This is a genomic window from Planomonospora alba (genome assembly GCF_039534085.1).
Lineage (GTDB): Bacteria > Actinomycetota > Actinomycetes > Streptosporangiales > Streptosporangiaceae > Planomonospora_B > Planomonospora_B alba.
Genome location: NZ_BAAAUT010000014.1, coordinates 1 through 53,463, shown reverse-complemented (window position 1 = coordinate 53,463; position 53,463 = coordinate 1). Strand labels below are relative to the sequence as shown.

Sequence of the window (53,463 nt, the reverse complement as noted above, 5' to 3'; positions counted from 1 at the left end):
CGACTGGTACGTCTGGTGCGACGACCCCGACCCCGTCGACCCCGAGGCCCTGGTCTTCCCCGGGGTGGAGGACACCGTCTGGACCTTCGACGAGGGCAGTGGCCAGTACTACCTGCACAAGTTCCACCGCTTCCAGCCGGACCTGAACATGGACAACCCCGAGGTCCGCGACGAGATCACCCGCATCCTCGGCTTCTGGATGGAGCTCGGCCTGTCCGGCTTCCGGGTGGACGCGGTGCCGTTCCTGCTGGAGGGGCTGGGCGGCGACCCGCACTCCTTCCTCGCCGACCTGCGGGCCTTCCTGAACCGCCGCGACGGCAGCGCGATCCTGCTGGGCGAGGTCAACCTGCCGTATCCGGAGCTGATGAAGTACTTCGGCGACGGCAACGGCGACGAGGTCACCATGTGCTTCGACTTCGTCGGCATGCAGCGCTTCCACCTGTCGATGGCCCGGCGCGACCCCGCGCCGCTGGCGCAGGCGCTGCGGGAGCGGCCGAAGCCGCCGAAGGACTGCCAGTGGGCCTCCTTCGTCCGCAACCACGACGAGCTGACCCTCGACAAGCTCACCGACGCCGAGCGCCAGGAGGTCTTCGACGCCTTCGGGCCGGACAAGGACATGCAGATCTTCGGCCGGGGCCTGCGCCGCCGGCTGCCCCCGATGCTCGGCGGCGACCTGCGCCGGCTCAAGCTGGCCTACAGCGTGCTGTTCTCGCTGCCCGGCACGCCGGTGCTCTTCTACGGCGAGGAGATCGGGCTGGGGGAGAACCTGGCGGCCGAGGGCCGCATGGCCGTGCGGGTGCCGATGCAGTGGGCGCCGAGCGGCGGCTTCTCCCGGGGCGAGGTCCGCACCCCGGTGCCCCCGGTGACCGGCGAGTACGGCCCGCGCAACGTCAACGTCGACGCCCAGCGCCGCGACCCGGACTCGCTGCTGCGCTGGGTGACGATGCTGATCGAGCGCTACCGGGAGTCGCCGGAGCTGGCCTGGGGCGAATACCGCGTACTGGACGCCGGTGACGAGGCCGTGCTCGCCCACCGGGCCGACGCCGAGGGCGGCACCGTGGTCGCCGTGCACAACTTCGCCGACCGCGACGCGGAGGTGGAGCTGCTCCTGGACGACCTCGGCGACCCGTGCGTCCTGGTGGACCTGCTGGTGGACGGCACGCTGGACGTCCCGCCGGACCGGCGGGTGCGCTTCACCCTGGGCCCGTACGGCTGCCGCTGGCTGCGGGTCGCCGAACCCGACGAGCTCCCGGAGGACGCCTCGGCCAAGGGGGCGTGACGCGGCTTTCGGCCCGCCGCCGGAGACGGCCGCAGGAGACCCCGCACCGCCCGGTGCGGGGTCTCCGCATTCCCCCCGTGCGTGGCTAACTTTGTTAGCATAGAGTCGTAGCTAACAAAGTTAGCCATGGAGGAAGCCGTGCTCACCTGGATCCTGGTCGCCGTCGCCGTTCTGCTCGCCGTCCCCGTCGTGAGTCACCTGTGGACCCTGGCCAGGCCGCACGAGGTCGTCACGGAGGTCGAGATCGAGGCCTCTCCCGAAGGGGTCTGGGCGGTGCTGACCGACTTCGCCGCCTACCCGGAGTGGAACCCGTTCATCGTGAGCGCCCGGGGCGAGCCGCGCGTCGGCGCCAGGCTCACCAACCGGATCTCCAACAACGGGAGCACGATGACCTTCGCCCCGGAGGTCCTGGCCGCCGACCCGGGCCGGGAGCTGCGCTGGATCGGCCGCTTCCTGATGCCGGGCATCGTGGACGGCGAGCACTACTTCCGCATCGAGGACCTCGGCGGCGGCCGGGTCCGGCTCGTCCAGGGCGAGACCTTCACCGGCGCGCTCGTGCCCTTCGCGGGCGGCGCCCTGGACGTGGCCGGCGGCTTCGCGGCGATGAACGAGGCGCTGAAGGCGCGGGCCGAGCAGACCGCCGGCGCCCTGCGCTGAGAGGATGCCCCGGTCAGGATCCCGGCCCGCAGGCCGGGATCTCCCCGTTGGAGGCGATTGATGAGCGGTCAGCCGGAACCGAGCCCTCTCACCCCCCGCGCGGCGCAGATCGCGGCGGCCGCGCGGGAGCTGCTGGAGGAGCAGGGGCACGAGGCCCTCACCATGCGGGCCCTGGCCGACCGGCTCGGCATCCGGGCGCCCTCGCTCTACAAGCACTTCCCCGACAAGGCGGCCGTCGAGGCCGCCCTCATCGAGCGCGGCCTCGCCGAGATCGGCGCCATCCTCCACGCGGCCCTGGAGGAGCGGTCCGGGACCGGGGCGATCGGCGCGGTGCTGCGGGCCTACCGGGCCGCCGCGCTCGCCCGCCCCAACCTCTACCGCCTGGCCACCTCCGGCCGGCTGCCGCGCGAGCGCCTCGCCCCCGGCCTGGAGGAGTGGGCGGGCACGCCGTTCTTCCTGGCGGCGGGCGAGCCGTACCTCGCGCAGGCGCTGTGGTCCTTCGCGCACGGCATGGTGATCCTGGAGCTCGACCGCCGCTTCCCCGCGGGGTCCGACCTGGATCGGACCTGGGCCGAGGGCGCCCGCGCCTTCGCCGCCCGCCGGGCCCGCGAGACCTGACCGGGCGTCGGCGGCCTCCCGCCGGTCGCGGCGCCCCGGGGATCACGAGGCTCCGGGGATCACGAGGCCCCGGCGAAGACCGGGATTCCCCTTAACCACGTATGCTACGGGCCGATATTCTCATCGACCCGGTTCCCGTCAGAGAAGGAAGATCACCGTGTACAAGGAGTTCGCGATCGAGGCCGTGGTGTGGCTGATCCCCGTGGTCGTCCTCCTCGCCCTCGCCTGGATGATCACGGCGACGGCCTGATCCACCACCGGGCGCCGCACGCGGCGCCGGAGGGGGAACGACGGGTCGGGAAAGACCTCACACCCCCCGTGACACGGTCGCGTCCCACCACCGGGTGGGGCGCGACCGTTGCGTTTCCCGGCGGTCCCGTCCGGGAGCGCCGGTGGCCGGGCGGTTCCCCGGGCCCCTCCGGGAGCGCCGCGGCCGGGCGCCCGCCCGGCCGCCGGGAGGCGTCCACCCGGGTCCTCACCGCCGGCCGAGGACCGGGAAGTTGCTGCGGATCACCCCCTGCGGGTCGTGCCGGCGCTTGACGCCGCGGAGCCGGGCGAGGGCGTGCGGGGCGAAGGCGGCCGCGGCCGTCTCCCCGGGGGCCAGGAAGGTGTAGGGCTTGCGGCCGCTGACGTAGGGCGCGAGGGCCCGGACGAGGTCGCGCTGCCTGGATTGGACGGCCGCCGCGGCCGCAGGGGTGGACGGGATCCCGAACAGGTAGAGCGCGTAGGGCTCGGTGAGCGGCCCGTGCGGGCTGTCGGAGGGGCGGGCCAGGGCGCCGCCCAGGTGCCGGATCTGCACGCTGAGCAGGGGGTCGACGGGCTCCGCCAGGAGCGTCTTGACGGCGGTGTCGTCCAGGCCGGTGAGCAGCTCGCCGCGTGACCTCCCGGGGCCGGGGGCGGTGGGTTCGGCGGTGATCGAGCCCAGGTCGCCGACCGGCATGGGGGCGCGGCTGTCGGAGATCAGCAGGTCGATCCGGTCCAGCGGGCGCAGCAGCGCCCGCGCCGCGGCGGCGTCGCCCAGGTAGGCGGCGTCGACGGCGACCATCGGCGGCGCCGAGGGGAACTGCAGCAGGTCGGCCCAGACGGTCAGCTCGTCGGGGGCGTCGGCGGTGATCCGCCGGAAGGCGTCGAGGACGTGCGGCGCCTGCTCGGCCGGCCACAGCATGCGGCCGCCGAACAGGGCGGGCGCGGGATGCAGGGCGAACTCGACGGCCGTGACGACGGCGAAGTCGCCGCCGCCGCCGCGCAGCGCCCAGAACAGGTCGGCGTGGGAGTCCGCGGTCACCCGCGCCGGAAGGCCGTCGGCGTCGACGACGTCGAAGGCGGTGACGCTGTCGGCGGCCCAGCCGTACGCGCGGCCGAACCAGCTGAGCCCGCCGCCGAGGGTGTAACCGACCACGCTCACCACCGGTGAGCTGCCCGGCAGCCCGGTCAGGCCGTGCGGTTCCGCCGCGGCCTGCACCCGCCCCCAGGCCGCTCCCGCCCCGACGCGCGCCAGGCGGGCGGCGGGATCCACCGTCACCGCGTCGAGCCGGTCGGTGCGCAGCAGGATCACCCGGTCGAGGCCGCCGGCGGCCTCGCCGGTGGCGCCGTGACCGCTGGGCTGCGCCGACACCGACATGCCGCGGGCACGGGCGTAGCGGACCAGAGCCACCACGTCGTCGGTGCCGGCGGCCTCGACCACCGCCGGCACCGGTTGGCGGACGGCCAGGTTCCACGGCCGCCTGGCCTGCTCGAAGCCGGGGTCGCCGTCCAGCAGCACCCGGCCGCGGACGAGGGAGCGGAGGGCGGTCAGATCACTCATGGTCTTCTCCTGACGGAGGGGGCGGGCGGGGACGGGCACGGTGCGCGGAGCGGGCACCGGGCGCTCGGCGTGCGGCGCGTGCTCGCGTGCGGGCCGGGGGAGGGCGAGCGGTCCCCACTCTCGGCCGGGGCGAGGGGGCCGATCAATGCGCCCCTGTGCAATGATCGTGAAGCCTGGGTTAACGACGGGAGAGCGCCATGCTGGAGCGGCACGAGCTGGAGGCGTTCCTCACCCTCGCGGAGGAGCTGCACTTCGGCCGCACCGCCGAACGCCTGCACGTGTCCACCGCCCGGATCAGCCAGACCATCGCCAAGCTGGAGCGCCGGATCGGAGTCCCGCTGTTCAACCGCACCAGCCGCCGGGTGGAGCCGACCGCGGTGGGACGGCAGCTGTACGGGGAGGTCCGTCCCGCCTGGGACCGGATCACCACCGCGTTCGAGCGGGCGGTCGACGCCGGTCGCGGCCTGACCGGCGTGCTCCGGGTCGCCTTCGTCGGCGCGGCCGGCGGGCAGCTGCTCGCCGGGGCCGCCGAGCTGTTCCGCGGGCGCCATCCCGAATGCGACGTCCGGCTCCGCGAGGCGCAGATGGTCGATCTCATGCCCTGGCTCCGCGACGGTGAGATCGACATCGCCCTGGGCACCCTCCCCATCCACGAGCCCGGCATCGTCACCGGTCGGGTCCTGGTGTCCGAGGCGCGCATGCTCGCCGTCCCCTCCCGGCATCCCTACGCCCGCCGCGAGTCGGTCCGCACGGAGGATCTGGCCGGGGTGAAGCTGCTCCAGCTGCCCGACACCCTCCCCGACTCCCTGCGGGAGGACCGCACCCCGCGCACCACCCCCGCCGGGCGTGCGATCGAGCCCGGCCCCGCGGCCGCCACGTTCAACGAGATGCTCACCCTCGTCGGCGCCGGCCACGGCGTCTTCCCCGTCGGCGCGCAGGCCAGGCGCTACTACGCCCGTCCCGACGTCGTCTACGTCCCCTTCAGCGACGCCCCGCCGCTGCGGTGGGGGCTGCTCTGGCGGGCCGACGGCGCCACCGCCCGCGTGCGCGCCTTCGTCCAGGCCGCCCACGACCTGATCGCCGTCCCGTGAACGGTGTCCCCTCGGGGGCCGGGACGCCCCGTGCCCACGGGCCCGCCGGTGCCGCCCGGCACGGCCGATCCCGCAGGCCGCGGTCACCCGGCGCGGACGGGGCCCGTGCCGGACCCGCGGTCACCCGGCGCGGACGGGGCCCAGGACCCGCCAGAGCCAGATCTGGGAGGCCACCAGCAGGGGGGTGAGGACCAGCGTCGCGGGGGTGAGCAGGGCGAGCGTCGCCGGATCGGCCAGGTTCTCCGCCAGCGGCAGCCGTGACCCCGCCGCCAGGCAGACCAGCACCATCCCGCCCGAGGTCAGCGCGTAGGCCGTACGTCCCGGGGCCGGCGCGTAGGCCGTACGTCCCGGGGTCGGGGCGTGAGCCGTGCGCCCGCCCGCGGCCGCGAAGGGCCGCCGCGCCCGCTCCCGCGGTCCGCCGGAGAGCCGGAGCGCGGCCAGCGCCAGGCCGTGGACGGCGAACAGCGCGGCCAGGGCCACGACCGCCGCGGCCAGCAGCGGCGGCGGTGCCCCCGCGCTCCCCGCGAGCACGAACCCCCAGCTCAGCGCCACCGCCCAGCTCCCCGCGACCACCGCGGCCTCGCACCCGGTCCGCCAGGCGGCCCGGTCCACCCGCCCCCGCAGCCAGATCCCCGCATCCCGCGCCACCCAGCCCAGCAGCAGCACGGTGAACGCGGCGTAGTGCCCGGTGAGCAGCTCCCCCTCCAGCGTGGGGAAGGCCCCGATGAAGAAGCCCACCGCGGCGACCAGCCAGACCTCGTTCGTCAGGAAGAACGGGGTGATCGCATCGAGCACCCGGCCGCGCTCCCCGGGCGAGCGCCCCAGGTACGGCAGGAGCATGCCGATCCCGAAGTCGGCGCCGGAGAGCACGAAGTAACCGGCGGTGAAGAACGCGAGCAGGGCGATTTCCATCGGGGGCTCCTCCTCGGAGAAGGCGGGCGGTCCGGGCACGGGGCGACGGGCAGGTTCAGAACAGGGCGGCCGGGACCGGGGCGCCGGAGCCGGACGGAAGGTCCGGGGCGGCGTCCGGGGCGCCGGGGGAGCCGGCCGGGTCGGGACCCCGGCGGGCGGTGCGGGCCAGCAGCCAGCCGTTGACCGCGAGCAGGACGGCGAACAGCACGGTGAAGGCGGTCAGCGAGAACACCAGCAGCCCCGGTGGCAGGTCGCTCAGGGCCTCCTCGGTCGTCAGCACGCCGTACACGACCCACGGCTGGCGGCCGGCCTCGCGGAAGACCCACCCGGCGAGCACGGCCGCGAACGGCAGCGGGACCGAGGCGACCAGCAGCACGTGCCAGGCGCGCAGCCCGAGGACCGCGCGGGGGAAGAGCGCCAGCACCACGCTGACCAGCGAGACGAGCGCCATCACCGAGAACAGGCCCAGCATCGCCATCCCCGAGCCCCGCACCAGGCCCAGCGGCGGTACGTAGTCGCCTGGGCCGAAGGCCGCCACCGCATCCGCCTGGAGCCGGGCGACGTCGGCCGCGGTGCCGTCGAAGGCGGCGCCCTTGAGCGGCTGCAGGGTCCCGAAGCTCATCTCGCCGAAGGCGACCACGGCCGCCAGCGCGGGCAGGCCGGTGAACACGCCGATCCGCAGCGAGCGGCGGAAGAACTCCCGCTCGGCCGTCCCGCGCCGCAGGTGGTAGGCGCTCACCCCGGCCAGGAAGAACCCGGCGGTCACCAGCGAGGCGGCCATGACGTGCCCGAACGCGGTCAGCGCCGCCGGGTTGGCCAGCACCGCCGCCGCGTCGGTGAGTTTCAGCACGCCGCCGGAGAGCTCGGCGCCCACCGGGTTCTGCATGAAGCCGTTGGCGACGAGCACCCAGTAGGCCGAGGCGTAGGCGGTGAGCGCCACCACCCAGAACACCGCCAGGTGCACCCACCGGTTCAGCCGGTCCCACCCGAAGATCCACAATCCCAGGAAGGTCGACTCGACGAAGAACGCCACGATCGTCTCCATCGCCAGCGACGCCCCGAAGACGTTGCCCGCGACGTGCGAGAGCCCCTTCCACGCCATGCCGAGCTGGAACTCCATCACCAGCCCGGTGACGATGCCCATCGCGTAGTTGACCACGTAGAGCCGTCCCCAGAACCGCGTCATCCGCTCGTGGACGGCCGAGCCGGTCAGCACGGCCCGGGTCTGCACGAGCGCGATCAGCGTGGCCAGGCCCAGGGTGAGGGCGACGAACACGAAGTGCCCCCCGGCGGTGAGGGCGAACTGCAGCCGGGCGAGGTCGAGCGTCTCCATGCTCCTCAGCGTCCCGGCACGGCCGCCGCCGGCGCGTCCTCCCGGGGTGGGCTCCCGCCGTACTCCCCGGGGCGCACCCGCGCCGCCTCCTGCTACGCCGGCCGTACGCCTGCGCCCGGCCGCCGGACGCCGTACCGCAGCGCCGTGTCCGGCCCGCACGCCGACGGCCGGGGCCGTCGCCCCTGAAGGGCCGTCTCCCCCGTGAGAGGGAGACGGCGGATCGCTCCCGTCGGCGATGCCCCCGGAGCCGGGGAAGACCAGCATTGACGGCGTAGCCGATCCGCTGAGGAGTCCCCGAATGAACCCCCGCCTCCCCTTCGTCGCAGCGCCCCTGCTCGTCCTGGCCTACGGAGTGATCCGGATCCTGGACGGGCTCGACGGCAGCCGGGGCCCCGGCCCGGCCTGGACCACCGGCCACCTCGCCTTCCTCGCGGCCCTGGCCCTGTTCGTCCCCACCTTCCTGCGGATGCGCCGGATGGCGGGGCGGGACGCCGCCGCCACCGCGAGCGCCGCGGCGGGCATCGCCGGCATCGCGGCGATGGCCGCGCAGTTCGCCATCGACGTGGTGATCGGCTTCCTCGCCGCCGACCACGCCGCCATGAGCGTGCTGTTCGACCGCGTCCAGGCCGTCCCCGGCGTCTCGCTCGTCGTCTACGACGGCGGCCCGCTGCTCTTCTTCGCCGGCCAGGTCGCGATCGTCGTCCGGCTCGCACTCCTCGGCCGGGTCGGCGCCTGGGTGCCCGTCCTGGTCCTGGTGAACGTCGTCCTCCCGCTCGTCGACAAGGACCTCATCCCGCTGGGGGCGCTCTGCCTGCTCGCCGCCTTCACCGCCCTGTCCGCCCGGCTCCCCCGCCCCGCCGTCCCCGCCCCCGCCGCCGCGTGACGCGGGCACGCCGCCGCACGACGGACACCGCCGCCGGATGAGGAAGGATCGCTTCCGTGCCCTCCACGCAGCCCCCCGCCCGGGTCCGCGACCGGCTGGAGTCCCTCGCGCCGCTCCGCGACCGGCTGGAGTCCCTCGCGCCGCTCCGCGACCGGCTGAGGTCCCTCCCCCCGCCGTGGCTGGACGCGGCGCTGGCCGCGCTCGTCCTGGTCGTGCAGCTGTGGCCGTTCCTGTCCAGGGACAACCCGCACGGCGGGCCGTGGCACTGGTGGGGCTACGTGGTGGTGGTCGCCTCCGCGGTGCCGCTGGTGTGGCGGCGCCGGGCGCCGGTGGCCGTCCTGCTGGCCGTGCTGGCCGCGGTCTCCCTGTACGACGTGGTGGACGAGGTCGCCGCCCAGCCGATCTGGTACGGCGGGCTCGTCGCGACCTACACGGTGGCGGCCTGCTCGGCCCGGCTGACCGGCGTGGTCCTGCTCGCCGTCACCGTCATCGGCGGCCTGCTCCTGGTCGGCTCCTCGGAGACCGCCCTGCGCGGAGTCGTGCTGTTCGTCACCGCGTACGCCATCGGCCGCGCCTCCGCCGCCTCCCGCGCCCACGCCGCCGCGCTGGAGGAGCGCGCCGCCCGGCTGGAGCACGAGCGCCGGGTCGAGGCCGAACGGGCTGCCGAGCGCGAGCGCGCCCGGATCGCCCGGGACATGCACGACATCCTCGCGCACGCGGTCAGCCTCATGGTGGTGCAGGCCGAGGCCGGGCCGGTGGTGGTCCGCAGCGACCCGGCCCGCGCCGAGGCCGTCTTCGACGCGATCGCCGCCGCGGGGCGGGACGCCATGGTCCAGCTCCGCCGCACGCTGGACGCGCTGAAGGAGGAGGCGGGCCCGCGCGCCCCGCGCCCGACCCTGGGGGACCTGGCGGCACTGCCCGGCCAGGTCACCGGCACCGGGCTCGACGTGGCCGTCTCCGTCTCGGGCGAGCCCCGGCCGCTCCTTCCCGACGTCGAGGTCGCCGTCTACCGGGTGGCCCAGGAGGCCCTGACCAACGTCATCAAGCACGCGGGCGCCACCCGCGCCGAGATCCGGCTCGTCTGGCAGGATGACACACTCATGATCAGTATCACCGACGACGGGCGCGGCTCCGGGGCGTCCCTGCCCGCCGGGGGGAACGGCCTGATCGGCATCCGGGAGCGCGCCGCCGCCCTGGGCGGCACGGCGACCGCGGGCTCCCGCACCGACGGTCCCGGCTTCCGCGTGCTCGTACGGCTGCCGCTGGCCGAGGCGGTGCGGGCATGACCGTGCGCGTGGTGGTGGCCGACGACCAGGAACTGGTGCGCGCCGGGTTCGGCATGATCCTCGATGCCCAGCCCGACATCGAGGTCGTCGCCGAGGCGGGCGACGGGGCCGGGGCCGTGGCGGCGGTCCGCGAGCACCGGCCGGACGTCCTCCTGCTGGACATCCGCATGCCGGTGATGGACGGCATCGAGGCGGCCCGCGTCGTGTGCGCGGAGAGCGGGTGCCGGGTGCTCATGCTGACCACGTTCGACCTGGACGACTACGTCTACGACGCGCTGCGCGCGGGCGCGAGCGGCTTCCTGCTCAAGGACGTCCGCCGCGACGACCTGGTCCACGCGGTGCGGGTGGTCGCGGCGGGGGAGTCGCTGCTGGCGCCCTCGGTCACCAGGAGGCTGATCGCCCGGTTCGTCTCCGGCCCGGCCGCCCCGCCTGCCGCCTCTCCCGCCGCGCCGTCCGCCGGGCGGCTGGACGTGCTCACCGGCCGGGAGCGGGAGACGCTCCAGCTGATCGCGCGGGGACTGTCCAACGCGGAGATCGCCGAGGCCATGGTGGTCAGCGAGCACACGGTCAAGACGCACGTCAGCAACGTCCTGACCAAGCTCGGGCTGCGCGACCGGGTCCAGGCGGTGATCGTCGCCTACGAGACGGGCCTCGCGGTCCCCGGCGGGCCGGTGTAGGGGGCCCGGCACGCAGCGGTCACCGACCCCGGCTCCGTCCGCGGGTGTGCCCGGCAGGGGCGGTCGAGCCGGGCCTTCGCGCTGCCGGAGAGCAGCACGGACGGATGAAGGGCGGCACGGACGGCTTCCACGCGGCCGGGCGGAGTCCTCCGGAGAGGTGGTCGGCCACGTCGCCCGTGCGTGCTCCGAGCCGTCAGGCGTCGAAGCGGCGGCGGGCGCCCTCGATGTGACCGAGGTACCGGTGGGTCCAGTCGCAGATCAGATCGACCGTCGCCCGCAGGGCTCGGCCCGGCTCGGTGAGGGTGTACTCGACCCGCGGCGGCACGGTGGGGTGCACCTTTCGCTCGGCCAGGCCGTTGCGCTCCAGCATGCGCAGGTTCTGGGTGAGCATCTTGTGGCTGATGCCCTCGACCTCGTCCCGCAGCTCGCTGAAGCGCAGGGTGCGGTCACCGAGAGCCTCGATGATCAGCAACGCCCACTTGTTGGCGACATCCGAGAAGATCTCCCGCGCCAGGGAGTCCGCGCGCCTCAGGTCCGCTTCGTCGGACAAGCCGCTGAACTGCTTGGTCACCATCAGGTTCCTCCGTTACCGGAAAGTGCGTTCTTCCACGTCAGCGAACACTCTCCTATGGTTCCCCAGTAACCACAAGAGACCAAGGGTGTCTTGGCTCGGTGAAAGCGAGCCCGCGGGCTCCCATGACAAGGAGGCGGACAGCATGGCCATCACCCTCGTGAACCCCGGCGGACTGCCCGAGGTCGACGTCTACCGGCAGGTGTCGATCGCGTCGGGGTCGAGGCTGGTCTTCATCGCCGGGCAGGTCGCCTGGGATGCCGACGAGGCCACGGTCGGCGAAGGCGACCTCGCCGCGCAGGTCGAGCAGTGCTACCTCAACATCGCCACCGCCCTGGCCGAGGTCGGCGGTTCCTTCGGCGACGTGGCGAAATTGACCGTCCACGTCGTCGACTGGACCCCCGACAAGATGCCCCGGCTCCTGGAGGGGATCTCGCGCGCGGCCGCGAAACTGGGGGTCACCCCGGTCCCGCCGGCCACGCTGCTGGGCGTCGCGGCGCTGGACATCCCCGACCACCTGGTCGAGATCGAAGCCATCGCGGTCCTCGACTGAACGGATGCCCTCGGCCACCGAGCGCTGAAGCGATCCACGACGGTACTCAGCCGCATCCGCGCGCACCCGAGCAGACGAAAGACCAATAAGGAGATCCCATGGCTGTTTCGCTCATCAACCCTGACGGGCATGTCCGAGTCCCGATCTACCACCACGTCGCGGTGGCGACGGGGAGCAAGCAGGTCCACATCGCGGGACAGGTCGCCTGGGACGAGAACGGCGACCTCGTGGCACCGGGCGACCTCGCCGGGCAGGTCGCTCAGGTCTACCGCAACGTCGCCAAGGCGCTCGACGAGGCAGGGGCGACGTTCCACGACGTCGTCCGTTTCACGTGGTACGCCGCGGGCTGGAAGAGGGAAATGTACGACGCCTTCAACGCGGGTATCGAACAGGCGGCCCGCGAGTTCGACATCGCGACGCCGCCGCTCGCGCTGATCGGGGTCGACATCCTCTTTGAACCCGGCATCCTCATCGAGGCCGAGGTCACCGCGATCATCGATTAGCACTCCGGTGGCACTTTGAGATCATGGCTGGGACCCGCGCTCTCGGTGGCGAAGACGGCGTGGCCGGGGATCGCGGCGGTGCGGCGGCGGGTGGGAGCGGGCAACCGAGGCTCGGACCGTCCCTCACCGGGGAGGCCGTCCACGCGGCGGCCACGCCCGGCCTCCGCCTCGTCACCCCCGCCGGCATCTACGCCTGAGTCCGGTCCCCCGGGACGCTCTACGACCGGCGGAGGCAGACCACCCGGTAGACGGGGTCGGGGCGGGGGACGGACGGGTCGGGCAGGGCGGCCAGCCGTTCCCTCACCTCGTCGGCGCGGGCCAGGACGGAGGCGTAGAAACCGGCCTCGACGAGCTCGGCGGTCTGCAGCGGCGAGCGGCCCTGGCCGTGACCGGTGAAGGTCGTCTCGGCGGCCAGGCGGAGCCCGTGCCGCTCGCCGCAGGCGATGACCAGGTCGCGGCGGTCGCGGACGCCGCGCGTGCGGTACGGCGCGAGCACCCGGCCGATGTCGTCGGCCTGGCGGGCGGCGTCCTTGTCGACGGTGGTGATCAGCACCCCGCCGGGCCGCAGCACCCGGGCGCACTCGGCGACCGTCTCCGGCACGCCCGGGATCAGGTGGAGCAGCCAGATCGCGCAGACCGCGTCGAGCGAGGCGGTGGCGAAGGGCAGGTCCCGACCGTCGCCCAGCAGCACCCGGTGCCCCAGCCGGTCGCGGGCCAGCCGCGCCATGCCGATCGAGGCGTCCAGCCCCAGCACCCGCAGGCCCGGCCGGACGATGCGCGAGGTCACCAGGCCCGTGCCGCAGCCGACGTCGAGCAGGGTCCCGGCCTCGGCGGGGAGCAGCCCCAGCACGGCCCGCGCGGCGGCCTCGGCCCGCGGCACGCCCCCGCGCGTCGCGTCGTAGCGGGCCGCCTCCGCGTCGTAGTCCAGCACGCCCACACCCTAGATCGGGGACGCCCTCCCGGCCAGCGGGGTCCGGAGGGCGTCCCCAATCCCGGAAGCCGGGCGTGCCCCGCCCGAGGCCGGGCCGGGGACTCCCCTCACGGAGCAGGAGCGGCACCGGGCGGAGCCGGGAACGAGGTCAGGAGCCCACCGGCCCTCCCGGGCAGAACTCGCCGACCGGCCGGGGGGCGGGATTCGGCTCGGGACCGGCCAGGACGATGGCCTCGCCCGCCGCGGCCATCACCCCGTCGTGCACGTACCAGTCTTCGGGGACCGACGGGCCGGCATCGACGGAGGAGGTGAACTCCGGCTCCACGCCGCGTTCCCGCAGCATGGCGGTGACCTCGGTGACGGTCTTGTTGACGTAGCCGACGCAGTGGAGCGGCTCGCCCGGCATCTCCAGCAGGGGCCGGATCATGTACGCCTCACCGGGCCGTGCCTCCCGGCCGAGCGTGATCTCGGCCTTCTTCGCGAAGTCCACCGGCACCCTCACCCCCGTCGGACATTCACCGGGCCGCTCGCAGGAGCCGTTCCCGACGGCCGTGACGGGTCCGTCCACGGGCACCGGTTCACCTGACCTGAGCCGGTCCACGTCGTTGACCACGAAGATGTCGCCCGCCCCACCCGGCGAGGTGGGCAGGAGCTTGAGCGTGATGTCCAGGCCCCGGGCCTTGAGTTCGCGCTCGTACATCTCCGGGTCGGCGAACAGGTCCTTCACCGTGATGACGTAGTGGTCACCGTCCCGCTTGATGTCCAGGGCCGCGGAGGCCGGGGACGGACCGAGGGCGCCGGGGAGGCTCCAGGTCGCCACCATGCCCAGGACGGCGGCTCCGGCGGCGACCGGCAGGGCGGCCCACCGGCGGCGCCGCGCACCCGCGGTGCGCACGGGCGCGATCGGCGCCCACCACCGGCGGCGCCGGGCGGGTGCGGCGGCCGGGGCGGCGGTGATCTCGTCGAACAGCTCCCGGGCGCCCGGGGTCATGCCGGGCCCCGGACCGGGGGCGATGCCCGCCACGAGGCGGTCGATCTCGTGCATCAGCTCTCTCCCTTCGCCAGCGCGACCGCGCGCGGGCCGTACCTGGTCAGATCGAGTCCGGCGGCCTCCAGCTCCCGGGCGAGCCGTTTGCGCGCCCGGTGCAGCCTCAGGCGTGCGGCCCCGCGCGAGCAGCCCAGCACGGTCGCGATCTCCGCGCTGTCCAGGCCCTCCCAGCCGGCCAGGGAGAGCAGTTCCCGGTCGTCGGGGCTCAGCCGCCCGAACGCCTTGCGGACCCCGCCGGGGTCGTGCCCGGTCTCCTCGTCCCGCTCGGCCCAGCCGGCCAGTTCCGTGCGGAGCCGCGACGCCAGCTCGGTGCGGCGGCCCTCGGCCCGGTGGCCGTTGGCCAGCACCCGCCGGGCCGTGCCGTACAGCCAGAGGCGGGCGGCGTGCCCCTCCGGGACGTCGGCGAGGCGGCGCCAGGCGGTGGTGAACGTCTCGGCGAGCGCGTCGGCGGCGTCGTCGGGGGTGTCGGTGCGGCGCCGGACGTAGGCGAGGAGGTCGGGATAGTACGCGGTGTAGATCTCCTCGAAGCGCCGCTGGGGGTCAGGAGGGCCCACGCTGCTTCCTTCCGCAGGGGAACTCGGTCATCCCCGTACGTGTCCGGCAACGGATATCTGTTTCCGGCATATCCGGTCGTCCGGCGTACATCGAAAGCATGACGCGGAGCCGGGACCGGCGGAGGATGACGGCGGGGCCGCGCCGGGGGAGCATCTCGATCATGGTGAGAGCCGACACTCCGCGGACGCCCCGCACCACCGCGGCGACCGCCGCCGGGGCGGGCGTCTTCGTGTTCGCCTACGCCTGGCTCGCGGTCACCGGGCGCACCGAGATCACCGCCTCGGCGGATCCCGGCGCCGCCACGTCCTCCCTGTGGGCGGCGGCGGTCCCGCCCCTGGCCGCGCTGCTGCTGACCCGGCTGGTCCCGCCCGGCCGGGCCCTGCCGGAGCCGCTGGCCGGGCTGCCCCGGGAGCGCCTCGCCCGGGAGGCCCGGGTGCTCGTCGCGGCGGCGGTCGCCTTCCCGCTGGTCGTGGCCGGTCTCGCGGTCGCCGGCCAGCCCCGGGACGCGTGGTACGCGGTGGTCAAGCCGCTGCTCCTGCTGGCCGTGCCGCTGATCGCCTTCCGGCTGCTGCGGCGCGGCGGCCCGGCCGCCCGGGCGATCCCGCGGCCCGTCGTCTGGCTCGCCCCGCTCCCGGCGGTGGCGGCGTGGTTCGTGCTCGCCGAGATCTGGCCGTTCCGGCTGCCGCTCACCCAGGAGCTGCCCGACCCCGTCACGCTCGCGGTGGTCTCGCTGTTCACGCTGCTGACCGCGAGCGTGCTGGAGGAGGTCTTCTACCGCGGGTGGCTGCAGACCCGCCTGGAGGCGCTGTACGGCCGGTGGCCCGCGATCCTCGCCACCTCGCTGCTGTTCGCGGCGATGCACGTCAGCCACCTGAAGGCCGGAGACGTCGGGGCGGGGCTCGCGGCGATGGTGGCCCGGCAGGGCATGGACGGCCTGATGCTCGGCTACCTGTGGTCGCGCTACCGCAACCTCTGGGCGCCCATCGGGGTCCACGTCGTGGTCAACCTGGTCTACGTCGACCTGCTGATCGAGGGGCGGCTGTTCTGACCCCGCCGCCCGGCCCGTGCGCTCGGCCCGCGGCGCCGCCGTCCGTCCGCGCGGTCACCGGCCCCGCGCATCCCGGTGGGCTCACCCGGCGTCCCCGAGTCCTTCGTCGATGCGGGTGCGCAGGGAGCGCAGCGCCTGCCTGAGCTCCGCCGGTTCGACGTCCGCGACGTCGGCGTCGAAGGTCAGGAGCAGTCCTGCCAGCCCCGCCCATGACCACGCGCCGAGCGTGAGCCGGCAGCTGGAGTCGGTCTCGTGCGCGACCGTCGATCCGCCGGGGGCGAACCGGGCGACGACGGGCGCGGGCAGCGCGACGAGCGCCGACCCGCGGCACGGCCATTCCGCCGGGGTGTCGCCGCGGTCGTGCGTGTTCATGACGAACGCGGCCGGGTCGCCGTGCGGGACGTCGCGGCGCTCGAAGGTCCTGCCCGTGGGCATGCGCGGTTCGAGGCGGTCGATCCGCATCGCGCGCCACCGGTCCGCCTCCGGTTCGAACGCGACGAGGTACCACCGCGCCGCCCACACGACGAGGTCGTGCGGTTCCAGCGTGAGCGTCGCCGGACCGTCCTCACCGGTGCAGTCCACGCGGACGAGGTGCCGCCGGTTGATCGCGGCGCCGATGACGCGGATGATCTCGGCGTCGATGGGCGCCGCGGGGAACTCCCAGTAGTTGCGCGCCGCGGAGACGGTGAACGCCTCGGCGTGGATACGGCTGCGGGCGGGCATGGCCTGCCTCAGCGTGGCGAGGGCGCGGGCCGAGTTCTCGCGGATGCCGGACAGGATCGCGGGGACGGTCTGGAGCGCGACGGCCACCGCGACGGCCTGGTCCTCGTCGAAGACGACCGGCGCCAACCGGGTCGCGCGGCCGAGCCGGTAGCCGCCGCCCGCCCCGCGCACGGCATCGATCTCGTACCCGAGATCTCTGAGCGTGTCGATGTCGCGCCGTACGGTCCGCACGGACGTCCCGAGCCTGGCGGCGAGTTCCGCGGCGGTCAGGGTCGCGCCGATCCCGAAGATCGACAGCAGCTTGAGCGCCCGCGCGGAGGTGGCGGCCATCGCTCATCCCCTCGTCCGAAGCGGTCACTCGGTGGCAACTATAACTGCCATCGTGGCCGGCATGGCCGCTTCACAGAGCCCGGGAAAGGGCACGCGTACACCTGACGGTTCCTCGGCACCCATCTCCGGCGCGGGCGCGGGCGCGGCGCTCCTGGTGGTGCTCTTCGGCTCCTTCATGGACCTCCTCGACGCGACGATCGTCACCGTCGCGGCCCCGGCGATAGCCCGGGACCTGGGGGCCGACGGCGCCCAGATCCAGTGGACGGTCGCCGCCTACGTCCTCACCCTGGGCGCGGGCCTGATCACCGGCGGGCGGCTCGGCGACCAGTACGGCCGCAAACGCCTGTTCATGACCGGGCTGGCCGGGTTCATGGTCACCTCCGCGCTCTGCGCGCTGGCCCCCGATCCGGGGACGCTCATCGGCATGCGCGCCGTGCAGGGGCTGACCGCGGGGATCATGGTCCCGCAGGTGTTCGGGATCATCCGGGCGTCGTTCGCTCCGGGCGAGCGCGCCAAGGCGTTCGGCGCCTACGGGGCGGTCCAGGGGCTCGCGTCGGTCGCCGGCCCGCTGCTGGGCGGGCTGCTCATCGAGGGCGATCCGTTTCGAGACCTGGGGACGGACCTGGACCGGTTACGTCCTCGTCGCCGCCGCAGTCGCCGTGCTGGCGGTCTTCATCGCCCACGAGCGCCGCCTCACCGGACGCGGGAGCGAACCCGTCTTCGATCCGGCCCTGCTCCGGATCCGCGCCCTCACGGTCGGCCTGGGCGCGTCCGTGCTCTTCTTCGGCGGCATCGGGGCGTTCTTCCTCACCCTGTCGGTCTACCTCCAGAACGGCACCGGCCGCACCGCGTGGGAGACCGGCCTGGTGATCCTGCCGTACGCGCTCGGCTCGATCACCACCTCGGGACTCGGCGTCGCCCTCGCCGCCAAGGCCGGCAGAGCCCTGCTGATCACCGGCTCGCTCACCATCGGGGCGTCCCAGCTCGTCCTGCGGGCGATCGTCGGGGACGGCGGCGATCCCGGGTACTGGTACCTCGCCCTCGCTCTCCTCCTCGGCGGCCTCGGTCTCGGTCTCGCCGCCCCCGTACTCGTCAACGTCGTCCTCGCCGGCGTCCCCGCACGCAACGCGGGCGCCGCGGGCGGCGTGCTCTCCACCGTCAACCAGATCGGCGGCGCCGTCGGCGTCGCCGTCCTCGGCACGGTCTTCTTCACCGCCGCCACCGGATCGGCGACCGGCACACCGGGACCGTCCGACCACGGTCACGCGCTCGGCACCGTCCTCGCCGTCTCCGCGGTGCTCTACGTCGTGGCGGCACTGGTGATGCTCGCGCTCCCGAGGACCGCGGCCGGGCACGGTGACCGGTGAACCCGTGTGCGGGGAGGACCCACCGGCCCGGCTTCGCCGGGGAAAGGCCGAGACGTTCACCGGGCCGGACGGAGCCCGGGGGATGACCGGAAGGCGATCCGTACGGAACCCTCCGCCGGGGCCCGCCGTCTGACCGATCATGGACCTGAGACGTCTGACGCGCCGGACCGCCCTGTGGTGCGCCGCGGCGGCGCCGTTGCTGTACGCCGTGGTGAGCCTGACGGCGCTCCAGGTGGCCGCCCGGCAGACCGGAGGGCCCTTGACCGAGGGGATGGTGGAACGAGCGGACACGCAGCTCGCGTCGGCGGGGGGATGGACGGGCGGCTTCGCCCTCGTCCTCGCCGCCGAGGCGGCCGTCCTGGTCGCGTCGGGCGGCCGGCTGAACCGCCGATCCACCGCCGGGGGCCTCGTGCTGTGCGCGGCCGTGGGCATGGTCTACCTGACGAGTCTCGCCCTGGTGGTGTCGGCCACCCATGTGATCGTGCTGTACCCCTCCGGGGACATCGATCTCGGGCTGCTCTTCCCCGGCTGGTACTTTCCCGCACTGATCGTCATCGCCGTCATGACCGCCGCCGCACTGGTCGTCTGGCTGGCCGCCGCGGTCAGGGACGCCTCGGCCGCCTGACGCCCCGCCTCCGCCGCCTGACGCCCCGCCTCCGCCGCCTGACGCCCCGCCTCCGCCGACCCCGGGGCCGGTGCCCCTGCGGAGCGAGCGGGATGAGGGAACCCCGGGGTCTCCCGACCGGCCGAGCGGCGGCACGGGCACGCCGCCGAACCGGGGCGGCCGCCGGTGCCGGTGGGGACGGCTGCCCGGCTCAGGGCAGCTTCGACCAGTAGCCGGGCGCGTGGTCGTCCTTCGGCACCCACAGGGCGGGCTGCCGCTCGGCGAGCCCGGGGGCGGCCTCCCGCTCCCAGGGGAAGTGTCCGCGCGCGTCCGGCCAGACGACCTCCATGAAGGGCAGGGGCGGCCGCTGGTAGAAGTGGAGCGCCAGGCCGAACAGCGACCGGTACCAGCTCCGGTCGACCTCCCTGACGGCGACCGGGTAGTCCCGGATGACGTCGTGGCGCCGCTGGCCGGCGCTGAGCGGGTGCCCGGCCGCGACCGCGCCCGCCAGGGTGTCGAGGCAGTCGCGCAGCACCTCGACGCGCAGGCCGAACATGGCGGTCTCCGGCGACCGGAACGTGTGCCAGAGCCCGACCGTGAACGCCCAGCCCGGCCCCTCCTCGTCCTCCGGGATCATGACGACCGTCCACCCCCGCTCCCGGACGTCGCGCATCGTGCGCAGGTCGACGTCGTCGGGTTCGACGTCGTGCTCCTCGCAGAGCAGGCAGTGGCAGGCAGGCTGGTCGGACATGCCTCCGAGCGTATCCACCCGCCGTCCCCGCAGGTCACAGCGCATGCCCGTGTTGAGGCCGTACCGCGGTCGTTGGCATGGATTATCCGGGTCCACATATTTCTCCCCATTTAGAGGCACGGTGAATGAAGGGATGCGGGTTTTTTGCACGGATGTCCTTGCCTTTCGGGAAACCCCGATTGATCATGAAAAGGATTTCCGAACTGGTAACGGGAATCTCCGGCGTCATATTCGGGGGATATCGAAGATGCGACTCGTCAAGAAGCAAGCCGCCGTGACGGTGCTGGTCGCGGCCGCCGTCACCATGGTTCCCATGCAGACCGCCTCCGCGGTCACGAACCCCTACAAACCGGAGGCGGTGTGCGGCTCGGGATTCAAGAAGGTCCCCGGAAGCACCCGTCCGATGAAGTCTGGTTACCCCGGCGGGGTCGTCGGCTACCTTCACCTTCTCTACAACGCCGAGACGGGGCAGCACTGCGCGGTCGCGATGAAGGCGACGTCCCTCGGAACCGCCACCACCGTCCAGGTGGCCCTGGAGGTCGACTCGGACGGGAGCGGCGGACGCGGCTACAACCAGGCGATGCAGGGCAAGTACAAGTACTACGGCGGGCCCATCCGGCTGAAGTCGGACGGCAAGTGCGTCAAGTACAGCGGGATGATCTACAGCACCGACGGAGCCATGCCCGCCTACGCGGAGGGCACCAGCGGGTGCGAAGGCCGCCAGACCTGGGGCTTCCCGGGCTCGACGCTCCCCGGGGCGCTGCCGGGCGGCACCGGCACCCTGGCCCCGGGCGAGGTGCCCTCGCTGCCGGGCCTCGTCCCGCCCGCGCTCGGCGTCTGACCGTCGGGCGCACCGCGGGGCGGCCGCCCGACGGCGGCCGCCCCGCGGCGGTCACGGGGTCAGGCCCGTGACCTGGCCGATGGCGCGCAGGACGCCGTGCTCGTTGTTGGAGGCGGCGAGATAGCGGGCCCGGCCGATCACCTCCGGATGGGCGTTGGCCATCGCGAAGGACCACTCGGCGGCGTCGAGCATCTCCAGGTCGTTGAGGTAGTCGCCGAACACCATGGTCTGCGCGGGCGTGATGCCCAGCTCCCGCTGGAGCCGCCGCACGGCGGGCCCCTTGCCGGTGTCGGTGTGCATGACGTCAACCCAGTGCTCGCCGGAGACCACCACCTGGTGGGTCTCGTCGAACGGCTTCAGCGCCGGGGCCGTGCTGTGCTCGGCCGTGCCGAAGTCGAACAGGGCGATCTTGATGATCTCGTCGTCGACGGCGGCGAGGTCGTCCACCGGCGTCAGCAGGGCGTAGTACTTGACGGCCTCGGCCAGGAAGGCCGGGTCGGTGCGCTCCACGTAGGCGGTGCGCTTGCCGCAGACGACGGCGCCGACGTCCACGCCGTCCGCCGCCAGGTCGCGGGCGGCCGCCACGACGTCGCGCACGAACGGCGGCTCCAGGCGGTCGGAGCTGATCTCCTGCCCGTCCCGGACCACGAAGGCGCCGTTCTCCGCGATGAAGACCGTCCCGTCGAGGGCGTCCTTGAACTGCACGGCCAGCGAGGCGTACTGGCGGCCGCTGGCGGGGCAGAACAGCACGCCGCGCTCACGCAGCCGGTCCAGCAGGGGCCACAGGTCCCGCGGGATCCGCCCGTTGTCGTCGAGGAGCGTGCCGTCCATGTCGGTGACGATCAGCCGGATGTCGGCGGGCAGGTCCGGACGGTCGGCGGACAGAGGGCGGGCGGGCGCGTTGCCGTGCTGCATCAGAGAGGTTCCCCGGGGTCGTGGCGGTTTCGCATGCTATCGGGGACAACCCCGGCGACCGGGTGCGGGCTTCCCGGAGCGACCGGTCCGGTCCGGTGCGGGCCTCCCGGAAAGGACGGCCCGGTCCGGTGCGGGCCTCCCGGAGGGACCGGTCCTGTCCGCACCGGAGGGGACGCCGGTCACGACCAGGCGCCCCCGGCGGCCGCCCGGACGACGTAGGACTCGAAACCGGCCGGCTCGCGGCCGAGGACCCGCCGCACCCCGTCGACGACCTCGGCCGTGCAGCCGGTGCGGTGCAGCGCGAACAGCGCACCCAGCATCCGGGCCACGGCCTCCGGGTAGCCCTCGGCGAGCAGTTCGCGGTGGTACTCCTCCGGCGTCAGCTCCACGTACTCGATCTCCCTGCCCGCCGCCCGGCCGATCGTCCGGGCCGCCTCCGCGAAGGTCAGCGCCTGCGGCCCGGACAGCTCGTACACCCGCCCGGCGTGCCCGTCCCGGGTCAGCAGGGCCGCCGCGACCTCCGCCACGTCCTCGACGTCGACGAACGGCTCCAGCACCTCACCGATCGGCAGGGCGAGCCGCCCGGCCCGCAGCGGCGCCTGCCACAGGTCCTCGCTGAAGTTCTGGAAGAAGTTGTTCGGCCGGATGACCGTCCACTCCGCCCCGGAGTCGCGTACGGCCTGCTCCGCGGCGGCCATGCCCTGACCGAAATCGCTGTCCACGTGCTCGATGCCCCGCCCGGACAGCACCACGAACCGGCCCACCCCCGCGGCCACCGCCTGCTTGACGAAGCCGGGTACGGGCCCGGGGTCGTCCGGGGCCACCAGGTACACCGCCGAGGCCCCCTCCAGCGCGGCCGGCCAGGTCTCCGGGCGGAACCAGTCGAAGCGCACCTCGCCCGAGCGGGACGCGGCCCGCACCGCCGCGCCCGCCGTACGCAGCCGCGGCACCACCCGCCGCCCGGTCTTCCCGGTGGCGCCCAGGACGAGGATCTGATGTGCGTGTGTCGTCATGCAGGGAAGTCAACCGCCCGGGAGCGGACCGGGCCATGGCCCGCCGTACGGGGCGCATGCGTGATCGTCCGGCCGTACGGCGAGCGGTTCCCGGCCGTACGACGGCCGGTCTCCGGTCACGCGGCGGGCGGCTCGGGGACACCGGACCGTGCCCCGCCGTACGGCGGCATATCGTGACGGCATGGACCCCTTCGACGATCTTCTACGAGGCGTGCGCGCCGACGGCGCCGTCTTCGGCCGGTCCGTGCTGGCGCCGCCGTGGGCGCTGCGCTTCACCGACCGCGCGGCCATGACGCTGCTCGTCCCGCTGCACGGCGAGGGATGGATCGCCCACCCGCAGGACGCCGGGCGGCCCCGTCCGCTCCGGGTGGGCGAGGTGGCGATCGTGCGGGGGCCCGAGCCGTTCGTGTTCGCCGACGAGACGGGGACGGCCGCGCGGCCGGGGACGCCGCGCGACGTCCGCTGCGGCGGCGCGCCCGGTGAGCGCGGGGATCCGGGCGGCGGGGGGAACCCGGGCGGCCCCGGAGGCCCGGGTGGCCGGAGGGGTCCGGGCGGCCGGGGGGAGCCGGACGGCCGCACGGTGCTGATGGCCGGGGCGTACCACGTCCGGGGCGAGGTGCCGCGGCGGCTGCTCCGGGTGCTGCCACCGGTGGTCGTCGTGGCGGACGACCACGACTGCGCTCCGCTGCGCGACTACTTCGAGCTGCAGCTCGCCGAGGGACGGCACGGCCGCCAGATCGTGCTGGACCGCCTGCTGGACTGGCTGCTGGTGTGCACGCTGCGAGACTGGTTCGACCGGCCCGAGGCGGACTCTCCCGCCTGGTACCGCGCGCTGGGCGACGACACGGTGGGCCCGGTGCTGCGGGCCATGCACGAGGCGCCGGACCGGCCGTGGACCCTGGCCTCCCTGGCGGCCGTGGCCGGGGTGTCCCGCACCACGCTGGCCAAGCGCTTCGCCGAGCTGGTGGGCGAGCCGCCCCTGGCGTACCTGACGGATTGGCGGATGGCGCTCGCCGCCGACCTGCTGGCCGAACCGGCCGCGACCGTCACCTCGGTGGCACGCCGGGTCGGCTACGCCGACGCGTTCGGCTTCAGCTCGGCCTTCAAACGGGTCAGGGGCGTGAGCCCGAGCACCTACCGGGCCGAGGTCTCCGCCGCCGGTGCGCACCCCGGGGAGCAGCCGGGGGCCGGCGCGCGCCTCCGGGAGAGCCGGTGACCGGTGCGGAGCCCATTGCGCGGCCTCGTCCGCGCCTACCACGCACCTCCGCGGGTGGGGGTCAGCGAGGGAACAACGAGACGTCCTTGACCGTGTATCCGCCCTCCTTGACGGTGAAGAACGGTGCGGGCGCCGTGCAGCGGCGCAGTTCAGGGTCACCGTCCATGCGCAGACCCGACCACCCGATCCTGTCGAAGCGGCCGGCGCCGTTGTCGACCACGCTGAACCCGACCCGCTGGCCGGTCCAGTTCGCGTTGTGCGCTGAGGCCGCGGTGACGATCCCGGTGACGGTGGCGCTCCGCCCACCGATCATGACGCAGTCGACGGAGATGTCCGCCCATACGGTGATCGGCGTGGGGGCGTTCGCGAAGTGGTGGTAGACCCGCGCCGTGCCCCGCACCTCACCGGCGAACGGGTCGATCGTCCCGGGCGGGTAGGTGACGGTGGCGTCCACGGTGAAGCGCACGTCGTCATCCGGATCGGCGTAGTCGATCCGGCCCCAGCCCTTGACGACTCCGGTGACCGCCTTCTCCGGCTTCTCCGCCCTTTCCGTCGCGGGGCGTCCGGCCGCGGCGGTCGCCGTACCCGTTCCCAGAGCCGTGAGGGCGGTGACGGCTGAGATCAGTGCCATGCTGCCGGCCGGTCTTCTCATGTGCTTCCTCCTTCGCGGCCGCGGCGCCTCTTCACGCCTCGGTGGACGGGCCTCATCATGTGCGCGGACGGCTGTGATCACGCTGAGAGGAGCTGTGATCACGCTGAGAGGGGTCGATGACCGGCTCGGAGGGCGCCGGTGGCCGAGGTGGCCGACGACCTCCCCGGCATCGTCGCCGTCCGCGAGGGCAAGGACCTCCGCGGCCCGGTGCTGACCTTCACACCTGGCCGGTGGAAGTCCTTCATCGGCGGCATCAAGGACGGCGAGTCGGCCGATCCCACCGCGAGGCCACCCCGGAGCGTCTGACCGGCCCGCCTTCGGAGCAGCCGGTATCGGGTCATCCTGCGATGGCGGCGCGGCGGAACAAGTCGGCGGGCATCTCCTCGTCGAGGCACCAGGTGATGGCCATGGGTCGTTCGCCCTCGTGTTCGACGTATCGCGCGGTGCCGTGGAAGACGAACGGCTCGGGATGCCGGTTCTCGTCCTCCTTGCGCTCCCGGGTGAACAACAGAACGTGGCTACCCTCGCGCTCGTGGTTCTGGTATCGCAGACCGGTCGTCGATCGTGCACCGGTGCGGTTCTGAGACTCCCAGTGGAACAGGGTGGGAGTGAGAGCGTAGTCCCGATACATCGTCTGCGGCGAGAATTCCTTCTCGTTTTTGTTCAGCGTGACCAGGAGGGCGTCACACCGTGTGGCCGGACTCCAGGCGACACCCCCTTGGAAGTTCCCGGGAACAGACCCGCCCAGCCTGGCCCATCCGAGAGCGGCGAGAACCTCATCACCGGAATAACGGGCGTTGACGGCGAGCGGGATGTGACCCAGCGGTTCAGGGAGGGATTTGGCCACGTGACGAGGCCGTTCGATGCCGTAGGTGAGCACCTGCCGGATCTCGTCGCAGAGAGCGGACTCCGCACGCAGCCGCGCGAGCGCTTCGTCGTAGGAGCGGAATTCGCCGTTGCCGCCGTCACGCCAGAAGGAGAAGAAGAGCATCCGGATGAACGCCTGGTCGAGGGCAGAACACCCATCGTAGCGAGGGCCGCCGGGCCGAAGCAGCCGGGCGTACGCCTCGGCCCGGCGGTGGTCATCCACGTGGAGCAGGGCGCGCACGCGACGGCCGAGCTTCTCCTCCATCGGTGAGGCGTCACCGCCGAGGAGTCCGCTACGGCGTAGCAGAGCGGTCCAGTAACGCCGGTTGCGGTAGACGTCATCGATGTCGCGCCCGCTGGCTTCGAGATAGCCGATGAGGGAGGTCTCCGCGTAGGAGCGGATCTCCTGCGTGAGCGTGGTGACCGTGGCACCGAGATGAACCTTCAGTTCAGCGAGCAGACGGTCCTTGGTGACGCGGTCCAGGACGATCTGGCAGCCCGACGGCAGGAGTGGGAAATCGTTTCTCACCACTCTCTCCAGGCGCCCGCGGGTTAGCCCGGTCAGTGCTTGGAAGCGGTTGCCATACCGGTATTCCTTGCGGTGCTGTCCGACGAAGTCCAGAACGGTCAGCACATCCTTGTCAGGGGTGCGGCGCAACCCGCGGCCGATCTGCTGGAGGAAGACGGTCGCGCTCTCGGTGGGCCGGAGCAGGAGCAACGTGTTGACGTCAGGGATGTCGAGACCCTCGTTGAACAGGTCCACCGCGAACAGGAACGTGACCTTCCCCTCACGCAGGGCGTTCAGCGCGGCCTTGCGCTCGGCCTCGCCGGTCGTCGCGTCCACGGCCAGTGATTTCACGCCCGCCCCGGTGAAGAAGTCGGCCATGAAGCGCGCATGCCGTACGGAGACGCAGAAGCCCAGTCCGCGGACCACGCTCAGATCGCTGACCTTGTCCAGGAGCGCGTTGAACACCAGGCGGGCGCGGACGGTGTCTCCGGTGAGCACGTTGTCGAGTGCGCGGCTGTCGTAGGAGCCCCGGGACCACTTCACCTGGCTGAGATCGGTCTCGTCGTTGATGCCGAAGTAGTGGAACGGGCAGAGCAGATCGGCGTCCAGCGCGTCCCACAGTCGCAACTCAGAGGCGATGCGGCGATCGAAGAACTCGTCCTGGACCCAGGTGCCGTCGGCCCGTTCGGGGGTGGCGGTGAGTCCGAGCAACTCCTTCGGCTTGAGGTAGTCGATGATCTTCCTGTAGGTGCGTGCCGCCGCGTGATGGAACTCGTCGATGACCACGACATCGAAGTGGTCGGGATCGAAAGTCTCGATGCCGAGGGAGGTGAGCGACTGCACGGAGGCGAACACGTGCCGCCAGTGCCTGGTCCGCTCGTCACCGACGTGCAGCTCACCGAAGTCGGGTGTGGCCAGCACCTGGCGGTAGGTGCGGAGCGCCTGCGCGAGGATCTCCCTGCGGTGCGCGACGAACAACAAGGAGGGTTGGCGGCCGAGGCGGTGCTGGAGGTTGCGGTAGTCGAAAGCGGCCACGACTGTTTTGCCGGTCCCCGTGGCGGCGACCAGCAGATTGCGGTGCCGGTCGTGCACGGTCCGTTCGACATCGAGGTCTTCCAGCATCTCCTTCTGGTGAGGGAAGGGATGAGGGACCAGGGCGGGGATGTCGAAGAGGCGTTCGCCGGCCTTGGAACGGGACAGCGCCTCATCGAGGCGATCACCGTCGGTCTCAGGGTTGTACGGCTCGAACTGCGGCCGGTTCCAGTAGGAGTCGAAAGTGCCTTCGAACTTGTCCAGCAGCCGGGGCGTCGTCACCGACGACAACCGGACGTTCCACTCCAGGCCGTCCAGCCGGGCGGCACGTGAAAGGTTGGAACTGCCGACGTAGGCGGTGTCGAAACCGGTACGGCGACGCAGCAGCCAGGCTTTGGCGTGCAGGCGGGTCGAGTTCTGCTCGTAGCTGATCCGGACCTCTGCGCCGAAGTCACGTACCAGCCGGTCCAGCGCGCGCCGCTCGGTCGCGCCCATGTAGGTGGTGGTGATGACGCGCAGTGGCACGCCCCGGCGTCGTAGCCCGGCAAGCGGCCGCTCCAGGATGCGCAGGCCGGACCACTTGACGAACGCACAGAGCAGGTCCACCCGGTCGGCACTGGCCAGTTCGGTCGCCAGTTCGTGCGCCAAGTTGGGGTCTTCGCGGGCGTTGGTGAGCAGCGCCGCCTCCGACAGCGAGGTCAGCGGCCGGCGGGGCGGCTCCGCGCCGGGGACGTCTTTGACGACGGACAGCAATCTGTTCGGGCCGTCCGCGACGACCTCTGGATCGGCCAGTTGCCGCAGCAGCCGATTGGCCAGCTCTACCTGCTCCTCAGGCTCCCTGAGCGTCGCCAGGGCTCGGGCGGCGGTCTCCCCGATGAACCGGCCGAGGAGGTGGGCGACCTCCTCCCTGTCAACCTGCGATATCTCCACCAGATGGCCGGAGCTGCTCCATGAAGTCGCGCGCTGAGCGAGTTCGCGGGTGAGGAGTGAGTCATACAGGCCGGTAACCGGCGTGTCATCCATGGAGAGGCGTCTCCCATCCAAGTGATTTCATGAGGAAACCTCCTTGATCGGGAAGTAAGGATAACTTCTCCGCCGCACCGGTTAGGGGAGGCGAATCAAATCAAGACGATCCGCTTGATTCGAAGAGCCTTCGGTTCTCCGGGGGGTCGCATATGTTTCGTACATTTCGCGATCAGGAACTTATAAGGGACTGGGGATAATATTCCGCCCATTATGCCCCTTGAGGGTTACGGTGGACGTTCACGTCATGCCGGGGCTGCCGGGCCGCTCGGAGAGGTCAGGGCCCGCCAGGCGGCGTCGAGGAGTTCGTCGACGTCGGCGTCGGTGAGGTCGCCCGTGACCAGGCCCCGGTAGACCAGCGGGCCGGCGATCAGGTCGCGGGCGACGGCCGGGGAGGTGCCGGGCGGAAGGTCTCCGCGGGCGATGCCGCGGGCGACGACGTCGGTGATCGTTCCCAGCCGGGGCCGCAGGTAGAGCTCGCGCAGCGGCCCGGCCAGCTCCTCCCGGCCGATGCTGTCGGCGTGCAGGGCGAGGACGACCGGCGCCACGCCGGTGCGGACGAGGCGGTCGACGAGGCCGTGCGCCACCAGGCGCAGGTCGGTGCGGGTGTCGCCGGTGTCCGGCGCGGGGGCGACCGGCACCGCCCTGGACAGGGCGTCGATGACGAGGTGGGCCTTGTCGGGCCAGCGCCGGTAGACGGTGGGCCGGGTCACCCCGGCGCGGGCCGCGACCGCCTCGATGGACATGCCCCCGTAGCCGGCCTCGCGCAGCAGCTCGATCGTGGCGTCCAGGATCGCCGCGTCGGTCTCCGGCCGCCGCGGACGGCCTCGCTCGTTACCCACGTCACACCCTCTTTACTTTACGATACGTCACGTAAATCATAGAGTCATGACGGATGAACGAGGCGGCGGACTGCCCGCGGCGGCCACCTGGGGTCTCCTGGCGGCCTGGGCCGTCCACGACGGCGAGGAACTGCTCACCATGAGCGGCTGGGCGGAGCGGGCCCTGCCCCGGCTGCGCGAGCGGTTCCCGCAGGTGCCCGACCAGGTCTGGGACAGGCTCCGGGTCACCCCGGCGCAGGCGGCCATCGCCATCGGCGCCATGGGCGGCCTGGTCGCCACCGCCTCGGCCCGCGGCGCGGCCACCGGCGGGCGCAGCCGCCTCTACCAGGCCGTGCTGGCCGGGTTCGGCCTGCACTCGATCACCCACGTCGCCCAGGCCGTGGCGACCCGCGGCTACACCCCCGGCGTGGTGACCGCGCCGCTGGTCGTCGCGCCGTTCTCGCTGTGGGCCTGGCGGCGCCTGCGCGAGGCCGGCGTGCCCACCGACGGCGGCGGCTCGGCGGTGTGGGCGCTCCTGGCGCTCCCGGCCGCCGCCGGGGCCTGCCACGCGGTGGCCCGCCGCCTGGCCCCGGCCCGGCCGCGCCGGGCCCGCCCGCCCTCGTCCACAGGTGGGGACGGATCCTCCCCCGGTGGCCGGTGCCCGTCCCCGCCTGGACCGTCTCCGCGGCCCTGACCCCGTGGGGGCTCGGCGACTTCCTCTGCTCGGCCTCTCCCCGGCCGTGGCCACCCGGTACTGCCGGCGCAGGCGCGGCGGCCGGTCTGACGGACCGGGCGGCCTTCAGCCCCTCGGCTGGGTGAAGCGGATGGCGTTGCCGAAGGGGTCGCGCAGGCCGCAGTCGATCCCGTACGGCTGCTCGGTGGGCTCCTGGGTGAACTCGACGCCCTTGCCCAGCAGCGTCTCGTACGTCTTGCGGCAGTCGTCTACGCGGAAGATGGTGACACCCATCGCGCCCTTGGTCACCAGCTCCCGGACCTGCTCCGCGGTCTCCTCGGACATCATCGGACCGCCCGGCTTCTCCAGCAGGATCTGGTGCTCCGGGTCGCCGGGGACGTTGACGGTCAGCCAGCGCATGAAGCCCAGGTCGGCGTCGGTGTTGACCTCCAGGCCGAGCTTGCCGACGTAGAAGTCGAGGGCCTCGTCCTGGTCGAGGACGTAGATCTGCGAGTGCGTGATAGCGGTGAACATGCATGTCACGCTACCGAGCGGCCGGGCGGAAAACTTATCCGAAACCGCTGAACCGGCGGGCGGTACGGCCGGGCGGACAGGGCCGTACCGGGTGACGCGGGGCCGTACCGCCCGCTCAGCCGTTCGGCCGCATCCACGCCATCGTGAAGCACGTCGGCGCCCCCGTGGACACCGCCTGCCTGCGGTACTCCCGCGGCGACCGGCCGACGATCTCGCGGAACGTCCGGCTGAACGTCCCCGGGCTGCCGAAGCCCACCTGGAAGCAGATGTCCGTCACGCTGCGGTCGGTCTCCCGCAGCAGGAACATCGCGCGCTCCACCCGGCGGCGCTGCAGGTAGCGGTGGGGCGTCTCGCCGAACGTGGCCCGGAAGAGGCGGGTGAAGTGCGACTCCGACACGTGGGCGATCCGGGCCAGGGCCGGGACGTCCAGCGGTTGCGCGTAGGCGCGGTCCATCGCGTCCCGCGCCCGGAGCATGCGGCGGTTGGTCTCTTCTACTGCGCGGCTCACGGCGCCATCCCACCACGGTCCGCCACCGCCCGGGGCCGGTCCGGGCCCGCCTCCGCCGACCCGCCTCCACCGCCCGGGGCCGGTCCGGGCGGCGCCGGGCCCGCCCCCGTCCACGGTCCGCGGCGGGCGGGTCAGCGGCAGACAGGCCCGCGGCGCACGGGTCAATTGCCTGTGCCGGCGAACTTCTCGGCGAGCTCACGGTGGCGCCGTGCGGCCTGGGCCGCCTGGTCGCGGCCGAGGACCGTCCCGGGCATGGCGGCCAGGCGCTCGACCTGGTCGGCGTAGTCCAGGTGCCGCCGGTGGGCGTGCTCGCGGCAGGCAAGGCAGGTGACGCTCTCCGGGCGGGGGGACGTCATCGCGTACGGCACCCGCAGGCCGCATCCGGTGGCGACGGTGCTCGGCAGCTCACTCACCAGGCCGAACGTGGAGGCCATCATGTCCCGGACGGCGGCGTCGGCATGGATCACGTCCACCTCGACGTGGACGTGCGGGTCGGTTCCGTCCATCGGACCTCCTCGCCTCGACCGGTCCCGGCCGGCCGGCCGGGCGCCGACCTCCAGTCTGCACCGGCCGCGCCGACGCCCGGGTGCCGCGCGCGGCCGGTGCCGAGGCGTCCTGGAGGATCTCGGCGGCACGGGCGCGGTCGTCCGGGCGATCCTCGGCGCGGCCGCGGGGCCGTGAGCCGCCGGGCACGGCGTGTCAGGTCGTGGTCGAGATGACCACCCGGCGGTTCTTGGCACGTCCCGCCGGGTCGTCCGAGCCGTCGGCCTTCGTGTTCGGCGCGGCGGGTTTGCTCTCGCCGTACCCCCGCGCCCTGAGCCGGGGCCGGGGGATCCCGCCCTCGGTCGCCAGCCAGTCGGCCACCGCCCGGGCCCGTCGCTCCGACAGGGTCTGGTTGTGCGCGTCGTCGCCCCGGGCGTCGGTGTGCCCGTCGACCTGCACGGTCGCGCCGGAGGCGGCCTTCTCGGTGATCCGCCGGGCGATGCGCCTGAGCTCGGCGGCGGCCTCCGGCTTGATGGCGGCGCTGTCGAAGTCGAACAGCACGTCGGCCTTGACGGCGAAGGCGATCGAGCCGCCGCCCTCGAAGGCCTCGCTCTCGCCGACCTGGTACGCCGACAGGGACGCCGCCGGGATCGACACGGCCGGGATCGACACGGCCGGCACAGAGACGGCCGGCACCGAGACGGCGGGGATGCACTCCCGCCGCTCGTTGCAGGCGGGGGGACGGCGGATGTAGTCCCTGCGGATGTAGTCGCGGCGGATGTAATCCCGGCGGATGTAGTCGCGGCGGACGTACGGCACCCGGCCGCCGCCCTCCGGTACGACCTGGCACACCTCCGGGACCGACACGCCCTGGGCGTGCACGGCCTGGGCCCGCACTCCCTCCGCGCGCACCGGGTCGAGCTTGATCCCGCCCGCGTCCACGCCGGGGATCTCGACCGGCGGGATCTCCACGGCGGGGATGGAGACCGGCGGGATCGACGCCGCCCCGAGGCAGCCGCCGGGCGCCGGTGCGACCTGGGTGCACTGGGCGGGGATGCGCGTGGCGGGGATGTCCACCCCGGGGATGGTGACGGCGGGAATGGTCTCGCCGCCGATCTCCGCCGCCGGGACGACCACCGGATCGGCGTGTACGGCCGGTACCTCCACGGCCGGGATGAGCGTCCCGTTCGGGCAGCTCGCCGGCTCGGGGCCGGTCGGCACCGGTACGGCGGAGCCGCCCGGTGCCGCGGCGGATCCGCCGGTCGTCGCGGTGGCGCCCTGCGGTGTCGCGGTGGCCGGAGCGGTGGTCCGCGCGGGCGGATCCGCCGACCGGCGCTCGTCCCCGCCGCCGGTCGCGGTGGCGCCGCACGAGGCGAGCGCGAGTGCGACGAGCGGGGTGAGAAGTGCGGTCCTCACGCCGGATCCCCTGAAAGCCGTGGTCATCGCCCCCTGGCGTCGCGGCACGCGGCATTCGGCTGGAATTCGCATCCGGCCTGGTCACGACGGTCACCGTCACGCCCACAGGAATGCGGTGCCTTTCCTCGGATATCAATCATGATTTTTAGCATTTCGCGCCGTTCGCCGCGTACAGCGCGTGATGGATTTCCGTCATCCCGTGGCGGTACGCGGTCTGCGACTTCCGCGGCAGGCGGACGGCTCCCGCGGCAGGGAGGCGGCGCCGACCGGTCGCCGGCGCCGTCCGTGACCCGCCGTACGGTCCTGAGGATTCTCCGATCACCTGTCATCCGAACGCGCCCGGCGGACGGTAGTCATCACCGGAGACGACGGGACGGAGATGATCGATGGACGACGGGTTCGCCGAGTACGTGGCGCACCGGCATCTGCGGCTGTGCCGGATGGCGTACCTCCTCGCCCGGGACTGGGGCACGGCCGAGGACCTGGTGCAGACCGCGCTGGCGAAGGCGTGGACCGTCTGGCGGCGGATCGAGGGCAACCCCGATCCCTACGTCTACCGGATCATCGTGAACACCCACGCCTCGTGGTGGCGCAGGCGCTGGCGCGGGGAGATCCCGGCAGAGACGCTGCCCGAGACGGCCGATCCGCGCGACGCGGTCGCCGAGGTGGAGGACCAGGCCGCGCTGTGGCGCGCGATCGGCGCGCTCTCCCCGCGCCAGCGTGCGGTGATCGTCCTGCACTACTTCGAGGGACGGACGCTCACCCAGGTCGCCGACATCATCGGCTGCTCACCGGGAGCGGTGAAGAGCCAGCTGGGCCGGGCCCTCACCCGTCTCCGCGTCGATCCGGACGTCCAGACCATGACCTTGGAGGAGGTCCAGCGATGAGGCACACCGAAGACGACCTGCGCACGCTCCTGGACGGGTACGGCCGCGAGCGGCCCGGCGGCGAGCCGTCCGCCGACCTCGACGCGATCGTACGGCGAGGCCGCCGCATCCGCCGTACCCGGCGGGCCGCGGCCGGCGGGGCCGCGCTGGCCTGCGCGGTCGCCGCCGCCGTGCTGGTCGGCGGCCTGCCGTCCGGTCCGCCCCGGGCCGACGAGGCGGTGGCCGCCCGGCCCGCGCCCGCTCCGACCCCGACCGCGCCGGCGCCGGAGCTCCCCGACGGGTTCCCCGTGGTGCTGGGGGACCAGAGGTTCGACCTCTCCATCATCCACTCCCGGCGGTTCGAGGCGGTGGGCGCCGCCGGGACGGTGACCTTCACTCCGACCAGCTTCTTCACCGGGTACCAGGTGGTCTGTGACGACCCCGGCGCCTGGGTCGTCACGGAGCAGCGGCTCAAAGGCGGGGAGCGGGGCGGGACGGCCGGGCGCTGCGGGGACGGGGTGGGCGGGCACCACGACCGGCTGTCGGCGCCGTCCGGCTGGCTGGAGGGGCCGCAGTCCCTGAAGGTCTGGGTCTTCCCGGCGGACGCCCCGGTCCGGGAGGCGGCGGAGGCCGTCACCGGCTGCCGGCCGGCCCCGGCGGCGCGGGGATGCGACGAGAGCGCGCAGGCCCGGGCGTTGCGCGACCCCGAGGTGCGCAGGAGGCTGTCGGCCGAGGTCGGGGAGCGGCAGGGCCGGTGGGCCGTCGGGATCTACGACCGGCCCGCCGCGGCCGGGGCCGGGCCCGGCAGCGGATCCCCGGCGGGAACCGGGCATCCGGTGGAAGGGGCGTCCACGCCCGCCGGTCGGCGGGGGGACTGAGGCGGCGCGCCGCCCGGCCCGCGGAATCCGGCGCGAACGGGCCGCACGGCGGCGTTCCGCGCCGCCGCGCCGCTGGGCCGCTGGGCCGCTGGGCCGCTGGGCCGCCGCGCCGCCGGGCCGGATCAGGGGGCGCCGAAGTCCGGGCCGGGGTCGGGAAGGGCGAGGCGGCGGACGCGCTCGTCGGCGCCCAGCAACCGGAGCGCCCGGACCAGGGGCTCCCGGTGGATCTCCGTCTCGGCCCTGTCGTACATCAGCGTGAGCGCGTCGCGTAGTTTCGCCGCCTCCGTGACCAGGGCCTGGGCGGCGTTGACTCCGGCGTAGGTGTGCTCGGCCGAGGCCGGGTTCAGCCGGCCCAGGAGTTCGAGGACCCGCAGGTAGTGGTGGAGGAAGTCCTGCTCCGCCCGGGTCAGGGCGGGGAGTGGGGGCTCGGGCTGCATGGGGCCGTCCCTGGGGCGGGTGCGGGGGCGTGGACGTCCAGGCTACCGATCAGGCCAGGATGCCGATCGAGCGCGGAGCGGTCCACCGGACGGCGCCGAGCCGGTCACCGAGGGATCCCGAGGAGACCGGCGCCGCCGTACGGCCTCAGGCCTTCGGCGGGGTGAGGCGGAGCGGACCTCCGGTCCGGGTTCGCCGACCTGGAAACCGAGGCCTCCTTCTGGTGGAGGACGGGATCTGAGGGTTCTCCCCTCGGCCGAGGAGGCAGATCTGCGAGTCGACGGCGTCGCGGTCCGTGCTCAGCCCGGTCCGGCCAGCCGGGCGGAGTCGTCGTCGAAACGGCCGCCGAGGCGGGCGGCGAGGGCCTCGGCCCAGCGGGCGGGCAGATCGGCCCGTGCCGCGAGCAGCCGCCGGACGCCGTCCAGGTCGTCGCGGTCGACGTTCATGACGCGGTTCACCTCGGCCACGGTCAGGCCGTGGGCGGGCGTGTGCAGCAGCTGGAACGCCTGCCCGGCCGACACCCGCCCCCGGACGAGGACCCGCAGGTAGAACCCGGTCCGGCCGGCGGTCTGCAGCTCGACGGGGAGCCGCCCGGCGCCCGGTCTGCCGGCGTGGCGCGCGGCGAGCTTGAAGCAGGGCCGCCGGGGCTGGCTGACCTGCACGGTCGCGGTGCCGATCCGGTAGATCGAGCCGACCACCACCTCGTCATCGGCGAGTCCGGCGGTGGTGAAGTTCTCTCCGAACGCCGCCGGACCGAGCGGTCCGCCGAGCAGCGTCTCGGCGTGCGGGTAGTACTCGGCCGGATAGACGCACACGGCCTTGTCCGGGCCGCCGTGGTGGCGCAGGTCGGCTTGCTCGTCCCCGTCGAGCCCTTCGGGGCCGAGCGCGACCGGTCCCTCCACCGGCGTCTTGGCGATCGCGGACACCACCGGCCGTCCCCGCCAGGGGAGCGGGGCCGGCCGCCCCACCTGCAGTGACAGCAACCTCACGGCGTCACTCTCCCGGAAGGGAGGCCGGCTCCGCGCTCTGGTGCTCGGCGCAGTCCACCCGGAGCGCGGCGTCACCGAAGGGGGTGTCGAGCAGGCGGCAGTGGTGCGGGCGGCGGGGGTCGTCGTGGGCGTCACGGACGAAGAACCGGCAGGTCACGCAGGTGCGGGCGATCGCGAGCACGCCGGTGTCGTGGAGTCCGCCGACGAGGTCGAGCAGGAACCGCAGGGCGGCGGCCTTGTCGGCCTCACCGCAGGCGGCCAGCCGTTCGGTGATCGGGGTGGACCAGCGCTCCAGGTCGGCCGTCAGCCGTTCCCCGGCGTCGGTGAGGGCGAAGACGCGGCCGCGCCGGTCGGCCGGATCCGGCTCGCGCCGGATCAGCTCCTTGCGGCGCAGGGCGGCCAGCGCGTCGCTCACGGTGGCGAGCGAGACGTCGAACTCGGCGGCCAGGTCGCTGACCCGCGGTGGACGTGTCCGGCCGGACAGATGGAGCAGCAGCCGGGTCTGGATAGGGCTCAGTCCGCGGGTGTACGCCTGCCGCCACTGCAGAGTGCGCACCACGTGCCCGACCCGCTCCAGCGCCATCGCCAGGCGGCGGTCCAGGTCCGTGCCGCCGTCGGCCGACGGCTCCGCCCGGTCGGCCGGCAGCGCTCCCTCCGCCTCCATCAGCCCTCCAATCCTCAGCCCTCCTAAGCATATGGGTTGACAGGGCTGATCGTCTTCTCTAATTTCCTTGGCAGTCCTAACCTTAGGACTCCTAACCAAGAAAGGATGTGGCACCGCCATGCCTCGACCCGTCGGACCGGCCGCCTGGACCGGCCGCGCCTCCGCCGTGCGGCCCGCGGGGACCGCAAGCCGCGCCGCCCGCCGGATCGCCACCGCCGCGCTGGTGGCCCTCGCGGCCACGGGCGCCGTCGCGTCCCCTGCCGCGGCCCACCCGGACGAGGAGCGCCACCGGCACACCGGAGGGAGCGGGACCGGCATCCGCTCGCCGCGCGGTGACGTCCGCCCGGCCGCCTTCGACCTGGTGCACACGAGCGTCCGGCGTGTCGGCAAGCAGCTCGTCTTCACCGAGACGGTCCGCGGCCGTGCCGGCTCGGTACGGCCGGAGCCGACCGGGGAGTTCGCGGGCAGCGAGGTGCTCAGCTACGTCTGGCCCACCTCACTCGACCCGTCCGCGGTCGGCTTCACCGGCAAGAGCGGGATCCTCGCGCTCGCCGCGACGTCCCATCCCGACTTCGACGACACCCCCCGCTACGACGAGGACCGCAACGGCCGCACCGACGACGACGGCGCGCGGTGGCACAGCCACTGGGTGGTCCTCGTGCCGGACACCACCCGGCCGGACGGCGCGCTCAAGGTCCGCGACATCGCGGAGGGGGAGCGTCCCGACCTGCCGGAGACGTGGCCCGGGGTCCCCCTCTACCTGGACAGCCCGCCGTACCCGGCCCGGTTGAAGGCGGGCACCGTCCAGATCCGCGTCCCGCTGGCGGACCTCGGCTTCCCCGACGGGTTCTCCTACGACGGCGTCACCGCGGCTCTGCGCGTCAACGCCGACCTGCACGACCCGCTGCTCCGGGTGGCCGACGTGTTCGACGTCGCCTCCGGCCGCCTGTCCCTGCCCGGCCGGGTCTGAGACCCCCTGGCGGTCGCGGCGCCGGGCGGCGCGACCGCCTGTCAGGCATTCTCTCGGCGATGGCACCAGGTGAGCAGCGCGACGGGGGAGCCGTCCCGGTCCCGGTGGACGGGCGGGTCGCCGGTGAGGTCGAAGCCCGCGGCCCGGGCGACGGCCGCGCTGGCCCCGTTCTCCGGAGCGATGCGCAGCAGCACGCGGCTCATGCCCAGCGTGCCGTACGCGTAGTCCGTCATCAGGCGGACGGCCCGGACCGCCAGGCCGCGCCGCCGGTACGGCGCGCCGATCGTGTAGCCGAGCTCGGCGTCGGGGTCGTGGGGGCCGGCGCGGAAGAGCAGGATCTCGCCCTGGGCGGCGCCGTCACCGCCGTCGTCGGTGACCGCCAGGTGGATGCGGGTACCGGCGGCCCGCCCTTCACGGGCCCTGGTCAGGTAGGCCCGCGCGTCCTCGGCGGTGAAGGGGGAGCGGATCGGGGTCCAGCGGTCGATCTGCGGGTCCTCGAAGAGTCCGGCCATCGCGGGCAGATCGGCGTCGGTCCACTCGCGCAGGCGGATGCCCTGTCCGGAGAGGCTGATGGAGGGGGCGAACACGGTGGTGGTTCCGTTCGAGATCGTCACCCGCCCGATTCTGCCCTCACCGGCGCTGCCTGTCAGGCCCATGCGGCATACTGCCCGGCCATGGAAATAAAGGACTTCTGGCACCTCATCGAGCGGTCCCGGACGGCGGCGGACGACACCGACGGGCGGACCGAGTGGCTGGTGGAGCGGCTTGTGGAACGCTCCATCCAGGACGTGGTGGACTTCAACGGGCACCGGCACCGGCTGGACCTGGACGCCTTCCAGTGGCCGCTCTGGGCCGCGACCTGTGTGATCACCGGGGGTTACTCCGACGCCTCGTTCGACTGCTTCCGGGAGTGGCTCATCGGGCTCGGCCGGGAGACGTACGAGCGGGTGGTCGCCGACCCGGACGCCCTCGCGGACGTCCCCGAGGTGCGGGAGCTCGCCGCGCGCAAGGAGAAGCGCATGAAGGTCTCCCTCCCGGAGTGGGAGGACCTGGTCTTCGTCCCCGTCCGGGCCTACGCGGAGATCACCGGGGAGGACGAGGACGAGGCGGAGGCCGCCCTCGACCTCGACGGGCTGGCGGCCGAACCCCCGGGAGAGGGCTGGGACCTGTCCGACATGGAGGAGAACGCGCGGCGGCTCCCCCGGATGTGCGCGCTCTTCGGCTGGACGTCCTGACGGCGCCGCAGTCTGCGCGGCCCGCCCCGCCGTCCAGACCGGGGCCGTACCCGCGGTCCGCGCCCGGCCGATGCCGGACGCGGGCCGTTCCCCGCCCTCTCGCCTCCGTCCCCGGGTACGGCGGGCCGCCCGCGGGGAGCACGATGTCCGATCACCGCCAGCGGGGCGCCCCCCGGTCGGTCAGAGTCTGTTCCCGGCTCACACCGGGAACGGACACGGAGGACACGCCGGTGCACACGACCCTCGACCTGAAGGTGCTCTACTTCGGAACGCCCGTGGTGCTGATCGGCTCCCGCAACGAGGACGGCACCGCCAACCTCGCGCCGATGTCGTCCGCCTGGTGGCTGGGGAGCGCCTGCATGCTGGGCATGGGGAACAGCGCGCGGACGACGGCGAACCTGCTGCGCGAGCGCGAGTGCGTGCTCAATCTGCCGTCCTCCGCGATGGCCGACGCCGTCGACCGGCTCGCGCTGCTCACCGGGGAGCCGGTGGTGCCGCCGCGCAAGGCGCGCCAGGGCTACCGGTACGAGCCCGACAAGTTCGGGGCCGCCGGGCTGACCGAGCTGCCCGGCGAGCTCGTCGGGGCACCGCGCGCGGCCGAGTGCCCGATCCAGCTGGAGTGCCGGGTCACCGGGGCGCACCCGTTCGGCGGCGCCGAGCCGTACGCCACCGCCTTCGAGGTGGAGGTGGTGCGCGTCCACGTCGAGGAGGAGCTGGTCATCCCCGGGACGCGGCACATCGACCCGCTGGCCTGGGACCCGCTCATCATGAAGTTCTGCGAGTTCTTCGGCGGGGCCGGCAGCGTCCGCCCCTCCCGGCTCGCCGCGGGCTGGAACATGCCGCACCCGCACATGCCGCACGGGAGCGTGCCGCACCCGGACACGCCGCACGGGAGCGTGCCGCACCTGGACACGCCGCACGCGGACGCCCTCCACGCCGGGCGTTGACGCCGGCCGCCGCCGCTCCCACGATGGCCTTCGGGGGTCGCCGACGCCACGTCCTCCGGACGCCTTCTGCCCCGGCGGCCGCCTGCCCGCCACCGGGCGGGTCCGGAGCGTACGGCCCCGGCACCGGCGGGCGGGCCGTCCGGGCGGGCCGTCCGGGCGGGCCTCCCCCGACCCGCCCGCCCCGGACATGGACGCCCCGGACACGGAGGACACCCGGACATGGACGCCGATGACCACCCGGCCGAGAGCGGGGACACGGCCGGGGCCGTGCCCGGGACCGCCGCGGCCGGCGCCGCGGACGGGACCGCCGGGAGGAGGGGCCGGGGGATCGGGCTCGCGGTCCAGGCCGCCCTCTTCGGCTCGGCCGTCTTCCTGCTGGACCGCGCCGCGGGCGCGGCGGTCGCGGACCGGGCCGCCTCCACCGGGCGGATCGCCGACGGCACGTGGACCGAGCTCGCGCGCCACGGGGAGAGCGCCTCGGCGCCCGCGGGCCCGGTCGTGGGCTTCTTCCTGGTCGCGGCGATCCTCTTCGCGCCGGTGGCGGTCCTGCTGGACCGCCGCCGGCGGCGTGCCGAGACCGCCGGGCTGCTCCTGGCGGGCCTGCTCACACCGCCCTACCTGGCCGGGCTGGCGGTCGTCGCCCTCTTCACCGGCGCGGGACCGGACGTCCTGTTGTCGGAGGACACCGTCGCCCTGGTGCGGAGCCGGTTGCCCGACTGGTACGTCCCGGCCCGGTCGGCGCTGCTGGGTGCGGCGGCGACGGCCCACCTGGTGAACGTGTTCCTGCTCGCCAGGGCGGCCGCCGCACACCAGCGGGCCGTGCCGGTCCCCGGAACGGTGCCGCTGCTCCTGGCCCACCTGCCCCTGGTCGGCGTGCACGTCACGGTGCTCGGTTCCGTCGCGATCGGCCAGGCGGGGCGGCTCGCCCGGCAGGAGGCGCGGACCGCCCCGGAGGGCGCGTACGCGGGGCCGGGGCTGTTCTACCTGGACGACGCCGCCGGGCTCCTGCGGTGGTACGGCGTGCTCTTCGCCGTCGCCGGGGCGCTCGCGCTCGCGCTGGCCGCCGCCGTCCGCCGCCGCGGAGCCGCCGCCCCGCTGCCGGCCGTGCTGGGGGCGGCCGGGATCCCGTTCCTGCTCCTGCTGCTGGTGGCATCGGCCGCCACGCCCTTCACGCAGAGCGGGGCCGCGGACGAGCCCGTCCCCGGGGTCCTCGGCTCAGGGCCCGACTGGTACCCGCCCGCCCTCCTCACCCAGACCCTGCTCGGCGCGGTGGCCTACCTCACGGCCGCGGTGCTGCTGGTCAGGGGCGGCTACCAGGGGGCACGGGACGCCCGGGGCGCGCCGGGGTGAGCACGTCGCGCAGGGCCCGCACGGCGGCGCGCACGGCGGGGATCTGGTCGGCCTCGCGGGGGTGGACCAGGTGGAGGGTCCGGGGGCGCAGCCCGCGCGCCGGGCGGACGGCGACACCGGGGCCGGTGAAGGCGTCGAGGGCGAGCCGGGGGAGCAGCCCGATGCCCAGCCCGCGGGCGATCAGCGCCTGGACGACCACGTAGTCGTCGGTGCCGTGCCGTACGTCGGGGGTGAAGCCGGCCTCCTCGCAGGTCCGGCGGAGGAAGGCGGCGCAGCGCTCGCAGCCCGCGATCCACTTCTCCTCCGCCAGCAGCCGCAGGTCCACCGGGGTGTCCGGCCCGCTGCCGCCGTCGCCGCCGTCCCCGTCGCCGTCGTCGCCCGCGGCGTGCGGATGGGAGCGGGGCAGCACCAGCAGGACCGGGTCCTCGCCGAGCGGGACCCGCACCAGGGCCGGGTCGCCGGCCGGTTCCTGCCCGGCGTGCGCGAACGTCACGGCCAGGTCCGCCTCCCCGGCGGCGAGCAGGGCGAGCGCCTGCGGGGGCTCGGCCTCGCGGAGCCGTACGTCCACGCCGGGGTGGCGGCGGCCCAGCAGGCTCATGGCGGCCGGGACGACCGTGGCGCTCGCCGAGGGGAACGCGGCCAGCCGTACGGTGCCCGCCCGCAGGTGCGCCAGGGCGGCGAGATCGTCGTCGGCGGCGTGCAGCCGGACGGCGACGGCGTCGGCGTGGCGGAGCAGCACCTGGCCCGCCTCGGTCAGCTCCACCCCGCGCGGGCGGCGCAGCACCAGCGCCATCCCGGCCTGCCGTTCGAGCGCGCGCAGGTGCTGGCTGACGGCGGGCTGGGTCCAGCCGAGGGCGCGGGCCGCGCCCGCGATCGACCCGGCGCGGGCGATCTGGCGGAAGACGAGCAGGCGGTGGGGGTCCATCCCGGAAGGCATGCCATAAGTGTTCCTTGGGTCTCGCCCAAGAAGAACACGTCTACCTATGGGGTGCCCCGCCGGGCGAGGATGCGGGCATGACACGGACCATAGGCCTGATCGGCGGGATGAGCTGGGAGTCGTCGGCGGAGTACTACCGCCTGATCAACGAGGAGGTCCGCCGCCGGCTGGGCGGCCACCACTGCGCGCGGACCCTGATGCTGAGCGTGGACTTCGCGGAGATCGAGGCCATGCAGCGCGCGGGCGACTGGGCGGCGGCGGGGAAGCTGCTCGCCGGCGCGGCCCGGACCCTGGAAGGCGGCGGGGCGGACCTGGTCCTGCTCTGCACCAATACCATGCACCACGTCGCCGCGGAGGTCGAGGCCGCGCTCACGGTGCCGTTCGTGCACCTCGTCGACGCGACGGCGGAGCGGATCTCCGCCGTCGGCCTCACGACCGCCGGACTGCTCGGCACCCGCTTCACCATGGAGATGGACTTCTACCGCGAGCGGATGCGCCGGCACGGCATCGAGGTCCTGGTGCCGGACGACCCCGGCCGCGCGCTGGTGCACGACGTCATCTACCGGGAGCTCACCCGGGGGCGGGTGGAGGACGCCTCCCGCGCGGCCTACCGGGAGGTCATCGCCGAGCTGGCCGCCCGCGGCGCCCAGGGGGTGATCCTCGGCTGCACCGAGATCACGCTGCTCGTCGGCCAGCAGGACAGCCCGGTCCCGGTCTTCGACTCCACCCGCATCCACGCCGAGCGCGCGGTGGACCTGGCCCTGGCCGGGGCGGGCGCGCCGGGCCGGGCCGCTGACGGGGGCACGCCGGGCCGGACAGGCGGTCCCGGCGGGGCCGGGGCGTCAGCGGGTGAGGTCGTCAGCGGGTGAGGTCGTCAGTGCGTCGGGACGCCAGCGGGTCAGGTCGTCAGCGGGTGAGGTCGTCAGTGCGTCGGGACGCCAGCGGGTCAGGTCGTCAGCGGGTGAGGTCGTCAGTGCGTCGGGTCGTCAGTGCGTCGGGTCGATGACGCAGAAGCGGTTGCCGTCGGGGTCGGCGAGGACGACGAAGTCGGGGTCCTCCGGGTAGAGGTCCCAGTCGACCCGCTCGGCGCCGAGGGCGAGCAGCCGCTCGACCTCGGCGGCCTGGTCGGCGGTGTCGCGGGCGTAGAGGTCGAGGTGCACGCGCGGGTGCTCCTGCGCGGGGACGGCGCTGCGGTCGAGGGCCACCGCGACGCCGGAGCCCGCGGCGGGGGCGAGCACCGCCCACTCGTCGCTCACCTCTCCGCGGGGCACGTAGCCCAGCGCCCCGCTCCAGAACTCCACCGCCCGCCGTACGTCGCCGACGCCCATGACCACCGTCTTGATCTCCAGCATGCGCCGATCATGCCCGATGATCCGGGGGGTATCCCGCCGGTGCGCGGATGCCCGCTCGCCGGAGCCCTCACCGGGCCGCGCGGGACAACGGCCGTGGCCGCGCGGGACACCGGCCGCACGGCCCGCGGCGGCAGGGCCGCGAGGCCGTACGGCGCCGGGTGGCGGAGGCCGTCCCCCGATCAGCCGTGTCGACGACCCTGCGGGTCGATACAGCTAGCGGGCGTGCCAGGCGGACAGGATCTCGGCCTCCCGCTCGGGGGTGATAGTGGTCTCGACCGCGTAGTCCGCCTCGGCGGCGCGGATCTCGCGGACCGACTGCCGGAAGGGGCGCGGGTCCAGACCGGCGGCGCGGGCGGCGGACGGGTCGGCGGTGTTGGCCGAGGTGTCGCCGCCCCCGGCCCAGAGCGGCAGGGACCGGCCGTCCTGGCCCTCCGCGTGCAGGAAGTCCGCGTCCACCCAGGTGAGCGTGGTGCCCGGCGGGGCGACCTCGGCCGCGATCTGCTCCAGCATGTCGCCGAAGGTGAACGGCGGGGGCGGGCTGACCGCGTGGAAGGTGCCGCCGGAGCCCCTGCCCGCCATGGCGACGATCCAGGAGGCCATGTCGCGCCCGTCGATCACCTGGATCGCGGCCGAGGGGTCGCCTGGGGCCAGCACCTCGCCGCCGCGCGCGATGCGGTTGACCCAGTAGGTGAAGCGGCCGGTGTAGTCGTGCGGGCCGATCACGTAGGTCGGGCGGACGACCAGCGTGCCGGGGCCGAACCGCTCGGCCGCGGTCCGCTCGCACAGGACCTTCAGCGGGCCGTAGGTCTCGCTCGTCACCGTCTCGGGGACCGGGCCGCCGGTCTCGACGAGGGGCGCGTCCTCGGTGAAGCCCGGTTTCTGGTCGCGGGCGTAGACGGCCGTGGTGGAGACGAAGACGTACCCGCCGCCGCCGGCCGGGCCCGCGACCGCGTCGGCGAGGGCGTCGATCTGGGACGGGAGGTAGGCGCTGACGTCGATCGTGGCGTCCCAGGCGCGGCCGCCCAGGATCGCCAGGCCGGTGTCGCGGTCGGCGATCAGGTGCTCCGCCTCGGGAAAGAGGCCGGGGCCGGTCCGGCCCCGGTGGAGGAGGGAGACCTCGTGCCCGGCGGCGAGGGCGGCCTCGGTGATGTGCCGTCCGACGAACCGGGTGCCGCCGATGATCAGAATTCGCATACAAGGCATCTTTCCCTACATGGGATAAATTGCGCGGCATGGTCGGCGGATGGAAGGTGCTCCTGCTCGGGGGTGCGTCGGGGACGGGCAAGAGCCGGGTGAGCTACCCGCTGGCCCGGCGCTACGGGGTCGCGCTCGTCGAGCTCGACGACATCGTCGAGGCGCTCCAGGCGGTGACCACACCGGAGCAGCAGCCGCTGCTGCACTACTGGAACACCCATCCCGAGGCCGCGCACCTGCCGCCCGACGAGATCGTCCGGCTGCAGATCGCCACCTGCGAGGCGCTCGCTCCCGCGGTGGAGGCGGTGGTGGCCAACCATCTGGAGACCGGCACCCCCGTGGTCATCGAAGGGGACTATCTCCTGCCCTCCCTCGCGGCCGAGCTGGCCGGGCGGTACGGCGGGGGCGCGGGCCGTACGGCGGGCGCCCCGGAGACGGCGGGCGCGCCGGGCCCACAGGGGGGCGGGGACGCCCCCGGCGGGCACGGGGACGTCGTGGCGGCGTTCCTGCACGAGCCGGACCGGGCGCAGCTGGTGGAGAACTACCGCCGCCGCGAGCCCGGGGCGGGGGAGCAGACCGGGCGGGCCGAGGTGAGCGCCCGCTACGGGGACTGGCTCGCCGCGCGGGCCGCCGAGGCCGGCGTCCCCGTGGTCCCCGCGCGCCCCTGGTCCACCGCGGTCCGGAGGGTCATCGAGGTCCTCGGCCCGTGACGGCCGGGCCCCGGCGGGGGTGCGGGCCCGTGGCGCGCCCGGCGGGGTGCGGGCCCGTGGCGCGCCCGGCGGGGTGCGGACCGGTGGCGTGGCCGCGGGGCCCGCTCTCTTTTCCCCCGGGGAGGAGCAGCGGGTACGTTGACAGAAGTGATGCCTATACCCGGGGTGGTCCGCTTGACGATTCAGCCGAGAGCCGACTCCGGCGGCCCGCCCCGCGCGCCCCTGTCCGCTCCCCCGTCCGGTCCCGCCCCCCGGAGCGCCCCGCCCGGCCTGGCGGTCAACCTCGTCGATCCCCCGGCGGGGATCGAGGTCGTCGGGGAGATCGACCGCACGACCAGGGACACGTGGTCCGAGGCGCTGACCGCGGCGGCCGCGGGCGCGGGCGACGTCCATCTCCACCTCGCGGGGCTGAGGTTCATCGATGTGCGGGGCGCGTGGTTGATAACCGACGCGGCGGGCACTCTTCCTCCGGGAAAACGGATATTCCTGCACCACCCGCCCCGCATACTGAGAACCGTACTGACCCTGATCGGATCCGACCCCCTTCCGGTCGTGGTGGAGAGTCCATGAACGTCGCACCGTCCGCCCCCGCAGACCCCTTCGACCACCCGGCGCTCTTCTACCGGGACGCGGCCGAGTACCTCGCGGGCACCGTGCCGTTCGTCAGGGACGGTCTGGCCGCCGGCGAGCCGGTCGCGGTGGCCGTGCCCGAGGGGAACCTCGGCCTGATCCGGGACGCGCTCGGTGACGCGGCCCGCGAGGTGCGGATGATCGACATGAGCCGGGCCGGGCGCAACCCCGGGCGGATCATCCCCGCCGTGCTGCGGGCCTTCGCCGACCTGCACCCCGGCCGGCGCGTCCGCATCGTCGGCGAGCCGATCTGGCCCGGCCGCTCGGCGGCCGAGTACGTGGCGTGCGTCCAGCACGAGGCGCTGATCAACCTCGCGTTCGCCGGCCGGGACGCCGTGATCCTGTGCCCGTACGACGTCGGCGGCCTGCCCGATGAGGCCATCGAGGACGCGCGGATGACCCATCCGGTCCTCGTGGACGGCGCCGGCCGCCGACGGAGCGCCGACTACGCGCTGGAGCGCGTGCTGAGCGCGTGCAACCGGCCGCTGCCCCACCCGGCGGACGCCGCCGAGCTGAGCTACGGCGCGGGCTTCTGCGACGACCCGCTGGGCCGGGTCCGCGCCTTCGCCGCCGCGCACGCCGCCCGCTTCGGCCTGTCCGGTGACCGGCTGGAGGACCTGCGGCTGATCGCCAGCGAGCTGGCCGCCAACAGCCTCGACCACGGCGGCGGCTCGGGGACCGTGCGCATGTGGCGGGAGGACGGGCGGGCGGTGCTGGACGTCAGCGACGCGGGCCACATCACCGACCCGCTGGCCGGGCGCCGTCCGACCCCCGTCTACCAGCCGGGCTCACGCGGCCTGCTGGTCACGCAGCTGCTGTCCGACCTGGTCCGCGTGCACACCGGGCGGGACGGCACCACGATCCGGGTCTACTTCGACCTGGACGGCGCCGACCCCCTGCCGTACGTCCGGGGCGCCGGGGACGCGGCGAACGTCTGACGGCCGGGAGCGGCCCGGCGGGCCGATGCGCGTGGCGGGCGGGGATGTCCGGCGGGGAGGCGTAGCCGGGCCGGTCAGTCCGGCCGGGCCGGGGGGCGCGGGCCGTCCGGGCCGTTGAGGATCCTCTCGAGGCCGTCGAGGATCAGGTCGAGCCCGAAGGCGAACTCGTCGGCGTAGGCGTAGCCCGGCCGCAGGGCGTGGTCCGCCATCATCTCGGCGAGGTGGGGGTACACGCCGTCCGGCATCCGCCGGGTGATCGACTCCGCCACGTCGCCGAGCTCCTCCGGCGTGCCGAACGGCAGGCTCGCCTCCTGCAGGACGAACCCGTAGACGTAGCTGTCGATGGCGGAGTACGCGTGCGCGGCCATCCCGATCGAGAATCCCGCGGCCCGCAGGCTCCCGATGACCGCGTCGTGGTGCCGCAGCGTCGCGGGGCCGGGGTTGCGCCGGGACTCCATCAGCCCGAGCGCCCAGGGGTGCCGGGCGAGCGCCCGGCGGGCGGAGGCCGCGCGCCGGCGCATGGCGGTCTTCCAGTCGGCACCGGGGGAGGGCGGTTCGATCTCTTCGAAGACGAGGTCGACGATCCCGTCCAGGATCTCCTCCTTGCCCGCCACGTGGTGGTACAGCGACATGGCCTCGACCCCGAGCCGTTCGGCCACCTTGCGCATGGTGACCGACGCGATGCCCTTCTCGTCGGCGACGCGCACGGCGGCCTCCAGGACGCGCTCCCTGCTCAACGAGGTCCGGGGCGCCCGGCGCCGGTCGGGGCGTGATGTCATGCGCTCTCTCCGTGCTCCCCGACGTCCGCGACGGTCCGGGCCCTTGACTGCCTTACGGCCGTAAGGATAGCGTCGATTTGCGCCTTACAGGTGTAAGGCATCCGGCGGAGTGCCGCGCGGCGCGGTCCTGCGGCCGGTGCGGAGGGAGAGGGCATGGACGCACGCGAAGGATCGGGGAGAGCCGGCGACCGGGGCGGGATGAGGGTCTGCGTCGTCGGCGCCTCCGGGAAACTGGGGCGGTACATGGTCCGGCACGCCCTGGACAGGGGGTACGAGGTGGTGGCCGTGTGCCGCGAGCGGAGCGTCGGGAAACTGGCGGAGTTCGCGGACCGCATCACCGTCGTGCCGGGGGCGACCGACGACCGCGAGGTCATCCGGCGCGCGGTCGCCGGGTGCGACGGGGTGCTCACGGTGCTGGTCCCCTGGGGGATGCGGGGCTACTCAAGCGGGACGGCCCAGGCGGTGCTGGACCACGCGCCCCCGGGGGCGCGGCTGGTCTTCTCCTGCGGGTGGCACATCACGCGCGACGGGAAGGACCGCTACACCCTCGGACTCCGGGCGTTCGTCAAGGCGTTCGGCCTGATCGCCAGACTCTCGCGCGTGGCGGACATCGACGACCAGGTGGAGGCGTGCCGCCGGATCTTCGCCAGCGACACCCGCTGGACCGTCGTGCGGGGCAGCGACCTGGAGGAGGGCGAGAGCCAGGGGCTGCCGGTGTGGAGCCGGCACGTCGGCGACCCCGTCCTGGCGAGCAACCGCACCCGGCGGGTGGACTTCGCGCTGTTCATGGTGGAGGCGCTCACCGACGACCGGCTGGTCCACGAGGCCCCGGCGATCGTCGGCCGCCTGACGCCCTCGGCGCGCGCGCACGCCCGGCCGGAGTGATCCCGGCGGCACGCCGTACGGAGGGGGCCGTACGGAGGGCCGGCCGCGGGGACGCCCGCCCGGTTAGGCGCGGCCGGAGGCCTTCTGGCTGCGCCGGGAGAGCGAGTCGATCACCACGGCGGCCAGCAGCACGGCACCGGTGACCATGAACTGGATCGAGCTGCTCACGCCCTGCAGCGCCATGCCGGAGGCGATCGACTGGATGACCAGCATGCCCAGCAGTGCCGAGTAGGCCGTGCCGCGCCCGCCGAACAGGCTGGTGCCGCCGATCACGGCCGCGGCGATGGCCATCATCAGCACGTTGCTCTGACCGGTCGCCTGGCTGGCCGAGGCGATCCGGGAGGCGGCGAAGACGCCGCCGACCGCCGCCATCGCGCCGGAGATCATGAAGACCGAGACGCGGATCGCCGCGACGTTGACGCCCGCGCGCCGGGCCGCCTCGATGTTCCCGCCGACCGCGAAGACGTTCCGCCCGTAGCGGGTACGGCGCTGCACGAAGTCGGCGGCGGCCACCACCAGCAGGAAGATCAGCAGGGCGAGGGGCAGGCCCTTGTACTGGTTGAGGACGTAGGCCACGGCGAACGAGCCGAGCGCCAGGAGCGCGGTGCGCAGGACGATGTCGGCCATGGTGCGCGAGGGGATGCCCGCGGCGCGGCGGCGGGCGTTGCCCGTGACCGAGGCGGCGAAGAAGACGGCCGTCACCAGGGCGGCCAGGCCGTAGGCGGCGATGACCTGGTTGAAGTAGGTGCTGGTGAGGGAGGCGACCAGGCCCTCGTAGGGCAGGTTGATGGTGCCGCTGGGGCCCAGCACCCAGAGCTGGAGCCCGGTCCAGCCGAGCATGCCGGCCAGGGTGACCACGAACGACGGCACGCCGACCGCGGCGAAGAACGCGCCGTGGACGAGTCCCAGCAGCATCCCGGTCGCCACCGCCGCGGCGATCGCCGCCACCGGGTTCCACCCGTTGTTGACGTGCAGCACGGCCAGCACCGCCGCGCTCGTCCCGCTGACCGCGCCCGCGGCCAGGTCGATCTCACCGAGCAGCAGCACGAAGACGATGCCGACCGAGATCAGGCCGGTCGCCACGATGTCGATGCTGAGGTTCGACAGGTTCTGCGGGGACAGGAACTGGCTGTTCATGCTCTGGAAGATGACCCAGATGAGGACCAGCCCGATCACGACGGGCAGGGAGCCGAGCTCGCCGCCCCGGACCTTGCGCTTGAACTCCTCCGCGTAGCCCGCCAGGCCGCGCTCGCGGACCAGCACCCGCGGGTCGAACTGGGCCTCGGCGGCCGGCCCCGCCGGCGGCGCGGTCTCGTCCGCCCGGTGCCTTCCCCTGGACTCAGCCATCGGTGCCCTCCCCGGGCCGGTCGTCCTGACCGGGACGCTCCTCCCAGGGCAGGCCGGCGGGGCGGTCGGTGCGGGCCCGGCGCCGGGTGACCACGTTGTCGCTCGCCCCGGTGATCGCGGCGATGATCTCCTCCTGCGTGGTCCGCCCCACGTCGAAGCACCCGTTGTTGCGACCCAGGCGGAGTACGGCGACGCGGTCGGCGACCGCCATCACGTCGACCATGTTGTGGCTGATCAGGATCACCCCGAGCCCCTGGTCGCGCAGGCGCTCCACCAGGTCGAGGACCTGGGCGGTCTGCTCCACGCCGAGGGCCGCGGTCGGCTCGTCCAGGATCACGATCCGCGGCTCGCCCAGCAGCGACCGGGAGATCGCCACGGTCTGCCGCTGGCCGCCGGAGAGGGACGCCACGGGGATGCGCACGCTGGGGATCCGGATGGAGAGCGTGCGCAGCAGGTCGCGGGCGCGCTTCTCCATCGCCACCTCGTCCAGCAGGCCGAAGCGCCGCAGTTCCCGGCCGAGGAACAGGTTGCCGACCACGTCGAGGTTGTCGCACAGGGCGAGGTCCTGGTAGACGGTCGCGATGCCCAGCTCCTGCGCCGCGGACGGGCTGGCGATCGTGACGGGCCTGCCCTCCCAGCGGATCTCGCCGCTGTCGGCGGGGCCCACGCCCGCGATCACCTTGATGATGGTGGACTTGCCCGCGCCGTTGTCGCCGACCAGGGCGACGACCTCACCGGCGTGGACGTCGAGCTCGACGTCCGACAGCGCCTGGACGGCGCCGAAGCGCTTGGAGACGCCCTGCACGGCCAGGATCGGCTCTTCGCTCACCGCGGTCATGACAGCCCGGCGTCCTTGCAGGCGGCCTGGACCTCGCCGGTGCAGATCTCCGCGACCGTCCAGAAGCCGTCCTTGACCACCGTGTCCTTGATGTTGTCCTTGGTGACCACGATCGGCTTGATGATGATCGCGGGGATCTGCGTGCTCGTCCCGTTGTCCACGGTCGAGGTGCCCTGCACCGGCCTGCCGGAGCCGAGGTCGACGGCGAGCCGGGCGGCGTTCTGCGCCTCGGGCTTGATCGGCTTGTAGATCGTCATCGTCTGGGTGCCGAGCAGGATGCGCTGGATGCCGGCGAGCTCGGCGTCCTGACCGGTCAGCGGCGTGCCCTTGGGCACCCCGGCGTTCTGCATCGCCCGGGCGATGCCGCCGGCCATGCCGTCGTTGGCGGAGTAGATCCCGATGACCTTGTCCGCGCCGAGCGCGGTGAACGCCCCGGCCGCCTGGGTGTTGGCCTGGTCGGGGCTCCAGTCCGGGGTGTCGTACTCCTTGCCGATGGTCACCTGGCCGTCGAGGACGGAGTGGGCGCCCTTCTTGAAGTCGCCGGCGTTCGGGTCGGTCGGCGAGCCGTTGACCATCACGATCGGGCCGCGCTTGGGGTCGCCGCCCGCCTTGAGCGCGTTCAGCAGCGCCTCGCCCTGCATCTTGCCGACCTGCACGTTGTCGAAGGAGGTGTAGGCGTCAATCGGGCCTCCGGCGAGCCGGTCGTAGGCGACCACCTTCACGCCCTGCTGCTTGGCCTTGGCCACCGACGAGGCGATCGCCTTGGCGTCCACCGGGTCGAGGATGAGCACCCTGACGTTGTTGGTGAGCATCGAGTCGACCTGCTGCTGCTGCTGGTTCGGGTCCTGGTTGGCGTTGGCGTAGACGACCTCGCACGTCGGGCAGAGCGCCGCGACCTCCTGCTGGATGTACGGCCGGTCGAACTTCTCGTAGCGCGCGGTCTTCGTCTCCGGCAGCAGCAGCCCGATCTTGAAGCCCGCGGTCTCGGTCCCGCCCGTGGCCCCGGGGGAGGTCCCGGCGGGCGTCATGGTGCCGCCCGACTGCCCCGCGGTCCCGCAGGCCGCCGTCCCCAGCACCAGGGCGAGCGCGAGGCCGCCCGCCGTCCGTCGCACCGTCTTCACCGCAGTCCCCCCGAACGGTCCTCACCGTGACCCTCGAACGCGCATCGCAGGCCGATGCCCTTAGGCGGGGCCGTACCCGGGGCCGGAACCGCGACTCCGGGCCGGAGCAGACCTTGGGCAGGTCTTGGCCGACCGGCGGGGAGCCGGAGGCGGGCTTGGCGGAATCCGCACGTCCTCCCGGAACCTGCGGAAATTTGTCCCATAAATATGGTTTGGAATCGTTTTTGGCGATTTGCGAATGCCGATGGGGTCCCCGGGTACGGGGCGGCGGACCGAGGATGCACGACCTTTGGAGGCATTCGGTGAGCGAGTATCCAGCCGGGGCGGGGGGTCGCCCGGAACACCGGGAAGGCCGGGAGTACCCGGAACGCTCGGAACAGGGCGGAGAGCTGCGCGAGGTCGCCCGGCAGGCGGCCGAGCAGACCAGATCGGCCGTCGGGGAGGTGGCCGGGACCGCCGGTGAGCAGACCCGGGCGGTGGCCGGGGAGGCGGGCCACCAGGTGCGCCGCGTGGTGGACGAGCTGCGCGGCCGCGCGGACGAGCAGGCGTGGCGGCAGAGCAGGCGCGCCGCCCAGGGCATCCGCCAGTGGGCCGACGAACTGGCCGCCGCCGGTGACGCCGTCAAGCCCGACTCCCCGGTCGGAGGAGTGGTCCGGCAGGTCGCCGACGGGGGGCGGCGGGCCGCCGACTACCTGGAGCGCAACGGCCTGGCCGGGGTGGTGCAGGAGGTCCAGGACTTCGCCCGCCGCCGCCCGGGGGCCTTCCTGGCCGGGGCGCTGGCGGCCGGCTTCCTGGTCGGCAGGATCGCCAAGGCCGCCTCGGAGACCGGCGGCTCCGCCGGCGCGGGGGACGGCGACGCCGGTACCCGCGCAACCGGGCGGGACCACGACGGCGCCTCCGGGCGTCCCTGGCCCGAGGGCGGCACCGGGCGCGCCTGGAGCGACGGCGGAGACAGGATCGCGCAGGGCGCCTGGGGCTCCGACGACGACGCCGGCACGCCGACGGCCCCGGTCCGTCCGGTCCCGCCCGTCACCCCGCCCCCGATCGCGCCGGGCCCCGCCGTCCCGCCCGGCCCCGCAGTCCCGCCCGGCCCCTCCACCGCGGCGGGCCCGTCCGCCCCGTACGGCCCGCCGGACCGTACGGCGGGCACCGGGCCGGTGCCCGGCGAGGAGCGCTTCCCCGGGACCCCGGTGACCCCGCCGCCGACGGACCGGGGCGGTGAGCCGCGATGAGCACACCCGTCGAGCCCGAGCCGCCCTCGCTGGGGCAGTTGGTCGGTGAGATCGGGGAGGACCTGTCGCGGTTGTTCCGCCAGGAGGTGGAACTGGCCAAGGCCGAGATCCGGCAGGAGGCGGGCAAGGCAGGCAAGGCGGCCGGGCTGCTCGGCGGCGCCGGGTTCGCCGCCGCGATGACCGCCCTGCTGGTGACGCTGGCGCTCGTGTTCGCCCTGGGCGACGCCATCGGCCTGGGCTGGGCCGCGCTGATCGCCGCCGTGCTGTGGGCGGGGGCGGGTGCGGCGCTGTTCACGACGGGCAGGGCCCGGCTGCGGCAGGTGTCGCCCACGCCGGAGCAGACCATCGAGACACTCAAGGAGGATGCGCGATGGGCGCGGAACCTGACCAGATAAGGGCCGAGATCGCGGCCACCCGGGCGGAGCTCGCCGCCGACGTGGAGCGGCTCGCGGACAAGACCAGCCCGGCGCGGATCGTGCAGCGCCGTACCGGCCGGATGCGGCAGCGCATGCGCGTGGTCCGCGAGCGGGTGATGGGCACCCCGGCCCACGCCGCCCACCAGGTGCGGCGGCAGGCCGGGCAGACCGCGCAGAGCGTCCGCGAGACCGCCGCCGAGGCGGCGGGCACGGTCCGCGAGACCGCCGCGGAGACCGCGGGCACGGTCCGGGACGCCGCCTCCGGAGCGGCGGACGCCGTACGGCAGGGCGCGCAGCAGGCCGCGGGGGCGGTCAGGGAGGCACCGGAGCAGGCGATGCGAGGAACCCAGGGCAACCCGCTGGCGGCCGGCCTGATCGCCTTCGGCGCGGGCCTGCTCGCGGCGGCGCTCATCCCGAGGACCGAGGCCGAGCAGCGGGCCGCCGAGCAGCTCCGCGACCAGGTCGGCGAGATGGCCGCGCCGGTCGCCGAGGCGGTGCGGGAGTCGGCCAGGCAGCTCGGCCAGGAGGCGGGACAGGTCGCCAGGGAGGCCGCCGAGCAGGTCAAGGAGACCGCCGCCGAGGCGGCGCGGACCACCGGCGACGAGGCCCGCGACCAGGCCCGGCAGGTGGCCGACCGGACCCGTTCCGCGTCCGGCTCCTGACCGGGGCTCCCGGGACCCGCGCGGGCGCCCGGCGCCGCGCCCGGTGCGCCGGGTGTCAGGCC

The 53,463-nt window shown here is 74.0% G+C and carries 59 protein-coding genes and 1 pseudogene (1 of these 60 only partly in view); 31 read left to right on the top strand and 29 right to left on the bottom strand.

All coding sequences use genetic code 11. The features are described from left to right. From ABD823_RS10755 to ABD823_RS10745, 3 genes are all read left to right on the top strand, one after another. A protein-coding gene (locus ABD823_RS10755; RefSeq protein ID WP_344858381.1) for an alpha-amylase family protein crosses the window boundary here: on the top strand, positions 1–1,279 show its 3' portion. The gene continues 383 nt to the left of window position 1, outside the view; only the last 1,279 of its 1,662 coding nucleotides appear in the window; its start codon lies off the left edge, out of view; its stop codon occupies positions 1,277–1,279. 138 nt (positions 1,280–1,417) lie between these two features. Beyond that, complete coding sequence (locus ABD823_RS10750; protein ID WP_344858380.1) at positions 1,418–1,936, top strand: SRPBCC family protein; 519 nt, start codon at positions 1,418–1,420, stop codon at positions 1,934–1,936. A 60-nt stretch (positions 1,937–1,996) separates the two neighbouring features. Beyond that, a complete protein-coding gene (locus tag ABD823_RS10745) occupies positions 1,997–2,554 on the top strand; it encodes a TetR/AcrR family transcriptional regulator (protein ID WP_344858378.1) in 558 nt (185 codons plus the stop codon). A gap of 475 nt (positions 2,555–3,029) precedes the next feature. On the opposite strand, the gene ABD823_RS10740 is transcribed toward ABD823_RS10745, so the two are convergent. Beyond that, positions 3,030–4,358: an FAD-binding oxidoreductase gene (locus ABD823_RS10740; protein ID WP_344858377.1), complete on the bottom strand. Its 1,329-nt coding sequence runs from the start codon at positions 4,356–4,358 to the stop codon at positions 3,030–3,032. A 197-nt stretch (positions 4,359–4,555) separates the two neighbouring features. Here ABD823_RS10740 and ABD823_RS10735 point away from each other — a divergent pair, with 197 nt between their 5' ends. Next, the gene (locus ABD823_RS10735; RefSeq protein WP_344858375.1) at positions 4,556–5,449 is read left to right on the top strand and encodes a LysR family transcriptional regulator; all 894 of its coding nucleotides are present in this window, start codon (positions 4,556–4,558) and stop codon (positions 5,447–5,449) included. Between the two features lie 120 nt (positions 5,450–5,569). Here ABD823_RS10735 and ABD823_RS10730 read toward each other — a convergent pair whose 3' ends face one another. Beyond that, positions 5,570–6,361: a cytochrome d ubiquinol oxidase subunit II gene (locus ABD823_RS10730; RefSeq protein ID WP_344858373.1), complete on the bottom strand. Its 792-nt coding sequence runs from the start codon at positions 6,359–6,361 to the stop codon at positions 5,570–5,572. 55 nt (positions 6,362–6,416) lie between these two features. Then, positions 6,417–7,694, bottom strand: a complete 1,278-nt coding sequence (locus ABD823_RS10725) for a cytochrome ubiquinol oxidase subunit I (protein WP_344858371.1) — start codon at positions 7,692–7,694, stop codon at positions 6,417–6,419. A gap of 298 nt (positions 7,695–7,992) precedes the next feature. Between ABD823_RS10725 and ABD823_RS10720 the strand changes: the two genes are divergently transcribed. From ABD823_RS10720 to ABD823_RS10710, 3 genes are read left to right on the top strand one after another with little or no spacing between them, the layout of a single operon-like run. Further along, on the top strand, positions 7,993–8,577 hold the full coding sequence (locus ABD823_RS10720; protein WP_344858369.1) for a hypothetical protein: 585 nt from the start codon (positions 7,993–7,995) through the stop codon (positions 8,575–8,577). Between the two features lie 56 nt (positions 8,578–8,633). Beyond that, positions 8,634–9,863, top strand: a complete 1,230-nt coding sequence (locus ABD823_RS10715) for a sensor histidine kinase (protein ID WP_344858368.1) — start codon at positions 8,634–8,636, stop codon at positions 9,861–9,863. Beyond that, positions 9,860–10,540 carry a response regulator gene (locus tag ABD823_RS10710; protein WP_344858366.1) on the top strand — a complete coding sequence of 227 codons (681 nt, stop codon included), beginning with the start codon at positions 9,860–9,862 and terminating at the stop codon, positions 10,538–10,540. Before ABD823_RS10715 ends, ABD823_RS10710 begins: the two co-directional genes overlap by 4 nt. 193 nt (positions 10,541–10,733) lie before the next feature. Here ABD823_RS10710 and ABD823_RS10705 read toward each other — a convergent pair whose 3' ends face one another. Then, positions 10,734–11,114: a winged helix-turn-helix transcriptional regulator gene (locus tag ABD823_RS10705; RefSeq protein ID WP_344858364.1), complete on the bottom strand. Its 381-nt coding sequence runs from the start codon at positions 11,112–11,114 to the stop codon at positions 10,734–10,736. A 142-nt stretch (positions 11,115–11,256) separates the two neighbouring features. On the opposite strand from ABD823_RS10705, the gene ABD823_RS10700 reads away from it, so the two are divergent. Both ABD823_RS10700 and ABD823_RS10695 read left to right on the top strand, forming a co-directional pair. Then, complete coding sequence (locus tag ABD823_RS10700; protein WP_344858362.1) at positions 11,257–11,664, top strand: RidA family protein; 408 nt, start codon at positions 11,257–11,259, stop codon at positions 11,662–11,664. A 98-nt stretch (positions 11,665–11,762) separates the two neighbouring features. Beyond that, a complete protein-coding gene (locus tag ABD823_RS10695; protein WP_344858361.1) occupies positions 11,763–12,167 on the top strand; it encodes a RidA family protein in 405 nt (134 codons plus the stop codon). Positions 12,168–12,384: 217 nt separating this feature from the next. Here ABD823_RS10695 and ABD823_RS10690 read toward each other — a convergent pair whose 3' ends face one another. The 3 genes from ABD823_RS10690 to ABD823_RS10680 all read right to left on the bottom strand — a co-directional run bounded on the left by ABD823_RS10690 (position 12,385) and on the right by ABD823_RS10680 (position 14,700). Further along, positions 12,385–13,098, bottom strand: coding sequence for a class I SAM-dependent methyltransferase (locus ABD823_RS10690; protein WP_344858359.1), 714 nt, complete (start codon positions 13,096–13,098; stop codon positions 12,385–12,387). A gap of 148 nt (positions 13,099–13,246) precedes the next feature. Continuing rightward, the gene (locus ABD823_RS10685) at positions 13,247–14,143 is read right to left on the bottom strand and encodes a hypothetical protein (protein ID WP_344858357.1); all 897 of its coding nucleotides are present in this window, start codon (positions 14,141–14,143) and stop codon (positions 13,247–13,249) included. Then, positions 14,143–14,700 (bottom strand): RNA polymerase sigma factor, encoded by a 558-nt coding sequence (locus tag ABD823_RS10680; protein ID WP_344858355.1) that lies wholly within the window; start codon positions 14,698–14,700, stop codon positions 14,143–14,145. The genes ABD823_RS10685 and ABD823_RS10680 overlap by 1 nt, the downstream gene beginning before the upstream one ends. 161 nt (positions 14,701–14,861) lie before the next feature. Here ABD823_RS10680 and ABD823_RS10675 point away from each other — a divergent pair, with 161 nt between their 5' ends. Next, a complete protein-coding gene (locus ABD823_RS10675; RefSeq protein ID WP_344858354.1) occupies positions 14,862–15,749 on the top strand; it encodes a CPBP family intramembrane glutamic endopeptidase in 888 nt (295 codons plus the stop codon). Between the two features lie 81 nt (positions 15,750–15,830). Here ABD823_RS10675 and ABD823_RS10670 read toward each other — a convergent pair whose 3' ends face one another. Further along, a complete protein-coding gene (locus ABD823_RS10670; RefSeq protein WP_344858352.1) occupies positions 15,831–16,802 on the bottom strand; it encodes a helix-turn-helix transcriptional regulator in 972 nt (323 codons plus the stop codon). Between the two features lie 61 nt (positions 16,803–16,863). Here ABD823_RS10670 and ABD823_RS10665 point away from each other — a divergent pair. The 3 genes and pseudogenes from ABD823_RS10665 to ABD823_RS10655 form a co-directional block, all read left to right on the top strand. Continuing rightward, positions 16,864–17,334 (top strand): annotated as a pseudogene (locus tag ABD823_RS10665) (MFS transporter); the annotation flags it as partial. A 127-nt stretch (positions 17,335–17,461) separates the two neighbouring features. Beyond that, the gene (locus ABD823_RS10660) at positions 17,462–18,169 is read left to right on the top strand and encodes an MFS transporter (RefSeq protein ID WP_344858350.1); all 708 of its coding nucleotides are present in this window, start codon (positions 17,462–17,464) and stop codon (positions 18,167–18,169) included. A 139-nt stretch (positions 18,170–18,308) separates the two neighbouring features. Continuing rightward, positions 18,309–18,794, top strand: coding sequence for a hypothetical protein (locus tag ABD823_RS10655; RefSeq protein WP_344858348.1), 486 nt, complete (start codon positions 18,309–18,311; stop codon positions 18,792–18,794). A 190-nt stretch (positions 18,795–18,984) separates the two neighbouring features. Here the strand turns inward: ABD823_RS10655 and ABD823_RS10650 are convergent, their stop codons facing one another. Continuing rightward, a complete protein-coding gene (locus ABD823_RS10650) occupies positions 18,985–19,524 on the bottom strand; it encodes a DUF4262 domain-containing protein (RefSeq protein WP_344858347.1) in 540 nt (179 codons plus the stop codon). A 247-nt stretch (positions 19,525–19,771) separates the two neighbouring features. Between ABD823_RS10650 and ABD823_RS10645 the strand changes: the two genes are divergently transcribed. Next, on the top strand, positions 19,772–20,365 hold the full coding sequence (locus ABD823_RS10645; protein WP_344858345.1) for a hypothetical protein: 594 nt from the start codon (positions 19,772–19,774) through the stop codon (positions 20,363–20,365). Between the two features lie 51 nt (positions 20,366–20,416). Here ABD823_RS10645 and ABD823_RS10640 read toward each other — a convergent pair whose 3' ends face one another. Continuing rightward, positions 20,417–21,280, bottom strand: a complete 864-nt coding sequence (locus tag ABD823_RS10640; protein WP_344858343.1) for a Cof-type HAD-IIB family hydrolase — start codon at positions 21,278–21,280, stop codon at positions 20,417–20,419. 179 nt (positions 21,281–21,459) lie between these two features. Further along, complete coding sequence (locus tag ABD823_RS10635) at positions 21,460–22,293, bottom strand: NAD(P)H-binding protein (protein WP_344858341.1); 834 nt, start codon at positions 22,291–22,293, stop codon at positions 21,460–21,462. 181 nt (positions 22,294–22,474) lie between these two features. On the opposite strand from ABD823_RS10635, the gene ABD823_RS10630 reads away from it, so the two are divergent. Continuing rightward, positions 22,475–23,509 (top strand): AraC family transcriptional regulator, encoded by a 1,035-nt coding sequence (locus ABD823_RS10630; protein ID WP_344858340.1) that lies wholly within the window; start codon positions 22,475–22,477, stop codon positions 23,507–23,509. A 61-nt stretch (positions 23,510–23,570) separates the two neighbouring features. Here ABD823_RS10630 and ABD823_RS10625 read toward each other — a convergent pair whose 3' ends face one another. Next, positions 23,571–24,161 (bottom strand): hypothetical protein, encoded by a 591-nt coding sequence (locus ABD823_RS10625; protein WP_344858338.1) that lies wholly within the window; start codon positions 24,159–24,161, stop codon positions 23,571–23,573. Between the two features lie 138 nt (positions 24,162–24,299). On the opposite strand from ABD823_RS10625, the gene ABD823_RS10620 reads away from it, so the two are divergent. Then, the gene (locus tag ABD823_RS10620) at positions 24,300–24,467 is read left to right on the top strand and encodes a DUF397 domain-containing protein (protein ID WP_344858336.1); all 168 of its coding nucleotides are present in this window, start codon (positions 24,300–24,302) and stop codon (positions 24,465–24,467) included. Between the two features lie 31 nt (positions 24,468–24,498). On the opposite strand, the gene ABD823_RS10615 is transcribed toward ABD823_RS10620, so the two are convergent. After that, the gene (locus ABD823_RS10615) at positions 24,499–27,591 is read right to left on the bottom strand and encodes a DEAD/DEAH box helicase (protein WP_344858334.1); all 3,093 of its coding nucleotides are present in this window, start codon (positions 27,589–27,591) and stop codon (positions 24,499–24,501) included. Between the two features lie 245 nt (positions 27,592–27,836). Then, positions 27,837–28,433 (bottom strand): TetR/AcrR family transcriptional regulator, encoded by a 597-nt coding sequence (locus ABD823_RS10610; protein WP_344858333.1) that lies wholly within the window; start codon positions 28,431–28,433, stop codon positions 27,837–27,839. A 46-nt stretch (positions 28,434–28,479) separates the two neighbouring features. Here ABD823_RS10610 and ABD823_RS10605 point away from each other — a divergent pair, with 46 nt between their 5' ends. Then, positions 28,480–29,106: an HXXEE domain-containing protein gene (locus ABD823_RS10605; RefSeq protein ID WP_344858331.1), complete on the top strand. Its 627-nt coding sequence runs from the start codon at positions 28,480–28,482 to the stop codon at positions 29,104–29,106. A gap of 105 nt (positions 29,107–29,211) precedes the next feature. Here ABD823_RS10605 and ABD823_RS10600 read toward each other — a convergent pair whose 3' ends face one another. The 4 genes from ABD823_RS10600 to ABD823_RS10585 all read right to left on the bottom strand — a co-directional run bounded on the left by ABD823_RS10600 (position 29,212) and on the right by ABD823_RS10585 (position 32,026). Next, positions 29,212–29,619: a VOC family protein gene (locus tag ABD823_RS10600; protein ID WP_344858329.1), complete on the bottom strand. Its 408-nt coding sequence runs from the start codon at positions 29,617–29,619 to the stop codon at positions 29,212–29,214. A gap of 115 nt (positions 29,620–29,734) precedes the next feature. After that, positions 29,735–30,127, bottom strand: coding sequence for a helix-turn-helix domain-containing protein (locus ABD823_RS10595; RefSeq protein WP_344858327.1), 393 nt, complete (start codon positions 30,125–30,127; stop codon positions 29,735–29,737). A 161-nt stretch (positions 30,128–30,288) separates the two neighbouring features. Further along, positions 30,289–30,633 carry a hypothetical protein gene (locus ABD823_RS10590; protein WP_344858325.1) on the bottom strand — a complete coding sequence of 115 codons (345 nt, stop codon included), beginning with the start codon at positions 30,631–30,633 and terminating at the stop codon, positions 30,289–30,291. 193 nt (positions 30,634–30,826) lie between these two features. Then, complete coding sequence (locus ABD823_RS10585) at positions 30,827–32,026, bottom strand: OmpA family protein (RefSeq protein ID WP_344858323.1); 1,200 nt, start codon at positions 32,024–32,026, stop codon at positions 30,827–30,829. Between the two features lie 386 nt (positions 32,027–32,412). Here ABD823_RS10585 and ABD823_RS10580 point away from each other — a divergent pair, with 386 nt between their 5' ends. Both ABD823_RS10580 and ABD823_RS10575 read left to right on the top strand, forming a co-directional pair. Then, entirely contained in the window at positions 32,413–32,913 is a 501-nt protein-coding gene (locus ABD823_RS10580) for a SigE family RNA polymerase sigma factor (protein ID WP_344858322.1), read from the top strand. Beyond that, positions 32,910–33,770: a hypothetical protein gene (locus ABD823_RS10575; protein ID WP_344858320.1), complete on the top strand. Its 861-nt coding sequence runs from the start codon at positions 32,910–32,912 to the stop codon at positions 33,768–33,770. Before ABD823_RS10580 ends, ABD823_RS10575 begins: the two co-directional genes overlap by 4 nt. Before the next feature lie 122 nt (positions 33,771–33,892). Here the strand turns inward: ABD823_RS10575 and ABD823_RS10570 are convergent, their stop codons facing one another. From ABD823_RS10570 to ABD823_RS10560, 3 genes are all read right to left on the bottom strand, one after another. Further along, positions 33,893–34,207 carry a hypothetical protein gene (locus ABD823_RS10570; RefSeq protein WP_344858318.1) on the bottom strand — a complete coding sequence of 105 codons (315 nt, stop codon included), beginning with the start codon at positions 34,205–34,207 and terminating at the stop codon, positions 33,893–33,895. A 297-nt stretch (positions 34,208–34,504) separates the two neighbouring features. Continuing rightward, positions 34,505–35,194, bottom strand: coding sequence for an MOSC domain-containing protein (locus tag ABD823_RS10565; RefSeq protein WP_344858316.1), 690 nt, complete (start codon positions 35,192–35,194; stop codon positions 34,505–34,507). Positions 35,195–35,198: 4 nt separating this feature from the next. Further along, entirely contained in the window at positions 35,199–35,858 is a 660-nt protein-coding gene (locus ABD823_RS10560; RefSeq protein WP_344858314.1) for a MarR family winged helix-turn-helix transcriptional regulator, read from the bottom strand. A gap of 118 nt (positions 35,859–35,976) precedes the next feature. Between ABD823_RS10560 and ABD823_RS10555 the strand changes: the two genes are divergently transcribed. Beyond that, positions 35,977–36,828 (top strand): hypothetical protein, encoded by an 852-nt coding sequence (locus tag ABD823_RS10555; RefSeq protein WP_344858312.1) that lies wholly within the window; start codon positions 35,977–35,979, stop codon positions 36,826–36,828. Positions 36,829–36,869: 41 nt separating this feature from the next. Here the strand turns inward: ABD823_RS10555 and ABD823_RS10550 are convergent, their stop codons facing one another. Beyond that, positions 36,870–37,442: a GNAT family N-acetyltransferase gene (locus ABD823_RS10550; protein ID WP_344858310.1), complete on the bottom strand. Its 573-nt coding sequence runs from the start codon at positions 37,440–37,442 to the stop codon at positions 36,870–36,872. A 60-nt stretch (positions 37,443–37,502) separates the two neighbouring features. Here ABD823_RS10550 and ABD823_RS10545 point away from each other — a divergent pair, with 60 nt between their 5' ends. From ABD823_RS10545 to ABD823_RS10535, 3 genes are all read left to right on the top strand, one after another. Continuing rightward, positions 37,503–38,063 carry a DUF4240 domain-containing protein gene (locus ABD823_RS10545; RefSeq protein ID WP_344858309.1) on the top strand — a complete coding sequence of 187 codons (561 nt, stop codon included), beginning with the start codon at positions 37,503–37,505 and terminating at the stop codon, positions 38,061–38,063. 230 nt (positions 38,064–38,293) lie between these two features. Next, complete coding sequence (locus ABD823_RS10540) at positions 38,294–39,010, top strand: flavin reductase family protein (protein ID WP_344858307.1); 717 nt, start codon at positions 38,294–38,296, stop codon at positions 39,008–39,010. A gap of 219 nt (positions 39,011–39,229) precedes the next feature. Next, on the top strand, positions 39,230–40,360 hold the full coding sequence (locus ABD823_RS10535) for a hypothetical protein (RefSeq protein WP_344858305.1): 1,131 nt from the start codon (positions 39,230–39,232) through the stop codon (positions 40,358–40,360). Here ABD823_RS10535 and ABD823_RS10530 read toward each other — a convergent pair. Next, entirely contained in the window at positions 40,311–41,297 is a 987-nt protein-coding gene (locus ABD823_RS10530) for a LysR family transcriptional regulator (RefSeq protein ID WP_344858303.1), read from the bottom strand. The genes ABD823_RS10535 and ABD823_RS10530 overlap by 50 nt on opposite strands. 77 nt (positions 41,298–41,374) lie before the next feature. Between ABD823_RS10530 and ABD823_RS10525 the strand changes: the two genes are divergently transcribed. Next, a complete protein-coding gene (locus tag ABD823_RS10525; protein WP_344858302.1) occupies positions 41,375–42,166 on the top strand; it encodes an aspartate/glutamate racemase family protein in 792 nt (263 codons plus the stop codon). 117 nt (positions 42,167–42,283) lie between these two features. Here the strand turns inward: ABD823_RS10525 and ABD823_RS10520 are convergent, their stop codons facing one another. Both ABD823_RS10520 and ABD823_RS10515 read right to left on the bottom strand, forming a co-directional pair. Then, the gene (locus ABD823_RS10520; RefSeq protein WP_344858301.1) at positions 42,284–42,649 is read right to left on the bottom strand and encodes a VOC family protein; all 366 of its coding nucleotides are present in this window, start codon (positions 42,647–42,649) and stop codon (positions 42,284–42,286) included. Positions 42,650–42,862: 213 nt separating this feature from the next. Then, positions 42,863–43,843: an NAD-dependent epimerase/dehydratase family protein gene (locus ABD823_RS10515; RefSeq protein ID WP_344858299.1), complete on the bottom strand. Its 981-nt coding sequence runs from the start codon at positions 43,841–43,843 to the stop codon at positions 42,863–42,865. A gap of 38 nt (positions 43,844–43,881) precedes the next feature. Between ABD823_RS10515 and ABD823_RS10510 the strand changes: the two genes are divergently transcribed. From ABD823_RS10510 to ABD823_RS10500, 3 genes are all read left to right on the top strand, one after another. Next, positions 43,882–44,553, top strand: a complete 672-nt coding sequence (locus ABD823_RS10510; RefSeq protein WP_344858298.1) for a hypothetical protein — start codon at positions 43,882–43,884, stop codon at positions 44,551–44,553. A 174-nt stretch (positions 44,554–44,727) separates the two neighbouring features. Then, positions 44,728–45,123 carry an STAS domain-containing protein gene (locus ABD823_RS10505; protein WP_344858296.1) on the top strand — a complete coding sequence of 132 codons (396 nt, stop codon included), beginning with the start codon at positions 44,728–44,730 and terminating at the stop codon, positions 45,121–45,123. Beyond that, a complete protein-coding gene (locus ABD823_RS10500; RefSeq protein WP_344858294.1) occupies positions 45,120–46,121 on the top strand; it encodes an anti-sigma factor RsbA family regulatory protein in 1,002 nt (333 codons plus the stop codon). Before ABD823_RS10505 ends, ABD823_RS10500 begins: the two co-directional genes overlap by 4 nt. A 74-nt stretch (positions 46,122–46,195) precedes the next feature. Here the strand turns inward: ABD823_RS10500 and ABD823_RS10495 are convergent, their stop codons facing one another. After that, entirely contained in the window at positions 46,196–46,900 is a 705-nt protein-coding gene (locus ABD823_RS10495; RefSeq protein WP_344858292.1) for a TetR/AcrR family transcriptional regulator, read from the bottom strand. Between the two features lie 153 nt (positions 46,901–47,053). Between ABD823_RS10495 and ABD823_RS10490 the strand changes: the two genes are divergently transcribed. After that, positions 47,054–47,785 (top strand): NAD(P)-dependent oxidoreductase, encoded by a 732-nt coding sequence (locus ABD823_RS10490; protein WP_344858290.1) that lies wholly within the window; start codon positions 47,054–47,056, stop codon positions 47,783–47,785. A 63-nt stretch (positions 47,786–47,848) separates the two neighbouring features. Here ABD823_RS10490 and ABD823_RS10485 read toward each other — a convergent pair whose 3' ends face one another. The 3 genes from ABD823_RS10485 to ABD823_RS10475 are packed head-to-tail and all read right to left on the bottom strand — an operon-like array spanning position 47,849 to position 51,091. Beyond that, positions 47,849–49,132, bottom strand: a complete 1,284-nt coding sequence (locus ABD823_RS10485; RefSeq protein ID WP_344858288.1) for a sugar ABC transporter permease — start codon at positions 49,130–49,132, stop codon at positions 47,849–47,851. Then, positions 49,125–49,961: an ATP-binding cassette domain-containing protein gene (locus tag ABD823_RS10480; RefSeq protein ID WP_344858287.1), complete on the bottom strand. Its 837-nt coding sequence runs from the start codon at positions 49,959–49,961 to the stop codon at positions 49,125–49,127. The genes ABD823_RS10485 and ABD823_RS10480 overlap by 8 nt, the downstream gene beginning before the upstream one ends. A 5-nt stretch (positions 49,962–49,966) precedes the next feature. Next, a complete protein-coding gene (locus ABD823_RS10475; protein WP_344858285.1) occupies positions 49,967–51,091 on the bottom strand; it encodes a sugar ABC transporter substrate-binding protein in 1,125 nt (374 codons plus the stop codon). 302 nt (positions 51,092–51,393) lie between these two features. Between ABD823_RS10475 and ABD823_RS10470 the strand changes: the two genes are divergently transcribed. The 3 genes from ABD823_RS10470 to ABD823_RS10460 are packed head-to-tail and all read left to right on the top strand — an operon-like array spanning position 51,394 to position 53,401. Next, positions 51,394–52,323, top strand: a complete 930-nt coding sequence (locus tag ABD823_RS10470; protein WP_344858283.1) for a hypothetical protein — start codon at positions 51,394–51,396, stop codon at positions 52,321–52,323. Next, positions 52,320–52,718 carry a phage holin family protein gene (locus ABD823_RS10465; RefSeq protein WP_344858281.1) on the top strand — a complete coding sequence of 133 codons (399 nt, stop codon included), beginning with the start codon at positions 52,320–52,322 and terminating at the stop codon, positions 52,716–52,718. The genes ABD823_RS10470 and ABD823_RS10465 overlap by 4 nt, the downstream gene beginning before the upstream one ends. Then, positions 52,694–53,401 carry a DUF3618 domain-containing protein gene (locus ABD823_RS10460; RefSeq protein ID WP_344858279.1) on the top strand — a complete coding sequence of 236 codons (708 nt, stop codon included), beginning with the start codon at positions 52,694–52,696 and terminating at the stop codon, positions 53,399–53,401. The genes ABD823_RS10465 and ABD823_RS10460 overlap by 25 nt, the downstream gene beginning before the upstream one ends. Positions 53,402–53,463 lie beyond the last annotated feature (62 nt).

Excerpts from the sequence above, each read along its gene's own strand:
- ABD823_RS10685 (WP_344858357.1), bottom strand. The coding sequence starts at position 14,143 with ATGCACGAGATCGACCGCCTCGTGGCGGGCATCGCCCCCGGTCCGGGG.
- ABD823_RS10525 (WP_344858302.1), top strand. The coding sequence starts at position 41,375 with ATGACACGGACCATAGGCCTGATCGGCGGGATGAGCTGGGAGTCGTCG.
- ABD823_RS10655 (WP_344858348.1), top strand. The coding sequence starts at position 18,309 with ATGGACCTGAGACGTCTGACGCGCCGGACCGCCCTGTGGTGCGCCGCG.
- ABD823_RS10460 (WP_344858279.1), top strand. The coding sequence starts at position 52,694 with ATGGGCGCGGAACCTGACCAGATAAGGGCCGAGATCGCGGCCACCCGG.
- ABD823_RS10735 (WP_344858375.1), top strand. The coding sequence starts at position 4,556 with ATGCTGGAGCGGCACGAGCTGGAGGCGTTCCTCACCCTCGCGGAGGAG.
- ABD823_RS10730 (WP_344858373.1), bottom strand. The coding sequence starts at position 6,361 with ATGGAAATCGCCCTGCTCGCGTTCTTCACCGCCGGTTACTTCGTGCTC.
- ABD823_RS10590 (WP_344858325.1), bottom strand. The coding sequence starts at position 30,633 with ATGGACGGAACCGACCCGCACGTCCACGTCGAGGTGGACGTGATCCAT.
- ABD823_RS10515 (WP_344858299.1), bottom strand. The coding sequence starts at position 43,843 with ATGCGAATTCTGATCATCGGCGGCACCCGGTTCGTCGGACGGCACATC.
- ABD823_RS10500 (WP_344858294.1), top strand. The coding sequence starts at position 45,120 with ATGAACGTCGCACCGTCCGCCCCCGCAGACCCCTTCGACCACCCGGCG.
- ABD823_RS10720 (WP_344858369.1), top strand. The coding sequence starts at position 7,993 with ATGAACCCCCGCCTCCCCTTCGTCGCAGCGCCCCTGCTCGTCCTGGCC.
- ABD823_RS10535 (WP_344858305.1), top strand. The coding sequence starts at position 39,230 with ATGGACGCCGATGACCACCCGGCCGAGAGCGGGGACACGGCCGGGGCC.
- ABD823_RS10465 (WP_344858281.1), top strand. The coding sequence starts at position 52,320 with ATGAGCACACCCGTCGAGCCCGAGCCGCCCTCGCTGGGGCAGTTGGTC.
- ABD823_RS10745 (WP_344858378.1), top strand. The coding sequence starts at position 1,997 with ATGAGCGGTCAGCCGGAACCGAGCCCTCTCACCCCCCGCGCGGCGCAG.
- ABD823_RS10645 (WP_344858345.1), top strand. The coding sequence starts at position 19,772 with ATGCGACTCGTCAAGAAGCAAGCCGCCGTGACGGTGCTGGTCGCGGCC.
- ABD823_RS10700 (WP_344858362.1), top strand. The coding sequence starts at position 11,257 with ATGGCCATCACCCTCGTGAACCCCGGCGGACTGCCCGAGGTCGACGTC.
- ABD823_RS10490 (WP_344858290.1), top strand. The coding sequence starts at position 47,054 with ATGGACGCACGCGAAGGATCGGGGAGAGCCGGCGACCGGGGCGGGATG.
- ABD823_RS10725 (WP_344858371.1), bottom strand. The coding sequence starts at position 7,694 with ATGGAGACGCTCGACCTCGCCCGGCTGCAGTTCGCCCTCACCGCCGGG.
- ABD823_RS10615 (WP_344858334.1), bottom strand. The coding sequence starts at position 27,591 with ATGGATGACACGCCGGTTACCGGCCTGTATGACTCACTCCTCACCCGC.
- ABD823_RS10520 (WP_344858301.1), bottom strand. The coding sequence starts at position 42,649 with ATGCTGGAGATCAAGACGGTGGTCATGGGCGTCGGCGACGTACGGCGG.
- ABD823_RS10575 (WP_344858320.1), top strand. The coding sequence starts at position 32,910 with ATGAGGCACACCGAAGACGACCTGCGCACGCTCCTGGACGGGTACGGC.
- ABD823_RS10640 (WP_344858343.1), bottom strand. The coding sequence starts at position 21,280 with ATGCAGCACGGCAACGCGCCCGCCCGCCCTCTGTCCGCCGACCGTCCG.
- ABD823_RS10570 (WP_344858318.1), bottom strand. The coding sequence starts at position 34,207 with ATGCAGCCCGAGCCCCCACTCCCCGCCCTGACCCGGGCGGAGCAGGAC.
- ABD823_RS10675 (WP_344858354.1), top strand. The coding sequence starts at position 14,862 with ATGGTGAGAGCCGACACTCCGCGGACGCCCCGCACCACCGCGGCGACC.
- ABD823_RS10580 (WP_344858322.1), top strand. The coding sequence starts at position 32,413 with ATGGACGACGGGTTCGCCGAGTACGTGGCGCACCGGCATCTGCGGCTG.
- ABD823_RS10495 (WP_344858292.1), bottom strand. The coding sequence starts at position 46,900 with ATGACATCACGCCCCGACCGGCGCCGGGCGCCCCGGACCTCGTTGAGC.
- ABD823_RS10555 (WP_344858312.1), top strand. The coding sequence starts at position 35,977 with ATGCCTCGACCCGTCGGACCGGCCGCCTGGACCGGCCGCGCCTCCGCC.
- ABD823_RS10600 (WP_344858329.1), bottom strand. The coding sequence starts at position 29,619 with ATGTTCACCGCTATCACGCACTCGCAGATCTACGTCCTCGACCAGGAC.
- ABD823_RS10605 (WP_344858331.1), top strand. The coding sequence starts at position 28,480 with ATGACGGATGAACGAGGCGGCGGACTGCCCGCGGCGGCCACCTGGGGT.
- ABD823_RS10510 (WP_344858298.1), top strand. The coding sequence starts at position 43,882 with ATGGTCGGCGGATGGAAGGTGCTCCTGCTCGGGGGTGCGTCGGGGACG.
- ABD823_RS10630 (WP_344858340.1), top strand. The coding sequence starts at position 22,475 with ATGGACCCCTTCGACGATCTTCTACGAGGCGTGCGCGCCGACGGCGCC.
- ABD823_RS10530 (WP_344858303.1), bottom strand. The coding sequence starts at position 41,297 with ATGCCTTCCGGGATGGACCCCCACCGCCTGCTCGTCTTCCGCCAGATC.
- ABD823_RS10560 (WP_344858314.1), bottom strand. The coding sequence starts at position 35,858 with ATGGAGGCGGAGGGAGCGCTGCCGGCCGACCGGGCGGAGCCGTCGGCC.
- ABD823_RS10650 (WP_344858347.1), bottom strand. The coding sequence starts at position 19,524 with ATGTCCGACCAGCCTGCCTGCCACTGCCTGCTCTGCGAGGAGCACGAC.
- ABD823_RS10740 (WP_344858377.1), bottom strand. The coding sequence starts at position 4,358 with ATGAGTGATCTGACCGCCCTCCGCTCCCTCGTCCGCGGCCGGGTGCTG.
- ABD823_RS10545 (WP_344858309.1), top strand. The coding sequence starts at position 37,503 with ATGGAAATAAAGGACTTCTGGCACCTCATCGAGCGGTCCCGGACGGCG.
- ABD823_RS10710 (WP_344858366.1), top strand. The coding sequence starts at position 9,860 with ATGACCGTGCGCGTGGTGGTGGCCGACGACCAGGAACTGGTGCGCGCC.
- ABD823_RS10670 (WP_344858352.1), bottom strand. The coding sequence starts at position 16,802 with ATGGCCGCCACCTCCGCGCGGGCGCTCAAGCTGCTGTCGATCTTCGGG.
- ABD823_RS10485 (WP_344858288.1), bottom strand. The coding sequence starts at position 49,132 with ATGGCTGAGTCCAGGGGAAGGCACCGGGCGGACGAGACCGCGCCGCCG.
- ABD823_RS10695 (WP_344858361.1), top strand. The coding sequence starts at position 11,763 with ATGGCTGTTTCGCTCATCAACCCTGACGGGCATGTCCGAGTCCCGATC.
- ABD823_RS10625 (WP_344858338.1), bottom strand. The coding sequence starts at position 24,161 with ATGAGAAGACCGGCCGGCAGCATGGCACTGATCTCAGCCGTCACCGCC.
- ABD823_RS10635 (WP_344858341.1), bottom strand. The coding sequence starts at position 22,293 with ATGACGACACACGCACATCAGATCCTCGTCCTGGGCGCCACCGGGAAG.
- ABD823_RS10705 (WP_344858364.1), bottom strand. The coding sequence starts at position 11,114 with ATGGTGACCAAGCAGTTCAGCGGCTTGTCCGACGAAGCGGACCTGAGG.